General features: G+C 58.1%; 33 protein-coding genes. 24 read left to right on the plus strand and 9 right to left on the minus strand.

Annotated elements, in window-relative coordinates; genetic code table 11:
• The coding region (locus IGS16_RS07075) for a hypothetical protein (RefSeq protein ID WP_297084545.1) at positions 1-236 on the minus strand (236 nt) is incomplete at its 3' end.
• Between the two features lie 236 nt (positions 237-472).
• Here IGS16_RS07075 and IGS16_RS07080 point away from each other — a divergent pair.
• The 3 genes from IGS16_RS07080 (at position 473) to tsaB (ending at position 3,134) form a co-directional block, all read left to right on the plus strand.
• The gene (locus IGS16_RS07080; protein ID WP_297084547.1) at positions 473-904 is read left to right on the plus strand and encodes a DUF4279 domain-containing protein; all 432 of its coding nucleotides are present in this window, start codon (positions 473-475) and stop codon (positions 902-904) included.
• A gap of 273 nt (positions 905-1,177) precedes the next feature.
• Complete coding sequence (locus IGS16_RS07085) at positions 1,178-2,473, plus strand: serpin family protein (protein WP_297084549.1); 1,296 nt, start codon at positions 1,178-1,180, stop codon at positions 2,471-2,473.
• A gap of 22 nt (positions 2,474-2,495) precedes the next feature.
• On the plus strand, positions 2,496-3,134 hold the full coding sequence (tsaB, locus tag IGS16_RS07090; RefSeq protein WP_297084550.1) for a tRNA (adenosine(37)-N6)-threonylcarbamoyltransferase complex dimerization subunit type 1 TsaB: 639 nt from the start codon (positions 2,496-2,498) through the stop codon (positions 3,132-3,134).
• A gap of 134 nt (positions 3,135-3,268) precedes the next feature.
• On the opposite strand, the gene IGS16_RS07095 is transcribed toward tsaB, so the two are convergent.
• Positions 3,269-4,081 (minus strand): WecB/TagA/CpsF family glycosyltransferase, encoded by an 813-nt coding sequence (locus IGS16_RS07095; protein ID WP_297084552.1) that lies wholly within the window; start codon positions 4,079-4,081, stop codon positions 3,269-3,271.
• A 615-nt stretch (positions 4,082-4,696) separates the two neighbouring features.
• Here IGS16_RS07095 and crtA point away from each other — a divergent pair.
• The 3 genes from crtA to IGS16_RS07110 all read left to right on the plus strand — a co-directional run bounded on the left by crtA (position 4,697) and on the right by IGS16_RS07110 (position 7,189).
• Positions 4,697-5,629 (plus strand): cyanoexosortase A, encoded by a 933-nt coding sequence (gene crtA, locus IGS16_RS07100; RefSeq protein WP_297084554.1) that lies wholly within the window; start codon positions 4,697-4,699, stop codon positions 5,627-5,629.
• Positions 5,630-5,651: 22 nt separating this feature from the next.
• Positions 5,652-6,356 (plus strand): cyanoexosortase A system-associated protein, encoded by a 705-nt coding sequence (locus tag IGS16_RS07105; RefSeq protein ID WP_297084555.1) that lies wholly within the window; start codon positions 5,652-5,654, stop codon positions 6,354-6,356.
• Between the two features lie 92 nt (positions 6,357-6,448).
• Positions 6,449-7,189: an HpsJ family protein gene (locus IGS16_RS07110; protein WP_068513937.1), complete on the plus strand. Its 741-nt coding sequence runs from the start codon at positions 6,449-6,451 to the stop codon at positions 7,187-7,189.
• An 84-nt stretch (positions 7,190-7,273) separates the two neighbouring features.
• Here the strand turns inward: IGS16_RS07110 and IGS16_RS07115 are convergent, their stop codons facing one another.
• Positions 7,274-7,771: a hypothetical protein gene (locus IGS16_RS07115; protein ID WP_297084558.1), complete on the minus strand. Its 498-nt coding sequence runs from the start codon at positions 7,769-7,771 to the stop codon at positions 7,274-7,276.
• Positions 7,772-8,058: 287 nt separating this feature from the next.
• Positions 8,059-8,271, minus strand: a complete 213-nt coding sequence (locus IGS16_RS07120) for a hypothetical protein (protein WP_297084559.1) — start codon at positions 8,269-8,271, stop codon at positions 8,059-8,061.
• 103 nt (positions 8,272-8,374) lie between these two features.
• Here IGS16_RS07120 and IGS16_RS07125 point away from each other — a divergent pair, with 103 nt between their 5' ends.
• The 7 genes from IGS16_RS07125 (at position 8,375) to IGS16_RS07155 (ending at position 19,581) form a co-directional block, all read left to right on the plus strand.
• Positions 8,375-8,962 carry a dual specificity protein phosphatase gene (locus IGS16_RS07125; protein ID WP_297084561.1) on the plus strand — a complete coding sequence of 196 codons (588 nt, stop codon included), beginning with the start codon at positions 8,375-8,377 and terminating at the stop codon, positions 8,960-8,962.
• A gap of 690 nt (positions 8,963-9,652) precedes the next feature.
• Positions 9,653-14,677, plus strand: a complete 5,025-nt coding sequence (locus IGS16_RS07130) for an Ig-like domain-containing protein (protein WP_297084563.1) — start codon at positions 9,653-9,655, stop codon at positions 14,675-14,677.
• Positions 14,678-14,857: 180 nt separating this feature from the next.
• Positions 14,858-15,706 (plus strand): molybdate ABC transporter substrate-binding protein, encoded by an 849-nt coding sequence (gene modA / locus IGS16_RS07135; protein WP_367185747.1) that lies wholly within the window; start codon positions 14,858-14,860, stop codon positions 15,704-15,706.
• Positions 15,703-16,491, plus strand: a complete 789-nt coding sequence (gene modB / locus IGS16_RS07140; protein ID WP_297084567.1) for a molybdate ABC transporter permease subunit — start codon at positions 15,703-15,705, stop codon at positions 16,489-16,491. Before modA ends, modB begins: the two co-directional genes overlap by 4 nt.
• Complete coding sequence (locus tag IGS16_RS07145; protein ID WP_297084569.1) at positions 16,424-17,503, plus strand: sulfate/molybdate ABC transporter ATP-binding protein; 1,080 nt, start codon at positions 16,424-16,426, stop codon at positions 17,501-17,503. The genes modB and IGS16_RS07145 overlap by 68 nt, the downstream gene beginning before the upstream one ends.
• A 79-nt stretch (positions 17,504-17,582) precedes the next feature.
• Complete coding sequence (locus IGS16_RS07150; RefSeq protein ID WP_297084571.1) at positions 17,583-18,740, plus strand: substrate-binding domain-containing protein; 1,158 nt, start codon at positions 17,583-17,585, stop codon at positions 18,738-18,740.
• Between the two features lie 49 nt (positions 18,741-18,789).
• Positions 18,790-19,581 carry a 4'-phosphopantetheinyl transferase superfamily protein gene (locus IGS16_RS07155; RefSeq protein WP_297084573.1) on the plus strand — a complete coding sequence of 264 codons (792 nt, stop codon included), beginning with the start codon at positions 18,790-18,792 and terminating at the stop codon, positions 19,579-19,581.
• Positions 19,582-19,591: 10 nt separating this feature from the next.
• On the opposite strand, the gene IGS16_RS07160 is transcribed toward IGS16_RS07155, so the two are convergent.
• Together IGS16_RS07160 and leuB are read right to left on the minus strand one after the other, a co-directional pair.
• Positions 19,592-21,376: an aconitase/3-isopropylmalate dehydratase large subunit family protein gene (locus tag IGS16_RS07160; protein WP_297084576.1), complete on the minus strand. Its 1,785-nt coding sequence runs from the start codon at positions 21,374-21,376 to the stop codon at positions 19,592-19,594.
• On the minus strand, positions 21,363-22,424 hold the full coding sequence (gene leuB / locus IGS16_RS07165) for a 3-isopropylmalate dehydrogenase (protein ID WP_297084577.1): 1,062 nt from the start codon (positions 22,422-22,424) through the stop codon (positions 21,363-21,365). The genes IGS16_RS07160 and leuB overlap by 14 nt, the downstream gene beginning before the upstream one ends.
• Positions 22,425-22,640: 216 nt before the next feature.
• On the opposite strand from leuB, the gene IGS16_RS07170 reads away from it, so the two are divergent.
• Genes IGS16_RS07170 through IGS16_RS07190 form a run of 5 tightly spaced genes read left to right on the plus strand, consistent with a single transcriptional unit; the run spans position 22,641 to position 28,914 of the window.
• On the plus strand, positions 22,641-23,501 hold the full coding sequence (locus tag IGS16_RS07170; RefSeq protein WP_297084579.1) for an alpha/beta hydrolase: 861 nt from the start codon (positions 22,641-22,643) through the stop codon (positions 23,499-23,501).
• A gap of 51 nt (positions 23,502-23,552) precedes the next feature.
• On the plus strand, positions 23,553-25,169 hold the full coding sequence (locus IGS16_RS07175) for a glycosyltransferase family 39 protein (protein ID WP_297084580.1): 1,617 nt from the start codon (positions 23,553-23,555) through the stop codon (positions 25,167-25,169).
• A gap of 32 nt (positions 25,170-25,201) precedes the next feature.
• Positions 25,202-26,890, plus strand: a complete 1,689-nt coding sequence (locus IGS16_RS07180; protein WP_297084581.1) for a glycosyltransferase family 39 protein — start codon at positions 25,202-25,204, stop codon at positions 26,888-26,890.
• Between the two features lie 2 nt (positions 26,891-26,892).
• Positions 26,893-27,639, plus strand: a complete 747-nt coding sequence (locus tag IGS16_RS07185) for an aspartyl/asparaginyl beta-hydroxylase domain-containing protein (protein ID WP_297084583.1) — start codon at positions 26,893-26,895, stop codon at positions 27,637-27,639.
• A gap of 42 nt (positions 27,640-27,681) precedes the next feature.
• The gene (locus IGS16_RS07190) at positions 27,682-28,914 is read left to right on the plus strand and encodes a glycosyltransferase (protein WP_297084585.1); all 1,233 of its coding nucleotides are present in this window, start codon (positions 27,682-27,684) and stop codon (positions 28,912-28,914) included.
• A 3-nt stretch (positions 28,915-28,917) separates the two neighbouring features.
• Here IGS16_RS07190 and IGS16_RS07195 read toward each other — a convergent pair whose 3' ends face one another.
• The 3 genes from IGS16_RS07195 to IGS16_RS07205 form a co-directional block, all read right to left on the minus strand.
• Positions 28,918-29,556: an acyloxyacyl hydrolase gene (locus tag IGS16_RS07195; protein ID WP_297084587.1), complete on the minus strand. Its 639-nt coding sequence runs from the start codon at positions 29,554-29,556 to the stop codon at positions 28,918-28,920.
• Positions 29,557-29,977: 421 nt separating this feature from the next.
• Positions 29,978-38,065 (minus strand): type I polyketide synthase, encoded by an 8,088-nt coding sequence (locus IGS16_RS07200; protein WP_297084589.1) that lies wholly within the window; start codon positions 38,063-38,065, stop codon positions 29,978-29,980.
• Between the two features lie 208 nt (positions 38,066-38,273).
• Complete coding sequence (locus IGS16_RS07205; RefSeq protein ID WP_297084590.1) at positions 38,274-39,467, minus strand: 2-isopropylmalate synthase; 1,194 nt, start codon at positions 39,465-39,467, stop codon at positions 38,274-38,276.
• A 499-nt stretch (positions 39,468-39,966) separates the two neighbouring features.
• Here IGS16_RS07205 and IGS16_RS07210 point away from each other — a divergent pair, with 499 nt between their 5' ends.
• The 6 genes from IGS16_RS07210 to IGS16_RS07235 all read left to right on the plus strand — a co-directional run bounded on the left by IGS16_RS07210 (position 39,967) and on the right by IGS16_RS07235 (position 56,421).
• A complete protein-coding gene (locus tag IGS16_RS07210) occupies positions 39,967-48,597 on the plus strand; it encodes a type I polyketide synthase (protein WP_297084592.1) in 8,631 nt (2,876 codons plus the stop codon).
• A gap of 28 nt (positions 48,598-48,625) precedes the next feature.
• On the plus strand, positions 48,626-50,521 hold the full coding sequence (locus IGS16_RS07215) for a polyketide synthase (RefSeq protein ID WP_297084595.1): 1,896 nt from the start codon (positions 48,626-48,628) through the stop codon (positions 50,519-50,521).
• A gap of 70 nt (positions 50,522-50,591) precedes the next feature.
• Positions 50,592-51,254 carry an SRPBCC family protein gene (locus IGS16_RS07220; RefSeq protein ID WP_297084597.1) on the plus strand — a complete coding sequence of 221 codons (663 nt, stop codon included), beginning with the start codon at positions 50,592-50,594 and terminating at the stop codon, positions 51,252-51,254.
• A complete protein-coding gene (locus tag IGS16_RS07225) occupies positions 51,251-52,066 on the plus strand; it encodes an SDR family oxidoreductase (protein WP_297084599.1) in 816 nt (271 codons plus the stop codon). The genes IGS16_RS07220 and IGS16_RS07225 overlap by 4 nt, the downstream gene beginning before the upstream one ends.
• Positions 52,063-53,844 carry a hypothetical protein gene (locus IGS16_RS07230; protein ID WP_297084601.1) on the plus strand — a complete coding sequence of 594 codons (1,782 nt, stop codon included), beginning with the start codon at positions 52,063-52,065 and terminating at the stop codon, positions 53,842-53,844. Before IGS16_RS07225 ends, IGS16_RS07230 begins: the two co-directional genes overlap by 4 nt.
• Positions 53,845-53,910: 66 nt before the next feature.
• Complete coding sequence (locus IGS16_RS07235; RefSeq protein WP_297084603.1) at positions 53,911-56,421, plus strand: tetratricopeptide repeat protein; 2,511 nt, start codon at positions 53,911-53,913, stop codon at positions 56,419-56,421.
• Positions 56,422-56,499 lie beyond the last annotated feature (78 nt).

Consider the following 56,499-nt stretch of genomic DNA (forward strand, 5'->3'; position numbering starts at 1 on the left):
TTTCGTTCTTCACTTTTCCATTTTTCTGAACCCCTGGCACAACCCCCAGTGCGCTTCGGGTTGTAGACCTTCTGCATTCGTTTTTCGTTCTTCACTTTCCATTTTTCTGAACCCCTGGCACAACCCCCAGTGCGCTCCGGGTTGTAGACCTTCTGCATTCGTTTTTCGTTCTTCACTTTTCCATTTTTCTGAACCCCTAGCGCGATCGCGCTGGGAACTTCGCTATGGGCAGGCATCAGGGCAAATGGGTGAGCGCAGGCGGGAAGGGCGATCGCTCCCTTTACGAATTCTTAATTATTTTGTTGCGATTTGATGGCAATCGCCCCTTTCCCCGCAATAATACGGAGAGATCTAGCAGAATATTAAAGATATAGCCCCTGCGTTTTTTCGCAACGGTTCTCTGGCGCTCTTCAGGGACATCTACGATGCCGTTTAATCTTCAGCCTATCCTTGATAATTCTGAGCCTCCTCCATGTACGCTGCTCCCCCTACCCCCTGTAAGCGAACCTACGCAATTTTACGGATTTATCCTGGCGATCTAGACCCTACCGAAGTCACCGAACGTTTGGGCATCGAGCCGACGCTGTGCCAGTGGCAGGGCAAACTGCGACATCCGGGCAAGCCAGCCCATATTGCTTCGCTCAACGGTTGGTTTCTGTCGTCCAAAGATGCGGTCGATTCCAACGATGCTCGCCATCACATCGACTGGATTTTGCAGCAGCTTGCGCCCTGCTCTCAGGCATTGAAAGAGCTACAGAAGATGGGCGCACGGACAGATCTATTTTGTTTTTGGGAATCGGTGGATGGGCACAGCGGCCCGGTCATGTCGCCCCAGCAAATGCAGAAAATTGCCGATCTGGAATTGGACTGTGGCTATGAAGTGCTGGTTCGCAGCAGTCGCTGAGGAAAGACCGGGTTAGGCAACACATCTATCCATACGTCCATCACCACGCAAAGTTTGGGATACTGGGCTGGCTGCGAATCGCTGTTTTCGCAAGCCAGTTTTTTTTGCCCAAGCTGCTGCCTACTGCGCCCGCGCCTAGTCAACTGCGACCCAACATTGCGTAGCAAAAACCGAAACCAGCGGAAACTTCGAGGGGGCGGCTGCCATTCTAAAGAAGTGGAAAGTTTTTGCAGCGGAGTATTCCCATCCGCTGATTTGAAGGAGAATCAAGACATGCGTCGCTCACTGTTGACCATTGGCACCGCGCTGGCGGGCAGCCTGCTCGTTGTTGGGTTGCTGAGTTGTGCTGCGAATCAGTCTCGCGCTGGCGATTCGTCGCCCGTGCCGTCCATCCCGTCGGTGCCCGAATCCCCCATTTCCCAAAACCCTGATGTGACGGAGCAACCCGTGGATGCGCGTTTGGTGGCGGCGAATACCCGCTTTGGCTTCAAGCTGTTTTCGGAAGTGGCGGCCCAGTCGCCGGGTGAAAATGTGCTGATTTCGCCGTCGAGCGTGGCGATCGCCCTGTCGATGGTTTACAACGGGGCCAGCGGCGACACCCAGCGGGCGATCGCCGAAGCGCTCCAGCTTGAGGGGCTGAGCCTGGACGACGTGAACCAGGGCAATACGGCACTGGAGGCGCTGCTGGAAAGTGCTGATCCAAAAGTCAAGCTGGCGATCGCCAACTCCCTCTGGAGCCGGGAGGGGATTGATTTTCAGCCCGACTTTTTGGCAAAGAACCGTGAGTTCTATAATGCCGAAGTCTCCAGCCTGGACTTTTCCCAACCCAATGCGCCCAGCGTGATCAACGACTGGGTTAGCCGCAGCACTGAAGGCAAAATTCCCACCATCGTTGATCGGCTCAATCCAGAGGATGTGCTGTTTTTGGTCAACGCCATCTATTTCAAAGGCACCTGGAGTGTGCCCTTCAACCCGTCAATGACGCAGACGCAGCCCTTCTATCTGCCCAATGGCGATCGCCTCAATCATCCGCTGATGTCGCAGTCAGGGCAGTTTGTCTATGCCGAAACCGACCAGTTCCAAGCGGTGAACCTGCCCTACGGCAACCGCCGCTTTAGCATGGTCGTGTTTTTGCCCAAGCAGTCCACCAGCCTGGAGGCGTTCCTGCAAACCCTCACCGCCGAAAACTGGCAGACCTGGAATACCCAGTTTCGCCGCCGCGAGGGCATGGTCAAGCTGCCCCGGTTCAACACGGAATTTAGCGTGGGGCTGAACGACGCGCTCAAGTCGCTGGGCATGGCGATCGCCTTCGACCCAGATCAGGCCGACTTCTCCGCCATGATCGACGCGCAGGCCTTCATCAACCGTGTGCAGCATAAGACCTTCATCGAGGTCAACGAGCAGGGCACCGAAGCCGCAGGCAGCACGGGCATCAGCATCGGGGTCACCTCCGCTCCCATCGATCCGCCCTTCCAGATGGTGGTCGATCGCCCCTTCTTCTACGCCATCCAGGATAATCAGACAGGTAGCATCCTGTTTATGGGCACTGTCGTCAACCCTGGTAGCTAAAGTTAGCTGGTCTGTAAACCCCATGCCCATCGCCCTCGCCCTCCACACCAGCAGTCCGAATCTGGGTCTGGCACTCAGTAACTTTGCCGACGTGCAGCGCCAGCAGACCTGGGAGTTGGGGCGGGCCCTGTCTACGCATCTGCACGACTGCCTGATGGCGTTTTTGCCGCCGCAGACCTGGGCAGATCTGGACTTTCTGGCGGTGGCGCGGGGGCCGGGTGGCTTCACGGGGACGCGCATTGGCATGGTGACGGCACGAACGCTGGCGCAGCAGTTGGAGATTCCGCTGTTTGCCATTTCCTCGCTGGCGGCCGTCGCCCATGCCGCCGCTGCCCAGATGCCTGATGATTCTACAGATTCTACAATCGACCTGGCAGTGCAGCTATCCGCCCAGCGCGGCGAAGTGTTTGGCGCAATTTATCGCACCCAGCCGCAGACCCACCAGCTTGTCCCCGTGTATCCTGATGCCGTGCTGACGGAAACGGACTGGCGATCGCTCCTCGACTCCTGGACCTTTCCCTGGCAGCCCATCGACGCAAATGGCGATCGCGCTCACACCGCCGCAGACCTGCTTGCCCTGGCCTATGCAGACTGGCAACGGGGCGATCGCCCCCACTGGTCGGCCGCGCTGCCTTTTTACGGGCAGCACCCGGTGAAATAGGGGCAAAAGTCAGTACAGCGCAGAGCGCAGCAGAGGCACAAAGTGCAAACGCACAAAAAGGGAATGCCGCAGCTTAGCTCCCGCACTCCCTCTCCTCGTTTTCGCTGGATTCAGCAATTCTATAAACCTGGAACCTATTCAGCCGCCAGAGCCTCGCGGGGCGTGCCGTAGTCAATGCGGTCGAGGTCGCTGGAGCTATTCCGGAGCGGGTTGGTGTAAACATTCAGCTTTTGCAGCAGCACCAGCCAGAAAAACAGCGGATCTTCGACCAGGTAGCGCCGCCACAGCCGCTTGGGTTCGGCCGTGAGGCGATAGAGCCATTCCAGCCCTGCCTCACTGATCCACTTGGGCGATCGCTTGACGTTTCCTGCCTCAAAGTCGATCGTTGCGCCAATGGCCAGGAAGATTTTGACATTGGGCAGTTGGTCTTTGTACTTGTGAATGAACAACTCCTGCTTCGGTGCGCCCAACCCCACAGCCAAGACGGTCGCGCCCGACTCTCGAATCATTTCCAGGATGCGATCGCACTCGGCTTCGTCCTTTTCAAACCCGAAGGACGGCGAATGGGTCGCCACGACGATTTCCCGCCCGACTTTTGCATTGATGCGCTTCTGGGCCGCTGCTGCAACGCCCTCTTTGGCCCCCAGCAGGAAAATACGAATGTCTGGGTTGTCCTTGTGATACTCGTAAAAAGCAGGGAACAGGTCAGACCCCGAAATTTTTTCGCGGATGGGCGACCCCAGGAAGCGAGACACGTACATTAAGATCTTGCTGTCGCAAACCCGGTAGTCTGCGTCATTGTAGACCTTGAAGAAGGACGAATCTCTTTGCAGTTTGACCAAGTGATCCACATTGGGAGTATAAACAACGCCGCTGGTTAGCTTTTCCAGTAGTTCCTGTGTTGACAGGTTATCAATTTGCACGTTCAGAATCTTAACGCTGTCCATCCAGCACGCTCCATTCCTGAGGTCTTTTGCTCGATAGTCATCCGAAATCCAAACCAGGCGGTTTGTTCGCAGAGTCAATGACCATCTACATTCGGTAATAACATCCGCAAAAGCCGGGTAAACAGAGGGAGATTACGTACGAGTTTCCGCCCTCTAAGGGGGCGGGCTGCGGCGCTTTTGTCTTGATGTTGTATGGGTTTTGTGTGGTTTTAATGAGTTAAATACTTTGCCTGAAAAAATCACCTACACAGCGAGTAGTCCATTAGCCAGTAAAAAGGGCCAAAAGTCTTCTTTTGATGGACTTTCAGGTTGCAGGAAGGGCTGATCTTTTGAAACTAAGGCGCAAATCCAATCTGCGAAATCATCGCCCCCTTAGTGACCGTATTTTTCACCAGTCTGTTCGGTTTGTGTACTCGTTATCATCACTTTTGCGATCGCCCGATAGGGAAATTTAGGCACATCGAATGAGATTTTTCCGCCTATGGATTGCGCTCATTGCCGCAAAATATTGCGTCTGTTAGGAAGCGATCGCACCTGGGCACACTAGCATTGTACGGTTCAAAGTTTGAATGCGAACCCTCGCAAACCAGATTTGAACCTCCTCTAACAGTTTGTATGAAAACGTTTTCGTCTTTGAACTTCAGATCAGTCACCGAGTTTCGGTTCTGGCTGGTGGCGATCGCCGCTGGGCTGGCTGCAATTCACCTGACGCTGGTTTGGCGGGCTGATAACGTCGATTTGCTGGGCAGCAGTATTCTGTTTTTTGCGGCGCTGGCCTCGCTGTTGGGCGATCGCCAGCATACACTGCGCTTTGATAGCAGCATTCTCGCAAGCGTGCTTGGAGCCATGCTGATTGTGTTCGTGCTGTTGCGGAGTTTGGCAACTCCGGGCGAGGCGTTTTTGCTGCTAGCTCCGCTCACGGCTGGTTTAGGATTAGCCCTCCTATCCTCTGGTTTTCGCGGATTGGGGCAGTATCGACAAGAACTGTTGCTGCTGTTTTGTCTGGGTGCGCCCAAGGTGTTTATTCCGCCGCTGTTTGACCCGACGCTGTGGACGGCGAAATTTTCGACCGCTCTGCTCTGGTATGGCGGGTTTGAAGTAGTTCGCGATGGAGTCAATATTCACCTGCCCACCGGGTCAGTCGAGGTCTATCCTGGCTGTTCTGGCATTGAGGGCATTACTTACCTGCTGTCGCTAGCGGGTTTGTTTGTGGTGATGTTCCCTTTGAACTGGCTGCGTCGCGGACTGGCAGTTGCGCTGGCGGTGTTGATCGCTTTTGGGGTCAACGGGGTGCGGGTGTCTTTGATGGCCTATCTGGTCGCATCTTCTCAGCCAGAGGCGTTTGAATACTGGCATGAAGGCACCGGGTCGCTCATCTTTTCCATGATTGCTGTGCTGATTTTTGGCGGCGTGTGCTGGCTGCTGCTGCGCTGGCAGGAGGCTGCTGAATGCTGGACGGCCTTAGCGGAGGTCGGTGACGATTCAACGGAGGACGAACTGTTTCTGGATCATCCGCAGGACGAGCCGCTTGAGTGGCAAGAGCCATAGTTCCTTTCGTGATAGCACGTTCATGACTGCAAACCTATCTGCAAACTCAGCCGAAAACTTAGTTGCGAAATATACTCGCCTGTCGCTGCTGGCATTGACCTTGGGGGGCGTGGTGCTGGTACTGGGGCGCTTGCTCCTGTTTCCCCCGACCGCTGAGCAGACGAAGGCCGAATTTGACTTCCCGGAGCAGGTGCCCCTTCCTGGCTGGCAGGCTCAGTCGGCAACAGCGCTGCCGATTCCCGAAAAGGCGCAGGCAGAAATGGTGTCGGGCAAGCGATACGACTATACGAAGGGCGATCGCGCTCTCACAGTAGAAATCCGATACCTGGTCAACACCGACCCCAGCGTCCGCAATTTATTGCTGAAGTATGGCAAATCCACCCCAACGGTTGCGTTTCCCACAACCATTCAGCAAGACGAATCAGGCGGATTCTACAGCATCTACGCCGATGAAACCCACGCCCATCTCACCAGTTGCATCAATCCTCGCGGCTCCAGCACCGTCACCGAGGCGCAGTTTATGCAAAATCGCTACGCCCTCGACTTGCGCCCAGAGCGGGCCCTGCCCGTCCTGCTGGGTCGAGAGACGCTGCGAGATGGGCGCTGTCTGTGGACGGTGATGTCTGCTCCACTCCAAAACACCCCGGCAGATCAGGTCTATCCGCAGCTCAAAGCCGCCTGGACAGACTGGCAGGCGTGGTGGCAACCCCAGTTTCCGACTCCCTAAGTTTCCCGTTTCCTGAAGTCTGCGAGACGCTCCTTGGCTCCCTTTTTTTCACCCCATTTCACTCGGTTATTGACATACTCGGAGGATATCCCATGACTCAAGCCCAACCCGAATCTCCCACTCCCTCCCCCGCAAGCAAGCCCTTTTCCCCAGTGCTGCTGCGTTGGGCCGGGTATGGACTGTTGGTTCTGACGACGCTTGACCTGTTCACGATTCTGTTCCCACCCCGATTCACTAATCCCATTTGGGAGTTTGAAACAATGGGTGCAATCGTAGAGCGAGTTCCTGTTCCACTTTTGGCGGCGGCGCTAATCTTTTTTGGGGAAATGCAGTTTCGCAGTAAGTGGGAACGGCCTGTTCTCAAGTTCCTTTCCTGGGTATCAATGCTGTTTGGTATTTTCCTGCTGCTGCTGGTTCCGCTGGGCGTGACGAATACGCTACGGCTGAATAGCCAGAGCATGGATTTGATCAGTAACCAATTTAGCCAGCAGCTTGAGCAGGTAGCTGCTTTCGAGAAGCAAATCAATGATGCCAGCGCGGAGCAAATCAAGGGCTTTTTGGAGAGCCAGGGCGTAACGCTGGAGGGAGATGCAGCCAGAGCGCCCAAGGAGCAAATGCTGAGCCAGTTGTCTCAGTTTAAGGAGCGGATGCAGGAGCAGGTGGAAATTGAAAAGGCAAGCCGCCGCAACCGCCTGATGGAAAGCTCTGCTAAGTGGAACTTGAGCGCCTTGATTGCTGGCTTCTTGTTTATCTATATCTGGCACCTTACTCGCTGGGCCAGGGGTGCCAAGAAAAAGCGCAGCAAAGCTTCTAAGACGCAGCCCGCTGCATAGAGGCTGACGTTTCATCGATTAAAGCATTTGATGCAGGTTTGAATCCTGGGTAAGAGTAAGAAACGCTCTTATCCAGGATTTTTTTTAGCGCAGCAGGTTACCTACGATTCTGGCCATGCGGATTGTAAAGTCGTAGGTATTTCTGGAACCGCCGCTAATTGGGCCGCCGATGCCCACAAAGGCTGAGGAAGCTGTGGTGGATTGGATAATGCGGGCAAAAACTTGACCATTTTGTGCGCGTGCAAAGATGCCATCGATAAAGACGGCTGCACCACCCCCCAGTCCAATACTGCTGCTGCGTTGTCCAGAAACGCGAATAGAGTTGCGGGATAGTCGATAAGTGCCAACTACAGGAAAGAGGTCATCGCGGACGATAGTGCCAATTCCTCTGGGCGTAAAGCGAAATAGTCGATTGCTAAAAAATTCCCAAATACCGCCAATCTGAGACTGGCGCAGCCGAGTGGCAGAGCCAACCCCTTGAATGCTGAGAATTCTGAGTGGCGCACTGCCGCGAAATGCCCCAACCAAGCGAACATTTCTGGTGGCTGGTCGAGTGGACTGGGGGCTTAGGGCATCTGGCATTGAGGCACGAGCAATAGTGCGATGCAAGGATGGGTTCGTGACCGCAGGCAGGTTTGTGTTGGTGAAAGCGATAGGAGAAGCGTGAGCCATTCCTGAGGAGGTGTTTTTGGACAAAGGGGACTTTAGCGTAGACATGGCTGTGTAAAGGGTAGAAATGAGCCAATCATGACGAACTCTGGACTGGCTTGAACTGCCAAGGATTATTTTGGACTGCGAAGCCCATATACACTTTAGACCATTTTTTTTTGACAGTATTTTTATAAGCTTTCTTTCAGGTTTTGAAGAGCCTACTCGGCTGGGCGGCCGAGCGATTTTAGCCACTTCAGCAGCGAGATGGGCAGCGAAATGGGCGAGAGCAACGTAGCAACGATCAGCACTAGCCAGGATAAGTGATCTGTTTTAGGGGTTGAGGGGTCTTTTAGAAAAATGGATAGATAAACGGTAAAGGCGATCGCCGAAAGCAAGAGATAGGCGGTTAAAAAATGAGAGACGTGAACCATGTGAGTTTGAGTGGGGGCAGAAAGTGGTTCCTGATATAGAGCCAGTAGCCTTGAAGGTTGAAAAGGTTGAAGTAGAATCGGCGCTGATATAGGGGAATCCACGATGGGCGAGGGCATTTTGAAAACACTGCGATCGCGACAGGGGCTAGTCCTAAAACCAGGGCGATCGCCCTACCGTTCTATCCAATCCTCCACCACGCTCATCCGCCAAACCCAGATCTGCTGGATTTTGCCCAACCGTCTGGCCCTTGGTGCGCTCCCAAAACCAGACTACGCTAGCATCCTTGCCGCTGCCAACGTAGAGGTAGTGCTGTCGCTCTGTGCCGAAGCAGAGGGGCCACTGCCGCAAGCGATTGCAGAAAAATTCCACTGTCAGCGATATATTCTGCCAAATCAATCCTACTTGGTTCCGCTTCAGGTTCAACACTTTGAGGTGGCAACAGAACTGCTGCATCAGCACCTCCGCCGCCAGCGCCCGGTCTATGTCCACTGTCGGCGGGGGGTCGAGCGATCGCCCCTGGTGTGTGCCGCCTATTTGTGTCGCTATCATCAGCTCGATGTGTGGGAAGCGCTGCGCTACGTTCAGCAGGTGCAGGCGATCGCCGCCCCGACTAGCGCACAAATCAAAATATTGCAGGCATTTGTCAGCCGAAGTTCAAAATTCCCAGATTCTACTCAGATCTCCGTGTAGGCAACGAGCCTGGAAGTCTGTCAAGGGCAATTTGCCGAGAAAGTGGCAGCAAAAATGACTCCGAAACTTTACGGATTTGCCGCTTAAACTGTTTAGAAATTCCGCAATATTTCGGAATCCGAGCCAACAAGAAGCGCCTTTAGTCTTAAAAGTTTTGCTATTTTTAGCGTTCAATGAGCCTCTGGACTTCGGACGTAAATTTACTGAAAATTTGTGGCTTGAGTCGTTCAATGTTTCGCAACATGGGGAATACTTTGTTTACAAAGGCAATTTGGCAATTTCAGGCTGCTCTGTGAACGAGTTCACTCCAGTTTGAAACCCAAGCTCAAGACCCATATAATCCGGCGAAGCCATCGTTAGAGACATTATGCATTAAGGCAGTGAATTTAGGGACAAAACGCCAGACAGTTCCAAAAACGAACTTTAGGCTTCGACTATTAGTTTGACTATTAAATGGTTTGAGGTTACGTCTAACGCGCTTCTAATGATTCATGAAGCCTTACTTTTCGCGGATTCCTTTTGGGTTCTTAATTTTACAGGCTCATCGCTGATTCAGACACAAAGCGTCTGATTGATTCAGGCTTCAAAAGTATTTGAGTGGGTTTATTTGGGGCGATCGCCCTTGTTTTTTCTGCCGCAATTTTCGCACATCTTGGTTTCGTGTATCTATCCATCTACTTCAATCCAGCTATGTCTTTTACCACCCGCTGCGCTACCGTTGTTTTTGTTGATGCGGCCACACCCGATTATCAAACCCTAATTGCTGGCATTCATCCCGATATTGACGTTCAGATTCTCGACCCTGGGCAAGATGGAATTCAGCAAATTACCGACTATCTAGCAGGGCGCAGCAACATCAGCAGCGTCCATATTGTCTCTCACGGCAGCGCAGGCAGCCTGCATCTCGGCTCAACAGTGCTAAATCGCAGCACCCTGGCACACTACAGCACATCCCTGCAATCCTGGTCTGCGGCGCTGACGGAAGATGCCGATATCCTGCTCTATGGCTGCAACATCGCCAATGGCGAGGGCAGCGCCTTTGTGCAGCAGCTCGCCGCCCTCACTGGGGCCGACCTGGCCGCATCGACAAACCTCACAGGTCATGCTGCCTCTGGCGGCGACTGGACGCTGGAATACACCACAGGCCACATCGAAGCAGGCAATCCTTTCAACGCGGATGCCCTCAACGCTTATAGGGGAATCCTGCCTGCGATTCCGGCGGGCAGCATTGTCGTTCTGCGGGTTGGCGACGGCAGCGCCCCCCTGACTAGTGCAGCAACTGCCGTTTTTTTGGATGTATACAATACGAGCGGCAGCCTGCTGCAATCCATCGCTATGCCAACCACGGTTGACGGCAGCAATCGACGATTGACTCTGAGTGGCAGTGCAACGGCAGAAGGGGGATTGAGTCTTTCAACAGACGGCCGATACCTGGTTTTGGCAGGCTATGACGCAAGCGTTGGCACTGCGGCGATAGCTAGCTCCACCAGCACCACATTCAACCGAGTGATTGCTCGGGTTGATATTAACGGGACGGTGGACACCTCAACCTACCTGACCAACAGCTTTAGTGGAAACAGCATTCGGAGCGTGGCTTCACAAGATGGTAGCGGCTTCTGGGTGGCCGGAGTTTCCAGTGGTAGTACAGGCGGAATTCACTATGTGCCCTACGGCGGCACAACGGGAACACGCCTGACAACGGCTGATGGCGCTGTCCGGAGTGTCAGGATCTTTGACGGGCGTTTGTATACCACTGCGGGTAGCTCGACTGCTCCTACTCATGTTGGTTTGAATACTGTCGGCACTGGACTGCCCCAGAGCGGATCTTTCCCGATTACAGCCGTTCCTGGCACTTTAAGTGGCAACTCACCCTTTGAATTTATCCTGCTGGATCGGGATGCAACGGTTGCAGGGGTTGACACGCTATACATTGCTGACCAAAGCCCAGACGCGCTGGGCGGAGGCATTCGGAAGTATTCCTTCGATGGCACAACCTGGACGCTACGCCAGCGGATCGTGGGTCAATTCACTGGGCTAACAGGTCGAATCGTGGGCAGCACCGTTGAAATGTATGCCACGCAGGGAACTGGAGCCAATAACTCGCTGGTGCGGATCGTAGACACGGCTGCTTTTAACGCCGATATCAACGCGACGTTAACTGTGCTAGCGACGGCTGGGGCAAATAAGGTTTTTCGTGGGGTGGCGTTTTCGCCGAGTGCGGTGGTGAATTTGCCACCTGTGGCCAACAATGGCTCGCTAGCCACGAATGAGGACATGACGTTTTCAGGAATGCTGTCTGGAAGCGATCCAGAAGGCGCAGCGCTAACCTACAGCATCGTGACTCAGCCTATTAATGGAACCGTCACGATCACGAATGCAGCAACAGGAGCCTACACGTTTACGCCCAATGCAAACTTTAACGGTGGCGACACGTTTACCTTCCAGGTGAATGATGGAGTGAATAACTCTGGTATCGCGACAGTGACAATCACGGTTAATCCAGTGAACGATGCGCCGACGGCTGCGGGCGCGACTGTGAATACGAATGAGGATGTGGCGACTTCGGGCTTTTTGTTGGGTGCAGATGTAGATGGGGATGCGCTGACCTACGAAATTGTGACGGCTCCGACCAAGGGCGTGGTGACGATTACGAATGCGGCTACGGGAGCCTTTACCTATACGCCGAACCCAGATGAGAACGGTGCAGATAGCTTTACCTACCGCGTGTTTGACGGAACGGTATATTCCAGCCCGGCAACGGTGACCGTGGCGATCGCCCCCGTAAACGATACGCCTACCGCTTCTAGCCTGAGCATTACGACCGATGAAGATGTGGTCACATCCGGCTTTTTGTTAGGCGCGGACGTGGATGGCGACGCGCTCACCTACGAGATTGTGACGGCTCCGACCAAGGGCGTAGTGACAATTACGAACGCCGCCACGGGAGCCTTTACCTATACGCCAAATACAAACGCGAATGGGGCAGATAGCTTCACCTATCGCGTGTTTGACGGAACGGTTTACTCGACCGCAGCAACGGTGGCGATCGCCATTACGCCCATCAACGATGCGCCGACGGCTGCGGGCGTGACTGTGAATACGAATGAGGATGTGGCCACATCCGGTTTTTTGTTTGGTGCAGATGTAGATGGGGATGCGCTCACCTACGAGATTGTGACGGCTCCGACCAAGGGCGTGGTCACGATTACGAACGCGGCTACGGGAGCCTTTACCTACACGCCGAATCCAAATGAGAACGGTGCAGATAGCTTTACCTATCGCGTGTTTGACGGAACGGTGTATTCCAGCCCAGCAACGGTGACCGTGGCGATCGCCCCTGTAAACGACGCACCCGTCGCCACCGACGACAGCCTGACCACGACGAGGAATCAGCCTCAAAATGGAACGTTGGCAGCGGCCGACGTGGATGGCGACACGCTGACCTATAGCGTTGTGACTGGGCCTGCTAATGGAACGCTAACCAGCTTTAACGCGGCTACCGGGGCATTTACTTACCTGCCCAATGCGGGACACGTCGGGACTGACAGTTTTACCTTCCAGGCAAATGATGGCAGCGGGGCACCCAATGCGCTCTCCAATGTGGCGACCGTGAGCATTGTGGTCAACTTTGGCAATAACGCCCCCGTAGCCAATGGCGACAGTTTGGTGACCAACGAAGATATAGCCTTGCTGGGGACGCTCTCTGGCACCGATGGCGACAATGATCCGCTGATCTATGCGATCGCCACTGGGCCCAGCCAGGGAAGCATCACGGCGTTTGATCCCAACACGGGCGCATTCACCTACACGCCGAACCCCAATGCCAACGGCTCGGACAGCTTCTCGTTCCGCGTGTTCGATGGATATGAAGAGTCTGATCCCGCCACTGTCACGATTACTATCACTTCAGTTAACGATGCACCCGTTGCGAATGCAGCCACGCTAAACACTCGAACAGGCAAGACCGAGACAGGTTTCTTAACGGCGACAGACGTAGAGGGCGATCCGCTGAGCTTCAGCATTGTCTCGGCTCCGACCAATGGCACGGTCACGATCATTAACGCACTAACGGGAGAATATACCTACACCCCCAACGCCGGATTTTCGGGCAGCGACAGCTTTACCTTTCAGGCAAATGATGGAACGGATGACTCTGCCCCCGCAACGGTCAGCATTACGGTTGCGCCCAACAGTGCCCCTGTTGCGACCAATGGCAGCCTCAATACCCGCGTCAATGCGGAACGATCGGGGCGGCTTGTGGCCACCGATCCCGATGGGGATATCATCCGCTTTAGCATTGTGACTGCGCCCAGCTATGGGTCTGTGGTGATTACCAACACGGCAACAGGAACCTACACCTACACGCCCAATCCTGGCTATAGCGGGCCAGACAGTTTTGTTTTTCAAGCCACCGACGACGTGTTCAATGCAACGGGCACCATTTCTGTGCTGGTGGCGGCCAACCAGTCCCCCGTGTTGACTGCGCCCCTGCCGCGTCGCGGTGCCACCGAAAGGCTGCCGTTTGTGGCCCAGCTTCCGCTCACCGCCTTTGTTGATCCAGACGGGGATTCTTTGACCTATACCGCAACCCTGGCCAATGGTGCGCCGCTGCCCGCTTGGTTGACCTTTAATGCAGCAACTCGAACATTTTCAGGTACGCCTGCGAATGGGGATGTGGGCACGATTACACTGCGGGTTGTGGCGACTGATCCCAGTGGGGCGCAGGGTACGGGCACATTCACGCTGACGGTGCTGAATATCAACGATGCGCCAGTGCTGCAAAAACCGATTGGGAATCGGACGGCGGTGGCGGGACAGGGCTTTGGCCTGATGCTGGAGTCGGATACGTTTGTGGACATAGACGCAGGCGATGTGCTGACCTATACGGCGAGTTTGAGCGACGGTCGTCCGCTGCCTGCATGGCTGACGTTTGACCCTGTGACGCGCGCCTTCAGCGGCACCCCTGCGGGCGGAAACGCAGGTAACTATCGCATCGTTGTGCGGGCCACAGATCGTTCGGGCGTGAGTGCGGTTGACGAATTTGATCTGCTGGTCAGGTCAGACAGTGGGTTGCCGCCGCAGGGCCCGAAGAAGCTGAATTGGATGAAGGGGTCGCCCCGGCCGGATCGGATTCGTGGAACACGACGGGGCGATCGCATCGAGGGTTTGGACGGCAACGACGTGATTGAGGGTCTGAGGGGCGACGACTATATCTTGGGTGGCGCTGGCATCGATCGGCTTGTGGGCGGCAGCGGCAATGACACGTTGGTCGGCGGGCGCGGGGCGGACGTGCTAATTGGGGGCGCGGGCAACGATGTGCTGATTGCGGGCGAAACGACTGATTTTCTGCGCGGATTCCAGGAGAAGACGGAAATCTGGGGGGCGATCGCCACGAATGTCCTGAAGGGCGGAAAGGGCAACGACCTGCTGGTGGGCGGTGGACGCAGCGATCTGATGATTGGGGGCGCGGGCCGCGATACGTTTGTCCTCACCAAGCATGGCGGCGTTGATGTCATCCGAGATTTCAAAGTGGGCACTGATGTCATCGGGCTGGCGAAGGGGTTGACCTTCAGCGAACTGCGGATTCAGCAGTCGAGCCGGGGGGCCCGCATCTTGCTAAATGGTTCGGATGAGGTGATTGCGGAACTGTCGGGCGTGCAGGCGAACAGGCTGACCGCTGCCAGCTTCGTGCCACTGACGCGGCTACCGCTTTAGCCCAAGCATCCGGGGCTACTGCGTCAGAATGGATGCTCTGACCTCGCCCTGAAGCCGCCAAAATGGAATTTTTTCTAAATCTGCTGTTTTGAAGACAGAATCTGATCTGGCCGCTGAGCAAGTATATTGGCATGTTGTCAAGTTTGCTTGCATCACTGCGACTAGCACAGGGGTCAGCCAATGGTCGGAAAAAGAGTCAGACGGCAGAATTGGTTTTTGGGGTGGGCGTGGGTCGGGCTACTGGTGGGATTGTTGGGATCTTGCAATGTGGCTTCCAAGGTGGCTTCCAATGTGGCTCCTGAGTCAGCGCCACCCGTCGCACAGGAGCCAGTCACGCTGACGGTTTCAGCAGCGGCCGACCTGAACTACGTGTTTCCCGAAATTGGCAAGCAGTGGGAGGCGGAAACCGGACATCGGGTTACGTTTAACCTGGGTTCGACCGGACAATTGGCACAGCAAATTGAGCGGGGCGCACCCGTGGATTTATTTGCCGCAGCCAACCGGAAATTCATCGAAGATTTGGATGAGAAAGGGCTGATTCGCTCCGAAACGAAGGCGCTGTATGGCGTGGGGCGAATTGTGCTGTGGCAGAGAGACGACAGCCCCCTGGAACTGAAAACCCTGCAAGACTTGACGAAGCCGGAGGTGAAACGGGTTGCGATCGCCAATCCAGACCACGCGCCCTACGGGGTCGCCGCCCGCGAAGCGATGCAGTCTGCTGGGGTTTGGGATGCGATTCAGCCCAAGCTGGTTTTTGGGGAAAACATTAAGCAAACCCAGCAACATGCCGAAATGGGGAATGTGGAAGTGGCGATCGCTGCCCTGTCGATTAGCGTCGGCAAACCCGGAAAATGGACGCTGATTCCGGCTGAGTTGCACCAGCCGCTGGAGCAGATGCTAGCCGTGCCCAAAACCGCGCCGCATCCTGAACTGGCTCAGCAGTTTGCCACATTTATCAATGGGGAGAAGGGTCGGCCCCTCATGAGAAAATACGGTTTCGTCCTGCCTGGAGAGGAGCTAGCCCTATGATTTGGCAGCCGTCGATCCTCTCTCTCCGGGTCACCTTGGTCGCCAGCGCTTTGATTCTGGTGTTTGGGCTGGGGCTGGGAATTTTTTTGGCGCGGGTGCGGTTCCGGGGACAGATTTTTGTGTCTACGTTGCTGAATTTGCCGCTGGTGCTGCCACCCAGCGTCGTGGGCTATTTTTTGCTGCTGGCCTTGGGACGCGGCAGTCCGATTAGGGAATGGCTGAGAATTGATTTGCTCTTCTCTTGGCAGGCGGGGGCGATCGCCTCGGCGGTCGTCGCGCTGCCGCTGATGGTGGAATCGACCCGTGCGGCGATCGCCAACGTCAGCCCAGAGCTAGAGGCCGCCGCCCGCACGCTGGGTTCAACGGAGCCAGAAGTGCTGTGGCGGATTACCCTACCGCTTGCCCATCGCGGCATTTTGGCAGGCTTTGGGCTAAGCGTGGCGCGGGGATTGGGAGAATTTGGCGCAACGCTGATGGTGGCAGGCAGCATTCCCGGACGCACCCAGACTCTCCCCCTGGCAATCTACGATGCCGTGCAAATGCAGCGCTATGGACTCGCAAACGCAATGGTGCTGATAATGACGGCGATCGCCTTTGCTTTGTTGTGGTGGGTGCGCCATTTGGAGTCCAAACAGTCTCCTTCGCAGTCGCCAATCGCGATTCGCCCAGAGATCGACTCAGAGATCGACTCAGAGGTCAACCCAGAGGTCAACCCAGATGAGCCTATTGGTAGATATTCAGAAGCGGCTCCCCAGTTACACCCTGAACGTAGCCTTCAGCGCTGAACGAGAGCCACTCGGCATTTTGGGCGGGTCAGGATCGGGCAAAAGCATGACCCTCCGCTGCATCGCGGGCATTGAAACCCCCACCAGCGGCACCATCGTGCTGAACAATCGCATTCTCTACGACTCGCGCAAAGGCATTAACCTCCCCAGCCGCGATCGCCGCGTGGGGTTTCTGTTTCAAAACTATGCGCTGTTTCCGCATCTCACGGTCGCCCAAAACATCGCCTACGGACTGAATAAGCGCCAAGGGTCAAAACAAGAAAAGCGAGAACTCGTCCAAACCGTCGAAGCGCAGCTTGGGCGCGTTCAGCTTGCCGGATTTGGCAACCGCTATCCTCATCAGCTTTCCGGCGGACAACAGCAGCGAGTTGCCCTTGCTAGAGCGCTGGCCCCCAATCCCGATATCCTTCTGCTCGACGAACCTTTTTCTGCCCTCGATACTCACCTCCGCAGCGAGCTAGAAAAGCAGCTCATCAAAACCCTGGCAGATTACAACGGCATCACTCTGTTTGTGAGCCACAATCTGGAAGAGGCCTATCGCGTGTGTCAGCGATTGCTTGTGCTTTCTTCGGGAACCGTGATTGCCAATGGATACAAACAGGACGTGTTTCATCATCCGAAAACAATGCCCGTTGCCCAACTGACCGGATGCAAAAATTACACCCGAATCCAGCCCATCAATCAGCAAACGGTACGCGCTCCGGATTGGAACTGCACCCTTCACACGGATGAACCCGTCTCTTCAAAACACACGCACATCGGCATTCGGGCGCACCATATCCGCTTTTCCCATCCGCCCCACCCGCCCAATACCTTTCCCGCCTGGCTGGCCTGGACCAGCGAAACGCCTCATCGCATGACGCTATTCCTCAAGCTGGGCAACGCACCCCGCTACGCCGAAGACTATCATCTCCAGGCAGAGGTCTTCAAAGAGGAATGGGAACGCCTGAAAGATCGTCCCCAACCGTGGCATCTCACGCTAGATCCGCTCCGGCTTTTGCTGCTGGAATAAGTTGCCAAAACTCGGCCTGCCCCACCTGCATCTTCCATGCCAAAATGCCGATAGCCATTAACCGCGTTCCCTCCATCCCGTGAAACCCGAACACGACCTTTGCAATAATCTGAAGCAAGTCCGGCTGCGGCTGGGCATGAGCCAGCAAGACCTAGCGGCGATCGCCGGAGTGTCGCGCCAAACCATCGGCGGCGTAGAGGCAGGACAATACGCACCATCCACAACCGTCGCGCTGCGGTTGTCCAGGGCGCTGGGTTGCCAAGTTGAAGACCTGTTCTGGCTGGAGCAAGATGCGGTGGAGTTGGATGCGCTCCCGACCCAAAACTTTCCGACGGATCAGGCCACTCGACTCAGTCTGGCCCGAGTGGGCGGTCAGTGGATTGCACACCCGCTAAAGGGGAACGCCGCCTTTCGGACAGAAATGGTGCCTGCGGACGGGGAAGGCCGCTACGATTCGACCACCCAAATGCTGCGCGTCCACCTGCTCGACGATCTGGAAAAGCTGCACCGCACAGTTGTCATCGCGGGCTGCACGCCAGCACTGTCGCTGTGGGCGCGGGCCGCCGAGCGCTGGCATCCCGACCTGCGCGTACATTGGACGCTGGACAACAGCATGTGCGCCTTGGATCGGCTCTGTTGCGGAGAGGTGCATCTTGCGGGAATGCATCTCTACGATGCGGCCACGCGAGATCACAACGTTCCGTTTGTGAAAACTGCCCTGCAAACGCAAGCTGTCCTGCAAAGTGTCGCTGCTGTGGTGATTAATTTGGGCAGTTGGGAAGAGGGGTTACTCATTCAGCCTGGAAACCCGCTGCAACTCAAAACGATTGAAGATCTGACCCGACCGGACGTAAAGATTGTGAATCGGGAAGCGGGGGCAGGCAGTCGGCAGGTGTTAGAGCGATCGCTCCAGGTGGCAGGCATTCCGTCGCAAGCGGTTCGGGGATTTGACACCCTGGCAGCGGGGCATCTGGAGGTGGCCAGGGCGATCGCCACTGGGCAGGCAAGCGCAGGCGTTAGCACTGCATCGGTTGCCGCAGCGTTTGGGCTAGAGTTCATCCCGCTGCATCGCTCTCGCTATGATCTGGTAACGCTCCAACCCTATCTCGAAGAAGCGCCCGTGCAGCAGCTTTTGAGTACGCTGGGCCATCGTCGAGTTCTGTCGCAGTTGCAAAGGCTGGGCGGTTACGATACGAGTCAAACGGGGGATATTTTGAGTACCGTTATGTCTTCTTAAGTCCGTACATCTGCGACAGTATTTTCCATCCTGATCGAATCTGTCACTCATGTCTTTTACTGTTCCCAAAATTGCAGCGATCGCCCCCACTTGGCTGGCATTATCCGAGCTAAAACCCCTTGATCCTGCGGACGTTCATCTGTGGTTGGTGAATATTGAGAGCGGTACAGAATCCCTGCCATTGCTTGAGCAAACCCTTTCGCCCGACGAACAGGTCAGAGCCGCAAAGTTTCGCCAGACGGGCGATCGCGCTCGATTCATCATCGGTCGGGGCATTTTGCGACACCTGCTCAGCCGCTACACCGGGCTTGCGCCATCTGCCATTTGCTTTTCCTACAATTCCTACGGCAAGCCTGCCCTGAAGTCCCCATCCAACGCCACGCCGCCACTGCAATTCAACCTGTCGCATTCTGGCGGGCTGGCGCTGTACGGATTCACGCAGGAGCATCTGATTGGGGTTGACCTGGAGCAGCATCGACCGCTGGATGTGCTTGCTCTGGCGCGATCTGTCTTTTCTGAATCAGAACGCGCTGTGCTAAACCCTCTGCCCCCCGCTGAGCAACTGACTCAATTTCTGCAACTCTGGACATGCAAAGAAGCCTACGTGAAGGCAACTGGCCAGGGATTGAGCGGGCTAGAGCAGGTGGAGATGGCGATCGCCCCTAACGGCTCAATTCGTGTCCCAGCATTCACTAATGCCACTAATGCATCACCGTCTGATTCATGCTGGCAGATTCAACCTGTGTCGCTTGGCAATCACTTTTCTGGTGCGTTCGCAGTACACAAGCAAGCTTTTAACCTGTATTGTTACCGTCTTTACTCTGTGCAAGATCTAGTGTAACTTCTCGCCCTTATCCCAACTCACGGCTGATATATCCCCGAATTGCAGAAACGGCCACCACTCGCGGCGAGGCTAGATAGTTATTCCCCGTGGGATCGCCACTGCGTCCCTTGAAGTTGCGATTGGTGGCGTAGATGCCGTTCTCGCCCGCTTCCAAAACGCCCCTGCCCGCGTTGATGCAGGCTCCGCAGCCCGACTTGAGAATTGTTGCACCCGCCGCCTCTAAAATCTGCACATAGCCCAGGGCCTCGGCCTGTTGCAGCACTGCTTGCGACGCTGGGACGACAAACAGGCTGACCTGCGACGCAACTCGGTTCCCGTTTAGCACTGCTGCCGCTTCGGCCAGGTCATGCAATTTGCCGCCTGTGCAGGAGCCGATAAACGCATTGGTGATGGGAACCCGCCCCAACTGGCTAATGCCCACGACCTGATCGGGCTTGGGTGGACAGGCGACTTGGGGTTCTAGATCGGTTAGATCAAATGTGTAGGTGCGTTCGTATTCTGCATCCGCATCACTGGCGATCGCCCTCCCTAGTTCTGCCATCGCCTCATCATCCAGTCGTTCTTCCAAAGATTCGCTAGTGCGTTCCCTCTGGCGTTCTGCCAGATACTCCCGCGTCACTGCATCAGGCGCGATCAGTCCACACAGCGCCCCACACTCCACCGCCATATTTGCCAGCGTCATCCGCTCGTCCATCGGCATTCGGGCGATCGCCCCGCCGCAAAACTCCAGCACCTGCCCGATCGCCCCGTCGCAGCCCAACTGCCCCAGCAAAAACAGCATGATATCTTTGGCGCTGATCTCCGGTGCAGGCGTTCCCTCCAGGCAGATTCGCAGCGTCGGCGGCACGCGCAGCCACAGATCGCCTGTTGCCAGTAGGTTGGCCATATCCGTTGTGCCAATGCCTGTCGAAAAGCAGCCAAATGCGCCATAGGTGCAGCTATGGGAATCCGTCCCGACGATCACCATGCCCGGTCGCACAAACCCCCGCTCCGGCAGCAGCACATGGCAAATGCCCGCTGCCTCTCCGGGCGACACCACATCCAGCAGGTGGCAGCCTTGCTCCTCGGCAAACTCGACCATTTGCTGATAGAGCAGGTCAGCTTTGGGGTCAACCCGAATATCGTTAATTTGAATAAAATGATCCGCCACCAGCACCAGGCGATCGCGCTCCCAAATCCTTGCCGACTCACCGAAATGCTGGTAGAAAAGCTGTGCCACCCCAGCGGCGATCGCATCGTGGGACATCGCCAGATCCACCTTGGCAAACACCACCTCACCGGGCTGTACAAACGCATTACCCGATGCCCGCGCCAGCAGCTTTTCTGCCATCGTCATGGGGCGGCGCGGCGTGTCGCTGGGCGGCAGGGCCATGTCTCCGCGCAATCGCTGCTGGTTAAAGGCAAACAGTCCGCCTGCCTGCGTAATCGCCGCCACAATTGGGTGGGTTTCTGCTTCGCCCAAGTGCTTTAAGGGCAACCCGATATTGATGCTGTTGCGGTAAAAAATATCGGCAAAGGATCGCGCCCGCACTTCACGAATCCCTGCCGCTTTCAGGGCGATCGCCGCGATTTCTCGACTAGAGCCACAGCCAAAGTTTGCGCCTGCTTCGATTACGTTATAGTTTGTGAGCTGATCCATCCCAATTACATGCTCCAGGGCATACCGCTTCAGATGCGCCGGATCGAGATTAGTTCCGCGCTTGGCTGGGATGATGTCATCCGTGTTAATGTCATCTCCTAGGGTTAAAACTTTCTCAGGTGGATTCGCAGGATGATTCTCAGGTGTGTTCATAGGGCTTTGCATTGGTTAGCTGTTGAATCAGTTGCTCCGTAAAAGCTTTCGTATTCACAAACCGATCTTCTGGCAAGGCCATGAGGTCGGCCGTACGATAGCCCGCTTCCAGCAGTTGCTCCTGGGCGATCGCCAGATGATCTGCCGCATCTTGCTCCCCCCACTGTCGCAACATTAACTCCACGCTGGCCAGCGTCCCCATCGGATTGGCGATGCCCTTGCCCGCGATATCCGGCGCTGTGCCATGAATCGCCTCGTACATCCCAAAACCGTCTGCATTTAGGCTGGCAGACCCCAGTAGCCCAATTGACCCGGCGATCGCCCCGCCAATGTCGCTGAGAATATCGCCAAACAGGTTGCCTGCCAAAATCACGTCAAACTGCTGCGGATTCATCACGAGCTGCATCGCCAGATTGTCCATCAGCATCGGCACCAGCCTCACATCGGGAAACGCTGCCGCTTCTTCCTGCACCAGCCGCGTCCAGGGAAGGCAGGGCAGCGCGTTTTCCTTGTGGGCGATCGCCAGTTTCTTGCGCCGCTGCTGGGCCTGCTGAAGCGCGACACGGGCGATCCGCCGAATTTCGGAATCGGCATACTGCATCGTGTGAAAGCCATAGGGGCCAGTCCCATCCACCCCGCGCCCCGACGGACCAAAGTAAATGCCGCTGACCAACTCCCGCACGAACAGAATATCCACCCCGTCCAGCTTTTCTGGTCTGATTGACGAGCGGTGCCGCAGACTTTTGACCGGGCGCACCGGGCGCAAGTTGGCAAACAGGTCAAATTGCTTCCGCAGTTCCAGCAAGCCCGCCTTTGACACCGCCCCGAATAATATGCCGTCTGCCCCCTTGCAGAGCCGCGCCGTCGCCTCCGGAAACCCTGTGCTAAACATCTGTACGGCGGGTTCTCCCACCAGCCCATGCGTCACCCGCACCGAAAAACCATGCAGCGTTGCTAAATGCGCCAGCACCGCCAGCGCCGCCTCCACAACCTCTGGGCCCACGCCTTCGCCTGACAGCGCCACCAGTTGATATGCTCTATTTCCCACGACCCCACGTCCCACACCACCTTATGGATTTGAACTTACGCACTTGCGATGAATTTTCTGGGTTTTGAATGATTTCTCACGGGCGTAACCTGCAAAAAATCATTCGACTGCGTAAGTAAATCATTCGACTGCGTAATTCCTATGGATGATAATACGTCTGGCAGGCGTTGGGATCAGGGATCGGGGTTGGGGTGTGAGGGCTGGAGGTAGGACAAAATGCGGTTTCCAAACGCCAGAAGGCTTTATCGAATACTGGGCGGCGTGGTGGCGCTGTACGTAGCGACCTGTGGGCTGGTGTGGGCAGGGCAGACGCGGCTGATTTTTCGTCCCGATGCCAACATTCGTACCACGCCGGATGCGGTAGGATTGCGCTACCAAATCGTTGATTTGCCCGTAGGGACGGGGCGGGTGCGCGGCTGGTGGATTGGCGCGAATCGGGACGACGCGCTGACGGTGCTATACTTCCACGGCACAGGCAGCAATTTGGGGGATCTACCCTGGCTGGCAGCGCAGATTCATGAGTTGGGCTGGGCGGCCTTTTTCATCGACTATCGCGGCTATGGCGAAAGCCAGGGACATTTTCCCACCGAACAATCGGTCTATGCCGATGCGATCGCCGCCCTCGACTACCTCACCCAAACCCGCCGCATTCCGCCCCAGCGCATCGTGGTTATGGGCAGATCCATCGGAGGGGCGATCGCTCTGGAATTGGCAATCCGCAATCCTAACCTGGCCGCCCTAGTCGTCGAGAGTTCGTTTACCTCTATGCGAGAGATGATCAGCCACTTCATACCCATACAGCTTTTGCCCGTGGATCTCTTGCTGCACCAAAGATTTGATTCCCTGGCAAAAGTGCGATCGCTCCAGATGCCGCTGCTGGTGATTCATGGGACGGGCGATCGCGTCGTGCCTGTTCACATGGGGCAAGCGCTCTACGACGCTGCGCCGCCGCCCAAGGAACTGCTGCTGATTCCTCAGGCGGGCCACAGCAATTTGCGACGAATCAACCGGACGCTGTATTTCCAGACGCTCCAGCGCTTCGTTACGCGCTATGCCAATCCTGCTGCCGGAATTTAGCATCGCCATGCACCCAACCTTAAACCCATCTGTTGCCAAGGAATCAACACTGTGAAGCGAGCGACGTGGACATCGAAACAGCGAATCTGGCAATGGCTTGTGGCGCTGGCGTTGCTGCTGGGCATCCTGTTTCGGGGGTATGGGCTGGGCGATCGCGTGTATTGGGTGGATGAAGTCGCCACCTCGGTTCGCATTGCTGGCTACACCCGCGCCGAAGTCACCGCCCAACTCAGCGACGGTGTTCCCCGCACGCCCGCAGACCTCCAGCAGTTTTTGCATCCCGCCCCCGATTTGCCCTTGACCCAAGTCCTCCGTGCCCTAGTTCAAAGCCCCGAACACGCCCCGCTTTATTTCTTGCTAGCCCACGGCTGGACAAAACTCTGGGGCAGCAGCATAGTAGCCGTGCGATCGCTCTCGGTTCTCTTCAGCCTGATTTCACTTGCGCTCATCGGGCGACTGGCCAGCCAGTTGTTTAATTCTGCCCCTGCCGGGGCGATCGCCACGACGTTACTAGCCCTGTCGCCTTTTTTTGTGTCCTATGCCCAAGAAGCGCGTCCCTACAGCCTGTGGAGCGTCACGCTGCTGTGGAGCAGTTTGGCGTTATGGAACGCGATGGGGTATGCCACAGAGAATGTGAAACAGAACGTTTTTGGGAACGAGATGCCGCATTCGCTTTGGCGCTGGTTGCCCTATGGATTCAGCATGGCGGTGGGGCTGTATACGTCGCTGCTAACGGCGCTGGTGCTGCTGGGACACGGGCTGTACGTCCTGTGGGTGGGCAATCGCGCTCAGCGGCATGGATTTCTCCAGGCAGCGGCGCTGGCGGTTGGGCTATTTCTCCCGTGGATTCTCATTGTCCTGAGCCAATGGGATACCCTGCAAGCCAACACCGAATGGATGCGTCAGCCGATGGGGGCGCTGTCGATGCTGGTGGTCTGGCTCTATAGCCTCGTCGTGCTGTTTTTTGACGCGCCGGTGGAATTGGGGCCAGTTGCGCTGGTGGCAGCCAAGTTTCTCACTGCATTGCTCACGCTGGGGGCGATCGCCTTTGCTCTGTGGTGGACTTTGCGACAGCCGCGAGTGGGGAGCTTTGTCGCCGCCCTACTGCTGCCCGTTCCTGTGATTCTGGTGGCGCTGGATCTCATCCGACAGGGACAGGCCTCGGCCACATCGCGCTATCTTATCCCCGTCCAGCTTGCCGTGCTGATCGCAATAGCGGGCTGGCTCTCTGTCGGACGCTCCTGGCAGCGCGGCGTTTTAGCCTTCCTGCTCATGGTCAGCTTCTTATCGGGTCTGTCCAACCTGCACCACATTCCCGACTATCAAAAATCTCGCAATCGGCACAATCCTGAAATCGCCGCCCGGGTCAATCAGCAGCCTTCGCCCCAGATCATTGCCGAGTCTCGCTATGCCCTCGATCTGGTATCCCTCAGCCAGTTCCTCAAACCCGATACCAGGGTTCAAATTCTTAGTCCTGCGTCCATGCCGCCGCAGCGATGTGAACCCTTCTTTCTGCTAAACCCACCTGCATTGCTCCAGCAGGACATTCAGCAGCGCGATCGCCCCCAGATTACCGAAGTTTTTCGCCCAAAAACCTTGACAGATTCAGACATTTATCTATCCCTCTGGCACGTTGAGAATCCCGATCGATCCTGTCCTTCTAGCTGAGTGATGTCCCTCCTCACTGCGTTCCTGTTGCGATGTTTCATGTAGCGCGATCGCCTCTCAAATTCCTGCAAAATCCGGATCAAATCCTGGGACGATTGCTGGTATTCCTAATTCTGGCTGGCATCCTGTTTCGGGGGTATGGGCTGGGCGATCGCGTGTATTGGGTGGATGAAGTCGCCACCTCGGTTCGCATTGCTGGCTACACCCGCGCCGAAGTCACCGCCCAACTCAGCGACGGTGTTCCCCGCACGCCCGCAGACCTCCAGCAGTTTTTGCATCCCGCCCCCGATTTGCCCTTGACCCAAGTCCTCCGTGCCCTAGTTCAAAGCCCCGAACACGCCCCGCTTTATTTCTTGCTAGCCCACGGCTGGACAAAACTCTGGGGCAGCAGCATAGTAGCCGTGCGATCGCTCTCGGTTCTCTTCAGCCTGATTTCACTTGCGCTCATCGGGCGACTGGCCAGCCAGTTGTTTAATTCTGCCCCTGCCGGGGCGATCGCCACGACGTTACTAGCCCTGTCGCCTTTTTTTGTGTCCTATGCCCAAGAAGCGCGTCCCTACAGCCTGTGGAGCGTCACGCTGCTGTGGAGCAGTTTGGCGTTATGGAACGCGATGGGGTATGCCACAGAGAATGTGAAACAGAACGTTTTTGGGAACGAGATGCCGCATTCGCTTTGGCGCTGGTTGCCCTATGGATTCAGCATGGCGGTGGGGCTGTATACGTCGCTGCTAACGGCGCTGGTGCTGCTGGGACACGGGCTGTACGTCCTGTGGGTGGGCAATCGCGCTCAGCGGCATGGATTTCTCCAGGCAGCGGCGCTGGCGGTTGGGCTATTTCTCCCGTGGATTCTCATTGTCCTGAGCCAATGGGATACCCTGCAAGCCAACACCGAATGGATGCGTCAGCCGATGGGCGTTTTGCCGCTGTTGGCAATCTGGCTCTACAACACCTCCATTCTGCTGTTTGACGTACCTGCCACGCTGTCCCCCGACCTGCCGACCGTCGCCAAACTGCTGACCTCCATGCTGCTGGTGCTGCTGCTGGCGATCGCCCTCCGCCATCTTATCCGCCGCACGCCGCGCCCGGTCTGGGGATTTGTCGTGCTGTTTGCCCTGACGATTCCTACCCTCCTACTGGGGCTAGATTTTCTCCGCAATAGCCAGCTTTCCACCGCTGCCCGCTATTTGCTCCCCTTTCACCTGGGCATGATTTTGGTACTGTCTTTTTACCTAACGGACTTACTCCGTGCCCAGTCCCCCTCTCGGCAACGACTTGGGCGGGGGCTGATGCTTTGCCTGGTTGCCCTCTGTTTTCTGTCCTACGGCTTCCAACTCCAGCAGCCACCCAAGTACCAGAAAAGCCGCAATCTGCACAATCGGGCGATCGCCGCGTTAATTAACCAAACCGCTGACCAGACTATCGCCCCCCGACTGATTGCCGAACCTGCCCAGGCGATGGATCTCGTCTCCCTCAGCCTCGACTTGCAGCCCCAAACGCAGATCCAGGTGATTGCCTCGATGGGCGAGAATTGGAGGGGCGATCGCCTATTATTAGAACCGTGCCAGCCTGTGTTTCTTTTGAATCCCTCAGCGGCTTTAATCACCCGTATTCAAACTGAAACAAACCAACCCGTTCAAGAAACCTATCGTCCCCAAAAACTAGTCCCCAATGAACTGGCCCTGTCTCTCTGGAAAGTTAACCAATCTTGCTCTTTTCCATGATTATGAAATCCTTAGTCGATCAATTCCAGAAACAGCACAAAGCCTTTGCAGTTCATCAAGGGGAAAAGCTGGTTAGAAGCCTAGAGGATCTAATTGCGAAATATTCTGCTGTTGGTGACGGGGCTTTTTTTGAAGTTCAGCACTTTCCCTGGGTTAACCTTCTAGAAACAAACTGGAAAACGATTCGAGCAGAATTAGACAATCTGCTGAAGGACGTGTATTCCATTCCCAATTTTCAAGACATCTCCACGGATCAGATCAGCATCACCCAGGACAATCTGTGGAAGACCTATTTTCTCTATGGCTATGGCTACAAAGCAGAGCAAAACTGCCTGCGCTGCCCCGAAACGACGCGCCTAGTTGAACAGATTCCTGGCATGAAAACGGCATTCTTTTCTATCCTGCTGCCCCATAAAACCATCCCAGAACATCGCGGCCCCTACAAGGGATTATTGCGCTATCACCTGGGGCTGAAAGTGCCCGCAGCAGCCGACCAGTGCGGCATTTGTGTAGGGGGTGAAGTGCGCCACTGGCAGGAGGGAAAAAGCCTGATTTTTGACGATACGTTTCCCCATTCCGCCTGGAATCATACAGATGACATTCGCGTAATTTTGTTTGTTGATTTCATCCGTCCCATGCGTGCGCCCGTATCCTGGTTCAATCAGTTTATGATCCAACTGATTGCCTGGTCGCCCTATGTGCAGAGCGGTCGCAAAAATCTTTTAGAGTGGGAAACGAAGCAGAAATAATTGCTTGAACCAATACCTAAGGGTTGACACCTAAACTTATACATGAAAATTGCAATTCTTACGTCTGGCTTCCTGCCCGTAATCGATGGGGTGACAGTCACTCTCCTCCACAGGTTGACGCGACTGAGCGAGTTGGGTCATCAGGTCTTAGTGTTTTGTCCAAGCTATGAATCGCTGGAATCAATCTATCCAAATTGGGCAGACTATACAGGACATTTTTTGCCCGGTGTAGAAGTTATCAATTTGCCAAGTGCCTCATTTATGGGGGTTGAGTTTGAGCGCAATGTTACCTCAAAGTCCTATGATCTTGTGCTGCAAAGATTGGCGCAATTTCAGCCTGATGTTATTCATGTGGATGAACCCGATCGCCTCTTTCTCGGCTTTGGCAAAATTCCGGCGATCGCCCATGCGAAGGCGCACCAGATCCCCTGCACTAGCTTCTATCACACCAACTTCTTGGAATACATTGACGACTTCTTTCCGCTGCCAGCCCCGCTGCAAAATTTGGTGAGGTGGCTCTGTAAGAAACTGATTACAAAGCGGGTATTTAATGCTTATGATGTAACGTTAACTGGTAGCAAAATCACCTATGAAAAGCTGCTAAAGCTGGGCATCAAGAATGCAGTTTACGAAGAATTGTTAGGTGTTGATTTAGCTGCATTCAGTCCGAACCTTCGGCAGGAGCAGTTTTTTGAAAAGACCTATGGAATTGAAGCGGGCGATCGCACAAAACTTCTTTTCCTGGGGCGATTAACCCCAGACAAGGGCTGGAAATTCACGCTGAAAGCAGTTCCAAAGCTAGTCCAAAACCTGGGTTCAAGTCGCATCTTGCTGCTGATTGCGGGGGATGGAGAACTGCGGGATACCATCCGTCAATCGCTAACGGGCGTGGTCGATTTTCACCTGCTGGGTCGCGTGTCTCCAGATCAGATTCCTGCACTCATGGCAAATAGCGATTTCCACGTCACGACCTCCAAAAAGGAAACCAAAGGGCTGACGCTGTTTGAAGCTTTTGCTGCTGGAATTCCCGCCGTTGCTCCAGCGGCAGGCGGTGTTCTGGACAGCATTCAGCCCGGAGTCAACGGTCTGCTCTATGAGCCGGACAGCACCGCAGATTTTGTCGAAAAACTCCAGTTGCTCATCGAAGACCCAGACCTGCGGCAGCGCTTGGGACGGCAGGCGCGAGACTGGGTGCAGCCCTACGGCTGGGATCAGGCAGTCGATCGCCTGGTCAGCCTTTGGGCTTCGCGCCTGCCTGTTGCCACCAACCCCTAGCCCTTAGCGCGGCCACATATAGCCGACGTAGAGTAGAATGCTGTCGCGGCCGGGGTTTGGTGGGTACAGCTCGGCGTTGGAAATGTGGTGCCAGCGCAGCCCTACCATGAGGTGTTCCTGGTCTCGCATTCGGAAGGTTGCACCGCCACCGACCTGGGGCGTGAAGTTGAACTGCGATCCACCCTCTGCGGGCACATCTTCACTGGTGACCAGAAACCCTGCGCCGCCATCCACATACAGTGACCAGGTGTCTTCTCGTACAAAGTGCCAGCGCAGGATCAGCCCAAGATTCAGACCCACCGCATCATCTCCTGGCTGAATGAACTTGAGCTTGTTCAATTCCAGGTTAATGCTGTGCCCGTGGGCAAAGAAGTCCGTAATGCCTGCGCCCGCCAGCCCAAACGCAGCAAAGCCGTCATCATCTGGATCGAAGGAAATGGACGGCCCCGCCTGCACGTACCAGTAATTTTGCCCAACGGCTCCAAAGCGTTCCGGGGCGGATGGTGGGGCTGGCTCAGCCTGGGCGATCGCCCTCCCGTCTGCATCTGGCTCCAGTGAGTAGTCGGCAGTAGCAGCCAATTCGGATGGCAACAGCGCTTCCATATTCAGCAAATCCGCCGCCTCGTAAGACGTAAGCGGCATCGGACTCTCCGCGATCACATCAGTTGAATCTGGTGGAAGCAAGAATTCCGTCGATGCGGCGGGCGGCAACGCAGATGGAGAAGATTCAATCAATGCGGGGATAGAAGCTGGGGAAATATCGTCTTGGGGTGATGCCTCCTGGGAAAGGGCTGACATCGGAGAAAGCACGACAGCGCTCCACGATGTTGTCAGAATTAGCGCGGTGTAGGAAATCCTAGAAGAAACAGACTGGTGATTCAAAGAGGAGGCTCTTGCAAGGTTCTTAGGAATAGAAAATGTCATTTTTTTGATGGGGTTTTGGATCTGCTCACGCTCAGCTTTTGAGAATTGCTGCAAGCTCTGAATTCAGGTTTTTTGGAACAAAAGCATGAACAGTGCGGGTCATAGCCTAGACATTAGGCAGGGCTAGAAATTTAACCAACTAAGAATTCAATCGCGAAATCTCCTTGGCGATCGCCGATACAGTAAGGTGAATTTGCTCCTCCGTATGTAAACAAGACAAAAAGAACCGCAAACGAGCGCGATCGTAGGGCACCGAGGGATAGACCATCGGCTGCACATGAATCCCGTGCTGCATTAGACGGTGACAAAGCCGAACTGCTGCTTGGGAGTCGCCGATGATGACCGGAATAATCGGTGTGTCTGCACTGCTGCCCGTATTCAGCGCGTGTTCTTGTGCGAGGTGGAGGAATAGCTGCGATCGCGCTCTGAGCCGCTGAACTCGCTCTGGCTCCCGTTGCAGCAATCGCAGCGAGGCGAGGGCCGCTGCCGTGTTCGCAGGAGTCATGCCCACGCTGTAGACAAAACCAGGAGCCGTATATTTCAGGTACTCCACCAGCGCCTTGCTGCCCGCAATGTAGCCGCCGCAGCTTGCAAACGACTTGCTCAGCGTTCCCATCCACAGATCCACGTCGCGGGCCGCAATGCCAAAATGTTCACCAATGCCGCGACCGCTCTGCCCTAACACGCCAATGGAGTGCGCCTCGTCCACCAGCAAGAAGGTTTTAAATCGCTTTTTCAGGGCCACGATTTCTGGCAAAGGAGCGATGTCGCCATCCGCGCTGTAGATGCCTTCAATGGCAATCAGCACTTTTTCATAGCGCAGGCGATGCTGGGACAACAGGTGTTCGAGCGATCGCCAATCGTTGTGCGGAAATTCCATCAGCGTCGCCCCTGCCAATTTGCAGCCCTCGCGGATGCTGTTGTGGCTAAGGGCATCGTAGAGGATCAAGTCCTGGCGACCGAACAGATGCCCGATGGTCGTCACGTTTGTGGCGTGCCCCCCAACGAACAGCAGGCAGTCCTCAGTGTCCAAAAACCGAGCAATTTCCTGTTCTAGCTCTCGGTGGAAAGGGCGTTCGCCTGACAGGACGCGACTGGCGGAAACCGACGTGCCATATTCCTGCACCGCAGCAATCGCCGCCTGGGTCACGATTGGATCACCTGACATACCCAGGTAGTTATAGCTGGCGTAGCTAATGAATGTTTTTTCGTGAATCTCAGTGGTGTCGCGGGAAATCCCAGTATGCTGCATGAAAAAGGGGTTTCCGAGTTCTTCCACTCGATTCAGTTCCTGTCGCAGGTTCTGATACTCAGGCGTGAGATGGAAGTGATAATAGGATTCTGGAACCTCAAGATTTTCTGATTCAGAATGAGCGATTAGATCTAAACCTAGATTTGAACCTAACGCATCCTGCTGCGGGGTATCGGGGCTGCTGTTTCTGACTCGATCGGCGGGAATACTTGCATTCGCCATTCCGTTCAGGCTGGTATTCTCCTGATTCGTCCTAGAGGGTGACGAATCCGGCTGATCAGGACGCTGCAAGGACAGGGGCGATCGCCCGTCTTCCCCTTCTCTGGCGGTCGCTTCCATTGCGGCAAGGTCTGTGGCAACGTCCATTGCGATAGACTGCCCAGTTTGGGCGATCGCCTGCTGGGCTGTGACCATCCCTTTCCCCGCAGAGGGGCCATCCTGAAACAGCATTGTGGCCAGATGTTCCGCCAGGGCAGCCACGCTGGAATGGTCGAGCAGCAGCGCTTGCGAAATGGGGAAGCCCAGCCCTGCCTGGAGTCGGTTGGTGAATTCCACTGCCATCAGAGAATCCATCCCTAAGTCCGAAAACTGATCGTGAACGTCAATCAGTTCCGGGGTGCTAAAGCCCAGGACTTTGGCCAACTGCTGTTGGATAAACTGCTGCAATTGCTCCAGGCGATTCGCGACGCAATCCGTCCCGGAATCGCCCCCCTGCTGCAAACTCTGCAACAGTGGCGAGGCAGCAGGAACCGCAACGGGTGCAGCGGGCAGCACGCGCTCAAAAAAGGGCGATAGCTCCTGTCCTGCGTGGACTGCGCGAAACCTGGCCCACTCGATTGGCAACACGCCCACCTGCACCAGGTTTTGCCGCAATAGCTCAGACAACAGCGGCATCCCTTGTGCGGGCGAAATCAGGGTCATGCCCTGAGCTTCGAGCCGCTGCCGCTCCCGTTCCATCAGTTGCGTAGACATGCCCACGGCCCAGGCTCCCCAGTTGACGCTGAGGCCCGGCAGTCCCAACCGACGGCGGTGGTGCATCAGACTATCCAGCACTGCATTGGCAGCGGCGTAGTTGGTCTGACCCGCCGAACCCAGCAGCGACGCAGCCGACGAGAAGCAGACAAAGAAATCCAGATCGTGCGATCGCGTCAGTTCGTGCAGGTTCCAGGCTCCCTGCACCTTTGGAGCCAGCACCGCCTGAAACCGCTCCCACGTCTGGTTTTGCAGCACGCCGTCGTCCAGCACGCCGGCCGCGTGAACCACGCCCCGCAATGGCAGGGGACAGTGTTCTAGCAGAGGGGCGATCGCCCCCGGTTCTGCTACATCTGCTTGCACTGGAGTCACAGTAACTCCCTGCGCTTCTAGGTCGCTAATCCAGGCCTGGGCGATCGCCGAGGGAGCCTTGCGCCCCACCAGCAGCAGGCTCTTTGCGCCCTGCTCCACCAGCCATTGCGCCGTGAGTTGGCCCAGCGCCCCCAGCCCGCCCGTAATCAGATAGGTTCCATCGGGGCGCACCACTGGCTGCTGCGGCAGCACGGGCGGCAGCGCCATCACCACCTTGCCAATGTGCTTTGCCTGGGCCATGTAGCGAAAGGCGGTCGGCGCTTCGGCAATCTCAAACACCGTGTGCTTGAGCGGCTGCAACGCTTCCCGCTGGAACTGGTCGGTCAGTTCGCTCAGCAGCGCCGCAATGTAGTCCGGTTGCGCCTGTGACACCTCCAGCAAGTCAAACGAAAAATAGTCCACATCGGGGCGCAGGGCGCGAACCTGCTCCGCCGTCCAGATGCCGAGCTTGCCGATTTCAACGAAGCGACCCCTGGGCGACAGCAGTTCCAGGCTGCGGGGAATGTAGTCTTCGTTGAGACTATTCAGCACCACGTCCACGCCCTTGCCGTTGGTGAGTTTGGCGATCTGGTCGGCAAACGCCAGCGTGCGCGAATCAAACACCTGCTGCACGCCGAGAGACTTGAGGAAGTCCTGTTTGGGTGCGCTGGCCGTGGCGTAGACCTCTGCACCGAGGCGCAGGGCAAGCTGGACTGCGGCCAGACCCACCCCGCCCGCCGCCGCATGAATCAGGATGCGTTCGCCCTTTTGCAGCTTCGCCAACTGGCAGAGTCCGTGGACTGCCGTCAGAAACGCCGTCGGAATCGTTGCTGCTTCTGCAAAGGTGAGGGATCTGGGCTTCGGCGCAACCCATTTCGCATTCACGGTGACATGCTGCCCCAGGCTGCCAATTGCCTGCGCGGCCATCACCTCGTCGCCCACGCGGAATGCCGTTACGCCTTCGCCCACAGACGCAACGATCCCCGCACACTCGCCGCCAAAGGGCACTGCGTCTGCCGTGGCAAAGCCCATGTGTTCCAGATAGGGCTGGAGCATTCCCAGGGCGTTCAGCACGTCGCGGAAATTCACGCCTGCTGCCCGCACCAAGATCTCCACTTCGCCAGGGCCGGGCGATCGCCGCTGGCAGGGCATCAGCGTCAGGTGATCCAGCACGCCGTATTGCGTCAAGCCCAGGCGAAATGAGGGCGCAGCGGGAATCGTCAGGGCGGGTTTTGCGGGTGCCGGACTCAGCCGCGCCCGGTAGCGCGTGCCCTGGCGATAGGCGATCTGGTCTTCCGCATCGGTCTGCTGCAACGCTGCCAGCAGAGTCGCAGCGGGGTCTGGGTCTGCTGCGTCCAGGTCGATGCAGGTGCAGCGCAGGTCGGGCTGTTCCTGACGGAGCGATCGCCCCAATCCCCACAGCGCCGCCGCAGGGACGTGGGTAGGCGGGTCAGATGGGGCAATTGCCTGGGTTCCCGCCATGACGATCCACAACCGGGGTGTGGGGGGTTTTTGAACGGCATTGAGCGCCTGCACCAGATGCAGCACGCCGCCGCAAAGCTGGGTGCAGGTTTGGGTTAGCGTTTGGCCCGTGCTGGACGGTTCCGTATCCAGTCCCCATAGGTACACCACATCGGTCACCGGGGCGATCGCCACCTGTTCTGCAATGCGTTGCTGCATCTCTTCGGCATCCAGCGGATTCACGCTGTTTGCCAAAGCCCCATCCGACCCCCAATCCGCAAACAGCAGTGATGCGCGATTCCCGAAGGGATTGCTACGCGAATCGCCCTGCTGGGTCAGCCGTTCTGCCAGCCGTTGACCAATCTTTTGGCGATCGCTCAGAATCATCCAATGGCGGGATTGAGCCGACACAGGCGCAGGCTGAGGATCATTCGCGTCCGCCTGCCAGTCTAGGGTATAGATCCATTCCGTTTGCAGTTCTGTGGAATGGGCCGGATCACGTTCTACAACCTGCGAAGATCCTGTGTTGCCGGCTAGCCGCAGAAGCGACATTTCGCCGACGGGATGCAGGGTCAGTCCCGTGATCTCAGCCACGAGTTCGCCATTCGGATTGAAAATCTGGAAATCGGCCACCAGCGGCGACCGCCCGCCGTTTTCCGCTGGAGTCATTGTGCGAACCTGCCGCACCCAACTCCAGACCGTGGATTGTGCCGGAACCCCCAGCCGCAGCGATTCGATGCCCGTAGGTAAGTAAGTTCCGTCAGCATTGCCAAATCCGCAGGCAGCCGCCACTGTTTGAAAACAGCCGTCTAGCAGCGTGGGATGCAGATGGTACGCCGCCGCTTCAGTCCTCAGCATATCTGGCAGATGCAGGCGAGCCAAGGCAGCACCGTCGCCCTGCCAGAGTTGCTGAATCACCTGAAACGCGGGGCCATAGTTCAGGTGTTGCTGGCGCAACTGGGCGTAATAGTCCAACGGGGCGATCGCCTGCTGACGAAATTGCGCCTGGATCTCTGCCAGCATAGTGCCAGAACTCAGCGGCCGACCTGCTGCCAAAAAGCCTGTGGCGTGGCGCGTCCACGCCTCCGACTCAGCGTTCAGGCTCAAGAGTTGGAACCGATAGCCGCCTGCTTCTGGCGACAGCACCAGTTGCAGCGGGGTGGCAGATGCCGACAGCCGCAGCGCTTGCTCAATGCGAACCTGAGTCAGTTCTACTGGGGATAGCCCCACGGCCCGACCCGCGGCGATCGCCATTTCTGCATAGGCGGCGGCGGGAAAGACGGGCTGCGTGGCGATCTGGTGGTCAGCGAGATAGGCGGGGGCAGCGGCGCTAACGTGCGCTTCAAACCGGATGTCGCTGGTGCCGCCCAGCCGCAGCCGTTCGCCCAGCAGGGGATGCAGCCCTGGGGAGTGCAGGCGATTGGGTGAACTTGTGCGAATCGACCCAAGCGAGGGGCTATCGGGCTGCCACCAGTAGCGCTGTCGCTGGAACGGGTAGGTCGGCAGGTTAGGAATCCGTCGAGCAGAGGGAGGGGCGATCGCCTGCCCATCGATATCCACGCCGCGAACATAGAGCGCGGCCAGGCTGCTGAACAGCGTTTGCCAGTCGTCTTGCCCGGGGCGCAGGCTTGGCAGCCAGAGCATGGTTTCCGCCAAATCGGGGTCGCTGGCCTGCACGCACAGCCGCCCTATGCCTAGCAGAATTGGCTTTGCGCCGATCTCCAGCAGCACGCCACAGCCCTGCTGCTGCAAGGTGTCCATGCCCTGCCTGAATCGCACCGGCTGGCGAATATGCTGCACCCAGTAGTCGGGCGTAGCGATGTCTTCGGCAATCCAATCGCCCGTCACGTTGGAAATCAGCGGGATTTGCGGCGTGTGATACGTGATGGTCTTTGCCACCTGGGCAAACTCCGCCAGCATAGGAGACATCAGCGGCGAATGAAAGGCATGGGAGACATTCAGCGGCGTGGTTTTGATGCCCTCGGCGGCAAGTTGAGCGGCTAGCTTTTTCAACGCTGTGTTCTCGCCAGAGATAACGGTGGACTGCGGCCCGTTGATGGCGGCGATCGCCACGGTTTCGGGGTTCTCCAGCCGCGCCGCCACCGTTTCTGCATCCGCCATCACCGACATCATGCCGCCGCCCCCTGGGAGTGCCTGCATCAGCCGTCCCCGCGCTGCCACCAGCCGCAGGGCATCCTCCAGGCTAAATACTCCGGCAATGCAGGCCGCCACATACTCGCCAATGCTGTGGCCCATAACCACGGCAGGCTGCACGCCCCAGGACTGCCACAGCGTTGCCAGGGCATATTCCAGCACAAACAGGGCCGGCTGGGTGTAGGCGGTCTGGTCGATCCAGTCGGCTGCCCTGGAAGCCTGGTCTGACGTGGGATACAGCACCGACCGGAGGGGACGCTTAAGCTGCGGCTCCAGCAGTTTCGCGGCTTTGTCTACCGTTTCGCGAAAGAGCGGCTGTGTTTGGTAGAGCGATCGCCCCATATCCACCGCCTGCGACCCCTGCCCCGTGAACAAGAACGCCACCGATGGAGCCGCTGGAGCCGTCGTGCCGTAGGTGAGATTGGCCGTTTCCTGGCGCTGGGCAAAGGTTTGAAGCTGCTGCTGTATCTGGACAGGAGACTCTGCCACCAGCGCCAGCCGATGGGAAAAGTGCGATCGCCCAATGTTTGCCGTGAAGCACAAATTGGCTAGATCTGTTTCTGGATGATTCGTCAGGTATTCGCTATAGCGTTCTGCTAACTGTCGCAGGGCTGTTTCGTTTTTGGCAGAGAGCGTCAGCAGGTGGAGAGGGCGATCGCCTTCCAACTCACGTTCCAACAGCGGCTTGATCTGCTTCTTTTTTGCTTTCTTGTTGAGCTTCTTGGGAACATTCTTAGATACATTCTGTTCAGCAGGCGCAGGTGCTTCCTGCATGACGATATGTGCGTTCGTGCCGCCGAACCCAAAGGAATTGACTCCGGCAATAGCGGGACTGGATTTCCACGGCGTTAGCTCAGTCTGCACTCGCAGTGGCAGCGAGTCAAATCCAATTTGCGGATTGGGCGTTTGGAAATGAAGGCTAGGCGGAATCTGCCCATGCTTCAGGCTGAGGGCGGCTTTAATAACCCCTGCCACACCCGCCGCCGTTTCTGTATGACCGATGTTGGACTTCACCGAACCCACCGCGCATAAGCTGCCCGCCGGACGCTCCTCCGTCAGCACTCGGCCCAGCGCCGTGATTTCGATCGGGTCACCCAGTTTCGTACCCGTGCCGTGCGCTTCGATATATTGCACCTGCCCAGGGGAAATGCCCGCCCGCCGGTAGGCTGCCCGCAGCACCCGCTCCTGCGCGTCTACATTTGGCGCGGCCATGCCGTTGCTAAAACCATCCTGATTGGCCGCTGTGCCCCGAATCACGGCATAGATTGGGTCGCCATCTGCCTGCGCCTGAGTCAGCGGCTTCAGCAGCACCATGCCAGCCCCTTCGCTGCGGACGTAGCCATCGGCCCTAGCATCAAAGCTGCGGCAGCGCCCGCTGGTGGACATGAACCCGCCCCGCGCAAAGCCCAGCGTCACCGTCGGCAGCAGCAGCACATTCACGCCGCCCGCCAGCGCCATTGTCGATTCGCCCGTCCACAGGCTTTGACACGCCAGGTGAACGGCAACTAGCGAGGAAGAGCAAGCGGTATCCACCGACAGACTCGGCCCCTTCAGGTCAAAAATATAGGAAATCCGATTGGCGGCGATGCAGTTGCCTGTGCCTGTGGTGAGATACGGGTCATCAATGGGGTCTTGCCACAGCATGATGGAATAGTCGTGCGTGCCGATGCCCACGAATACGCCTGTATCCGTTCCCCGCAGGCGCTCTGGCACAATGCCTGCATCCTCCATCGCTTCCCACGCCACTTCCAATAAGAGGCGCTGCTGGGGGTCCATTGTGTTCACTTCGCGGGGCGCAATCCCAAAAAACAGCGGGTCGAACTGATCGACGCTTTTCAGGAAGCCGCCCCACCGCAGGCTGGCCCTGGCCGATTCTGTATTGGCGACCGACTCAAACTGGGTTCTGTCCCATCGGGAGGGCGGCACCTCTGACACTGCATCGACACCGTTTTTAAGGAGTTGCCAAAAAGCGTCGGGAGAATCAGCGCCGGGGTAGCGGCAGCCAATTCCAATAATTGCGATGGGTTCTGGGGGCATACGCGAGTCGGTCAGTGGACAGGAGAGATAGAGAAGGGAGAATTTTGGGTTTTAGATTTTGGATTTTGGATTGTGGATTTTGAGCTTGAGGATTTAATGTTCGCTTCCTGATTCGACGCTGTATAGAAAATAGCTGAAAATCTCACTAAAACAGCAAATCAGGAGTCCAAAATCGGCAATCTAAAATCAAAATCAGCCCTGGTTTGGCTTAGGCAGAATCGTAGGATTGTTCCTGGAGCCACTGGAGGATTTCATCGGTGGAAAATGAGCGGTTTTGCTGGATTGAAAGGTTTTTAATATCCTGGCAGATCTGCTCGTACTTTTCTCGGTCGAGCGGCTTTTGCAGACAGTGTTCAAACAAGTAGCGAATGTTGCTCACGCCGCTGTGTTTGCCGAACCAGATTTCGGGCTGGCCGTAGGGAAAAATGGCGTAGGAGAGGCGATCGCGCATCAGGGAATGCACATGAATCCCGGCTTCGTGGCGCTGGGCCGCCTGGGAATAGGGCGGATAGGCCCGTGCGCCCAGTTGGTCAAGGTGCTGGCCGACGCGGGCGATCGCCTCATAGTCTATCCCTGCCACCTCCCAGCCAAACCGCAGTCGCAGCCCATTTAGCACCTGCTCAATGGCCACATTACCCGCCCGCTCCCCGATGCCGCCAAAGGTGCCAGAGATCCCCGCTGCCCCGGCCCGCACCGCCTGGATCGTGTTCTCCAGGGCCAGCCCCATGTCGTTGTGAAAATGCACGATTAGCGGCGCACAGCGGGCCGAGGCCAGCAAATCGTGAATCCAGATGTAAGATTTTTCTGGCGTGAGGCAGCCCACCGTATCGCACAGCAAAAACTGCTCTAGGTAGGGCGAAAACTGGTTGATGCATTCCACCAAAAAATCAAAATCGGCGCGGCTGGCATCCTCCGCAGCAAAGCTAATTCGCAGCCCAAGCTGAGCCGCGTATTCCAAATGCTGGCGGACGCGACGGCACATATTCGCCCGCACCATCTGCACCTGATCTGGGGTCGCCTTGATGCCATTGAGCAGCGCCGCCTCTCGCGCCTGACCGCCTTCCGCCACCTGCATCTCTGGGTCGCGCAACAGCAGCAGCCGATCCGACACGGCATGAAACAAAATAATGTGCTGCACCCCCGTCGTTTGGGACTGCCGAATGCAGGCTTTATTCATCATTGTGGAGGCCGCCAGTTGGCCCCCCAGCCCATCGGCTACCAGCGTTTTCACCAACTGCTCCTCGACCGGGTGAACGGCGGGCATCAGGGCGAGCGAGTGAACCCCCGTGCTGGCGATTTCGTGGGCCAGCCTGCGCTTTATGTCTTTGCTAAAACAGACTCCGACCTGCTGCTCTCCGTCGCGGAGCGTCTCGTCGGCAATGATCAGGTGAATGGTCTCCATAGGATTGCAGTCGGACTCGGTCCCAAGAAACAACAGCTACGGCGACAAAGTCCGCATCAGAGGCTCATTGAAAAATCGTGGCATTGAGCGTTTAGGAGTCGGGGTTCATGCAAGTCGGTTGGGTGTTTATTTAGCCATGAGTGTTTTTTAGCACAAGACCAGGATGACACAGCGCATGACGCACAAAGTCAATCAGGGTTCCAGAAGACTATTGCACCCCTCAACAGGCGCGATCACCCCTGAAAAGCCTGCTGAAGAGGGTTTCCAGGCACCCAGTAAGGATGCACCCCTGCCAGCAGCCTACCTAACCCAAACGTATTACCCGCAGGTACGCAAGTTATACCGCAGGGCACCGTGAATCACACGCGAGGCGCAACATAATAAACATACACCCAGCGCCATCCCCCACCAGACCCGTGCTGTATAATTGGCTCTGAATTGAAGGGGGCTGAGCGGCGAGTCATCGCTTTCTCAAGCGCTGTCTACAGACAACAGCATGATGGATGCCCATTCCGCGTTTTTGTCCGTGTGTCATGGTGATGAGGTTTCAGATCTCCGCTCCCTGCCCAGTCTTTCAAGGGTTTTACATCGCGCAGCCGTCGGCGAAGGGGCAATTCTCCACATTTCTCCAGCCGGAGCCGAACGCCACCAGCCCTATCGGGCGCTGGCCCAACAGGCCGCGAGGATTTTAGCCGGGTTGCGGGCAGCGGGGGCAACAGCGGGCGATCGCCTCGTCCTGCAAATTTCCGATCCCGATGAGTTTCTCGCGGCAATCTGGGCGGGGTGGCTGGGGGAACTGGTGGTGGTGCCCATTGCCGTGCCGCCGGCCTATGCCGAATCGCAGAGCAAGGCACTCCAGTTCCGCGCCATTTTGGGGCAGTTGGATCACCCGTGGGTGCTGGTCAGCGGGGCGATCGCTCCTGCCCTGCAAGCCTTTTGCACAGACGGCTCTGCCGAATTTCGCTGCGACCCCAGCCGCCTGCTGCCCCTGCCAGCGCTGCTCGCTGCTGAGTCCGATCCGCCGCTCGAAACGCCTTCCGACACCGCATTGGCGACCGACCGACTGGCGCTGATCCTGTTTACCTCTGGCAGCACGGGGCAACCCAAGGGTGTCATGCTGACGGAGCGCAACCTGCTGGTGAGTGCCTTTGGCATGGCGACTGTGAACCGCATTACTGAGCGCAGCCTCAGCCTCAACTGGATGCCGCTGGAACACGTCGCCAGCCTGGTGATGTTTCACCTGACGCAGGTCTTCGTCGGCTGCTCGCAAATTCAGGTCAGCAATGACTATATTCTGCAAGATCCGCTGCGCTGGCTGGATCTGTGCGATCGCCATCGCGTCACCGCCACTTGGGCCCCCAACTTTGCCTATGGGCTGATCTGCGATCGCCCAGAGGAAGTTGCCCAGCGCCCGTGGGACTTGTCTTGCCTGGCGTGGATGGGCAACGGAGCCGAAGCCGTCGTCGCCAAAACCACCCGCAGCTTTCTCGCCTTACTTGCGCCCTGCGGCCTGCGCGATGGCGTGGTCAGCCCCGGCTACGGCATGTCAGAAACCACCTCTGGCATTGTGCATTCCCACGAGTTTTCCCTCGCCACCACCAGCGATGCGGATACGTTTGTCGAGGTCGGCCAGCCCATTCCCGGCGTGTCGCTGCGGATTGTGGACGAGCAGCAGCAGGTCGTGCCCCAAGGCGAGGTGGGCAGCCTGCAAGTGCGCGGCTTGACCGTCACCCCCGGCTATTACAACCGCCCCGATCTGAATGCCGAGTGCTTCACGCCCGACGGCTGGTTTGTCACGGGCGACCTGGCCCGCCTGCAAAACGGGCGGCTCACCCTCACCGGCCGCCAAAAAGACCTGATCATCCTCAACGGCGCAAATGTGTATAGCCACGAAATCGAAGCCGTTGTCGAAGAGTTGCCCGGTGTGGAAGTGTCCTACACCGCCGCCTGCGCCGTGCGCCGGGACGATGAGACGAGCGATCGCCTCGCGATTTTTCTGCATCCCACCGCAGAACCGACCGATGCCGCTAGTTTGCGGGAACTGGTGAAAGCCGTGCGGCGGCAGGTGGCGACGCGGCTGGGTGTGAGTCCCGATTATGTCATCCCAGTGGCGCAGGACAACATTCCCAAAACTGCCCTCGGCAAAATTCAACGCAGCGAACTCAGCCGCCGCTTTCAGGCAGGGGAATTTGACGGACAACTCCAGTCCATTGCCGACGCATTCCAGCAGGCTCCGTCCGCCGCGCCGCCGCGCAGCCAGCTAGAGCGATCGCTGTTGGAAATCTGGCAGTCGGTCTTGGGACTGACGGCGATCGCCCCCGACGAGCAGTTTTTCGAGATGGGCGGCAGTTCGCTGCAACTGATGCAGGTGCTAAACCAGCTCCATCAGCAGGGTTATACCGTTTCGGCGGTGGACTTGTTTCAGCATTCCACCATTGCCAGCCTGGCCGAGTTTCTGGCGCGGACCCCGGCGGCTGAGGCGGTGCAGCAGGGCCAGCGGCGCTTCCCGCAGGGATCGCTTCGCGAATCGCAGCGCCGTCAGTCCAGACATTCAAATGACAACGACATCGCGGTGATTGGGCTGGCGTGTCGCTTTCCTGGAGCCGCTTCGCCTGCGGAATTTTGGCGCAACCTGCAAGACGGCGTGGAGTCGATTACTTTCTTCAGCGATGAAGAAATCCTGGCAACGGGCATAGACCCTGATCTGGTGCGCCATCCCAACTATGTAAAAGCCAGCCCGATTCTAGACGATGTGGAGCAGTTCGACGCGGACTTTTTTGGCTATAGCCCCCGCGAGGCGGAACTGCTCGACCCGCAGCAGCGGCTGATGCTGGAGTGCGCCTGGGAAGCACTGGAGGACGCGGGCTACGACCCCTTTGCCTACGCGGCCGACAGTGGGGCGATTGCCCTCTATGCAGGCGCATCCATGAACAGCTACCTGCTGAACCATGTCTATCCCAATCGCCATCGGCTGGATGCCAACGACTCGCTGGACGTGGTGACGCTGACCGCGATGGGCGGCTTTCAGATGGCGATCGCCAACGATAAGGACTACCTGACCACCCGTGTTTCCTACAAGCTGAACCTGACGGGGCCCAGCGTCAACGTGCAAACCGCCTGCTCCACATCGCTGGTGGCAGTGCATCTGGCCTGCCAGTCGCTCTTGCGCGGCGAGTGCGACCTGGCGATGGCGGGGGGCGTGTCGGTGGAAACGCCTCAGCGGGCGGGGCATCTGTTTCAAGAGGGAATGATCCTATCGCCAGACGGGCACTGTCGCGCCTTCGATGCCCAGGCGCGGGGCACGATTTTTGGCAGCGGCGCGGGCGTGGTGGTGCTGAAGCGGCTGCAAGAGGCGATCGCCGACGGGGATCAGATCTACGCCGTGGTCAAGGGTTCCGCCATTGGCAACGATGGCAGCCAAAAGGCGGGCTATCTCGCGCCCCGTGCCGACGGGCAGGCCGCCGTGATCCGTGAGAGCCTGGCCGTGGCAGGCGTTGACCCAGACAGCATTACCTACGTCGAAGCGCACGGCACGGGCACAGAACTGGGCGACCCCATCGAAGTTGCTGCACTGACCAAAGCGTTTCGCAGCGGCACTCGTCGCTCGCAGTTTTGCGCCCTTGGCTCCGTCAAAACCAACGTCGGCCATCTCAACGTCGCCTCTGGCATCGTCGGCTTTATTAAAACCGTCCTCTGTCTGCATCACCGCCAACTGCCGCCCAGCCTGCATTTCCAGCAGCCCAACCCGCAGATCGACTTTGCCAACAGCCCGTTTTTTGTGAATACGACGCTGCGCGACTGGGACACGGACGGCTCACCGCGCCGCGCCAGCGTCAACTCTCTCGGCATCGGCGGCACCAATGCCCATGTGGTTCTGGAAGAAGCGCCCGCTGTTTCCCGCCCGCTGTCTCCCGTCCCTGATCGCCCGCTGCACCTGCTGGCGCTCTCCGCCAAAACGCCCGCCGCCCTGCAAGCCCTGGCCCACCGCTATGTCCAGTTTTTCGCCGACCAGCCCGACGCGCCCCTCGCCGATGTGTGCTTTACGGCAAACTCAGGGCGATCGCCCTTTACCCACCGACTGGCGATCGCCGCCGCCACCGCCGCCGATGCCCAGGCGCAGTTGCAGGGCTGGCTGAATGCGCCCGAAATCCACACCGTCCCCACTCGCCCCACTGTGGCGTTTCTGTTTACCGGGCAAGGGTCGCAATATTCCCAAATGGGGCGATCGCTCTACGACGTGCAGCCCGTGTTTCGGCAGGCGATCGCCCAGTGCGACGAAATTTTGCAGCCACTCTTGGGGCGGCCACTGCCAGAACTGCTCTACGACGACGCGCAGGCCGACCGCCTCCAGCAGACCCGCTACGCCCAGCCCGCGCTGTTTGCCGTCGAGTATGCCCTGTGCGAATTGTGGCGATCCTGGGGCGTGCAGCCCGATGTCGTCTTGGGGCACAGCATTGGCGAATATGTGGCGGCCTGCGTGGCGGGCGTGTTTAGCCTGGCGGACGCGCTGACGCTAGTAGCACACCGGGGACGGCTGATGCAGGCACAGCCTCCGGGCGCAATGGTAGCGGTGTTTGCCAGCGCCGAAGCCGTCCAATCCACTCTGCAATCTGCCGGAATTACCGTGGCGATCGCCGCCCTCAACGGCCCGCAGCATACGGTGATTTCCGGTGAAACGGAACAGATCGAGCGAGCGATCGCCCACTTTCAGCAGCAGCACTTCGCCGTGAAGCCGCTGCCCGTGTCCCACGCCTTCCACTCGCCGATGATGGAGCCGATGTTGGCGGAATTTCGGGCCCTTGCCAGCCGCGTTTCCTACGCTAGCCCCCGCCTCCCTCTAATCTCCAACCTCACAGGAACGGTTTGCGGCGAGGAAATAACGACACCGGACTACTGGTGTCAGCAGTTGCGCCAGCCCGTGCAGTTTGCCGCCAGCGTTGACCAATTGCGTCAGCTTGGCTGCACAGTGGCGCTGGAATGTGGCCCCAAATCCGTGCTAACTGGCATGGGCAAAGCCATTCAAAAAGCCTGGCAGAACGATGAAAAATCTGAATCTAAGGCGCATTCTCAAAATCGTTCTAAAGAGATTCTTAATGGCGGCTCAGAATCATTCTCAAATCATTCTAAAAACAATACTCAAAACCATTCAGAAATTCAGTGGCTCACTAGCCTGTCTCCCACTCAGGATAATTGGACTTCGCTGATCCACAGCCTCCAGCAGCTTTACTGCAACGGGGTCACGATCGACTGGCGCGGATTCGATCAGCCCTATATCCGACAGCGCCTGTCGCTGCCCACCTATCCCTTCCAGCGGCAGCGCTACTGGCTGGATGTCCAGCCTACAAGCGTCACGCCTCGACCACGTTCCACATCGGAGCATCCGCTGCTGGGTCAAAAAATTGTCACGCCCCGCACCACGCTATTTGATACGCAGCTTCGGCTAGATGCCCTGCCGTTTTTGGCCGATCACCGGATTCATGGCGCGATCGCTTTTCCCGGCGCGGCCTATCTGGAAATGGCGCTGGCGGCCGGGGCAAAGCTGCTGCCATCTGCACCGCTTCAGCTCGAAAACATGGTGCTGTCGCAACCGCTGGTGCTGGATGAGGAAACGAGCGTAGGGCGATCGCGCCAGCGTTGCGGAGCAATATCGCTCCAGACCAGCCTTTCCCCCGACGGAACCGGATACACCGTCGAAATCCACAGTTGCCGCGACGATGGCGAGTGGACGCTGCACGCTCGCGGCACCCTCAGCGGATCTGGCGCCCCGATTCCCACCCCCAATCTCTCCCAACTCCAGCAAACCCACACGGCCGAAATCGACTGGGCCGCACTGCTGGACTCCTTTCCCAGTGTGGACTACGGGCCGCAGTTTCACGGCGTAAAACGAGTCTGGCAACAGGCGCAAGAGTTTCCTGAAAGCGTTCTGGCGTATGTGCAGATTCCTGATTCTCTGAAGCCTCAAGCAGAACGCTACAAGATTCATCCTGCTTTGCTCGATTCCTGCTTTCAGATTGTTCTGGCGCTTGCCCCTGAGCATTCGTTTTCCTATGTTCCCATCAGTCTCGATCGCTTACAGTTTTACAATCATTCCTCCATTCATCTCTGGAGTTATGCGACCGTTACTCGGCGGACTGCTGACGTGCTGACGGCTGATGTTTTCCTGTTCGACGAGCAGGGGAACCCCGTGCTGGCGATCGCCGGATTGACCGCCAAAGCCGTGTCTCCGCAGGCATGGGGCCGCACGCCCGACGCTTCTCGCTGGCTCTACGAACTGGCGTGGCAGCCTGCGTCTCGTCCCGCATTGCTCGACTCCACATCCGCAGGGCACTGGCTCATCTTTGCCGACGCTCAGGGCGTGGCACAGCAGTTGGTCGAATGTCTGGAGGCAGCGCAGCAGACCTACACCGTTGCGGTTTCGAGCGATCGCCCATCGGCTCTGCCCGCAGCACAGCGGGTAAAGGGCGATCGCCCCGACGAATTCCTGGCGCTCATCCAGCAGGTTTTGCAGGATAACCCGGCGATGCGCGGCATCGTTTACCTCTGGGGACTGGATGCAGCCGCGATCGCAGACGCCACAGCCGCCTACGCCGGAGCGCTCCACCTGACGCAAGCGCTGATTCAGAAGGGCATTCAGGCTCCGCTGTGGCTGGTGACGCAGGGCAGCCAGTCGCCCAACATCACTGCTGAAACCCAGGCGGCAGGCGTGGCGCAGGCTCCGCTGTGGGGGCTGGGCCGGGCGATTGCCTTGGAGCATCCCGCCCTCCAGTGCCGCTGCCTCGACCTGGAGCCAGATGCAGCCTCCGATGCAGGGCCAGCACTGTGGAACGAGATGCAGTCTGGCGCAGCAGATATCTGCGTGGCGCTCCACGGGGGACAGCGCTACGTCGCTCAGGTTCGTCCCTATGCGGCATCTCTGCTGGGGGGCGATCGCGCTTTGCAACTCCAGATTGCAGAACGGGGCAGCCTCGATCGCCTTGCTTGGGAAACTGTTGAGCGGCGATCGCCCTCAGCAGACGAAATCGAACTGCGGGTGCTGGCGGCGGGGCTGAACTTCCGCGACGTGCTGAATGCGTTGGGGCGCTATCCCGGTGAGGCGGGGCCGCTGGGGCTGGAGTGTGTCGGCGAGGTGGTGCGCGTGGGGACGGCAGTGCGGGACGTGTCGCCAGGTGACGTGGTGGTGGCCATTGCTCCCGGCTGTTTCAGCCAGTTCGTCACGGTTCCCGCAATGCTAGCCGTTCCCAAACCCGCAGCATTAACCCCTGCTGAGGCCGCCACGCTCCCCACGGCAATGCTCACCGCCGACTACGCGCTGCGAACCGTGGGCGGCCTGCAACCGGGCGAACGGGTGCTGATTCACGCGGCGGCGGGCGGCGTGGGGCTGGCGGCGGTGCAACTGGCGCAACAGATCGGCGCGGAGATTTTCGCCACTGCTTCCCCCAGCAAGTGGTCGGCGCTGCAACAGCGGGGCGTGGCGCGGCTCTACAATTCGCGATCGCTCGATTTTGCCGCCGAGATGATCCGCGACGCAGGGGAGCAGCCCATCGACCTGGTGCTGAATTCTCTGGCGGGCGACTTTATGCTGAAAAGTGCGGCGCTACTGGCTCCCGGCGGGCGCTTTGTGGAAATCGGCAAGCCCGACCCGGCGCTGGTCTGGCAACTGCGGCAACTCCGCCCCGACGTGCAGTACACCGCCATCGACCTGATGCAGGTGACCACGCAGCAGCCCGACCAGATTCAGTCCATGCTGCGACGGGTGATGGCGCAAATAGAGGCGGGTCAGCTTCAGCCGCTGCCCCACACCCAGTTTCAGCGCGATTCACTCCGTGACGGCTATGCCGAGCGCGCCATCGATGCCTTCCGCTATATGCAGCAGGCGCAGCACATCGGCAAAGTGGTGATCGAGTGCGCCAAACCCACCTTCGCGCCGCGTCCCGATGGTGTGTACGTGATCACAGGCGGGCTGGGCGGACTGGGCTTGCAGGTGGGGCGATCGCTCGTTGAATGGGGCGCAACGCACCTGCTGCTGATTGGGCGGACGGCTCCCAGCCCCGCGATCGCCGCAGAGTTGGCAACCTGGGAGCAATCCGGCGCAACCGTCGCCACTGCCCAACTCGATCTGGCGGACGATGCCGCCGTGACGAACTTTTTCCAGGCCCAGCGCCCCTTTGCCGACTTGCCAATTCGCGGTGTGTTTCACGCGGCCGGTGTGCTGGACGACGGGGCGATCGCCAACCAGACCCCGCAACGATTCGAGTCGGTCATGGCCGCCAAACTGCGCGGTGCGTGGACGCTACATCGCCTCAGCCTGAACTGGCCGCTGGACTGCTTCGTGCTGTTTTCCTCTGCCGCATCGATCCTGGGATCGGCGGGACAAGCCAACTACGCCGCCGCCAACGCCGGACTCGACACGCTGGCCCACCTACGGCGATCGCTCGGCCTGCCCGCCCTCAGCATCAACTGGGGCCCCTGGGCAACCGTAGGGATGGCCGCCCGCCGCGCCGACGGCTTCCAAACCCAGGGCATGGAGCGGATTGACCCCGAAGCGGGCGCGACGATTCTCAAAGCGCTGCTCTCAGAAGCCACGCCCCAAGTCGCTGTGCTGCCCTACGCCAAACCACGAGTTCCCAACTCGCCCGCCCCCGTTCCCGCCCCGACCTGGTTTGACGAACTCCGCCAACTGCCAGCGGGCGATCGCCCCGCCGCCCTGACCGCCCGCCTCCAGCAAGTTGTCGCTAAACTGCTGGGTTGCCCCGCTGCCAGCCTCGACCCCCACCAGGGCTTCACCGACCTCGGCCTTGACTCCCTCACCACCATCGAGCTAACCCACCAGTTGCAACAGCAAGTGTCCCAGCCGCTGCCCAACGCGCTGCTCTACAGCTATCCCACGATCGCCACCCTTACGGAATACCTGCTACATCTGCTTGAACCAAACTCTGACAGTGCCGAATCATCTGCATCGTCAACTCAAAAGAACGCAGCAGCGAACGGAATCAAGAATAACTCTTCACACGAAACCCCGAACAGCTTCGTGAATCGTCTGGCGAACGATCCCGAAGCGGCGATCGCCCAACTCACCGAAGCCGAAGCCGAAGCTCTCCTTCTGCGCGAACTCGATCGCCTCAACCCCTAACCCCTAACCCCCAACCCCTAACCCCTAGATGACCGAAGCCTCCCCCACCAAACGTGCCCTCCTGGCGATTCATCAACTCCAGGCAAAGCTTGAGGCATTGGAGGCAGAAAAGCACCCGCCGATCGCCATCGTAGGCATGGGCTGTCGATTTCCCGGCGCAGAGACGCTGGATGACTTCTGGGCGCTGTTGCACGCAGGCAAAGACGCGATTACCGAAATTCCGGGCGATCGCTGGAACCTTGACCAATACTACAGTCCAGACCCCAGCGCCCCCGGCAAAATGTACACGCGCCACGGCGGTTTTGTGCCCCATCTGCACGACTTTGACGCGGCTTTTTTTCGCATTGCGCCCCGCGAAGCCGCCAGCCTCGACCCGCAGCAGCGCCTCCTGCTGGAAGTGAGTTGGGAAGCGCTGGAGCAGGCCGGCATTGCGCCCCACCGCCTGATGGGGCAAGCCGTTGGCGTGTTTGTCGGCATCTGTGGCATCGACTACTGGCATCAGCTTTTGCAGCAAGACCCCAACACCATCGATGCTTACTTGACCACGGGCAACACCCACAGCACCGCCGCTGGCCGCTTATCTTATCTGCTGGGCAGCACCGGGCCGAGCATGGCGATCGACGCGGCCTGCGCCTCTTCGCTGGTAGCCGTGCATCTGGCCTGCCAGAGTTTGCGCCAGCGGGAATGCGACTTGGCGATCGTCGGCGGGGTGAACCGAATTTTGTCGCCAGAGATGATGGTGAACTTTTGCAAGGCGAAGATGCTGTCTGCAACCGGACGCTGCCACAGCTTTGATGCCAGCGCCGACGGCTTTGTCCGCTCTGAAGGCTGCGGCGTGGTGGTGCTAAAGCGGCTGGACGAGGCCCTGGGCGATCGCAACTTTGTGCAAGCGGTGATCCTTGGTTCCGCCACCAATCACGACGGCCGCTCCAGCGGGCTGACCGTGCCCAACGGACTGGCGCAGCAGGCCGTGATCCGCCAAGCCCTGAAGCAGAGCCGCCTAGAGCCGCAGCAGATCAGCTATCTGGAAGCCCACGGCACAGGCACAGTGCTGGGCGACTCCATCGAGCTAGAGGCCCTGGGGCAGGTGTTTGGTGCTTCTGGAACAGATCGCGCCGTGAATCGCCCCGACCCGCTCTGGATTGGCTCCGTCAAACCCAACATCGGGCATCTGGAAGCCGCCTCTGGCATGGCTGGGCTGATCAAAGTGGTGCTTGCGCTCCAGCATCAAACCCTGCCGCCCCATCTGCACCTGCACCAGCCCAACCCGCAAATCAACTGGGCCCAACTGCCGCTAAAAGTGCCCACTGCCCCCACCCCCTGGGACGCGCCGCGCCGCATTGCTGGGGTGAATGCCTTCGGCTTTAGCGGAGCCAATGCCCATGTCGTGCTAGCAGAAGCGCCCCCGCCCGCCCCCGTCGCCCTCGTCCCCTTTCCGCTGCACCTACTAACGCTGTCTGCCCGCAGCGAACCTGCCCTGCGGCAACTGGTCGAGCGCTATGTGCAGCACTTGCAGCGATACCCCGATCTCCCTATCGCCGACCTCTGCTGGACGGCCAACACGGGGCGATCGCCCCTGCCCTGTCGCCTTGCTATCCTTACCGATTCCCTGCCAGACCTACTGAAAAAACTGCATTCCGTCCTACAAGGCACACCTGCACTGGGCATTCTCCAGGGCCGCGCCCAGCCCACCGCGCCCGCCCTCCAGATTCACTACACCGCCGCCGCCCAGCCGCCCACAGCATCCACCCGCTACCTGTCGCCCGACACCGCCGCTGGCCAGCTTCCCGACATTGCCACCGCCTTTGTGCAAGGCAGCGAATTGACCTGGCACGATGGCGATTGCCGCTATTTCCAGCAAACCGTCGCCCTGCCCACCTACCCCTTCCAGCGCCAGCCCTGTGGCCCGATTCCTGCCCCCTAATCCGTCTCCCCTGGAACTGGCACCTGCTATACAATGCGGGGGAGTTGGTTTTTCTGAACTCTGGTTGCCTATGAAAATTTCACTTCAGTTCGGTTGGACTCGGTTGACAGCGCTTCTGAGTGCGTCTGCTGTCTTGACCTCAGCGCTGGGGACAGGGCTGGCCGCCGCACCCACCGCTGCCCCCCAAGGAAGCTTGCCCTCGGCTGAATCTTCAAGCAGCGCCCCAACGGAGTTGCTGCGACTGCCCGATGCGGTGGCAACGGCTCCCGGTGTCACGATTTCAGGCGAAAACGGACGGTTTGTAGGGCAGGTGGTGATCAACGGCTCCGCTGCTGCCGCTTGGGCTGTGTTGACCGACTACAACAACTTTGCGTCGTTTTTACCCAATGTTGAATCCAGCCGCCTGCTGAGCCGCAATGGTAACCAGGTCACTTTCGAGCAGGTGAACGTGCTGCGGGTGGCCTCCGTGCCCGTGCGAAACCGCGTTACCGTGGCCTCGTCCGAGCAGCGACCTTCGCAGATTCAGTTTGTGGTGATGGACGGCAACGAGCCGATCATGCAGGGCGTTTGGCAGCTTCAGCAAGCCTCGGCCCGCCAGTTGGTGTTGACCCATCAGGTGGTTATTTCCCCCCGATCTGACCTGATGCGCGATGTCTACTCGCGGGTTTATCGCGGCGAACTGGAGACGACTCTAGTCTCCCTGCGCCGAGAAATTGAGCGCCGCAGCCGATGAACCCACCCAAACACGCCATTATCACGGGCGGCTCTAGCGGCATTGGGCTGGCGATCGCCCACCGATTGGCCGCCCAGGGAACCGCCCTCTCGCTGATTGCCCGCACCCCCGAAAAGCTAGAGGCGGCGCGGGCACAGCTTGAGGCCAAGCGGCGCTTGCCCGACCAACAGGTGTATACCGTTGCCGCCGACGTGGCCGATCGAGCACAGGCAGAACAGGCCGTGCAGGGGGCGATCGCCCAGTTGGGCCCACCAGATTGGCTCGTTACCTGCGCTGGAATTGCGCGACCAGGCGAGTTTCTAGAAATTCCCATCGAGGTGTTTGAGCGGACGATGGCGGTGAACTACTTCGGCACGCTCTACTGCATCCGCGCGGCCCTGCCTGCAATGGAGCAGCAGCGGCACGGGCAAATTGTCTGCGTGTCCTCTGGGGCAGGGCTGATCGGACTCTACGGCTACACCGCCTACAGCCCCAGCAAGTTTGCCCTGCGCGGCCTGGCCGAGTCCCTGCGGGGTGAACTCAAGCCCAAGGGGATCAGCGTGTCTATCGTCTATCCGCCCGACACCGACACGCCGCAACTCGCCGAGGAAAACAAAACCAAGCCCCTCGTCACTCAAAAAATTACCGCCACTGCCAAAACCTGGAGCGCTGACGGCGTTGCCGAGGTGATCCTGGCGGGTGTGCAGCGCCGCGCCTTTGCCATCACTCCCGGCTTTGAAATGGGCGTATTGAACCGTCTGCATAGCGTGTTGCTGCCCATGCTCAACCAATCCTTTGACCAAATCACTGCAAAGGTCAGAAACTTGCAATGATTCTATTCCAGCCTGCATCCGACTCATCCTCCGGCTCATCAGCGTCTCGCATGTTCGTGCGATCGCCCTTTGCATTCTGGTTGGGCATCAGCCTGTTGTTCACGCTGTACTACGGCTTGGTGACGATTGCCTATGCCTTTAGCCATCCCTATCTCGTGCAGGATGACGTTCGTCAGCATGTCGTCTGGATGCAGCGCTTTACCGATCCAGAGCTATTCCCCAACGACTGGATCGCCAACTACTTCCAATCCGTTGCGCCGCTGGGCTTTAAAGCCGTCTTTGCCGCAGCCGCCAAGCTGGGACTGCCCGCCCTCACCTTCGTCAAAATCCTGCCGCTGCTGCTCAGTTTGGGCACAACAGTCTACCTGTTCTTAATTTTCTTGGAATTGTTTCCCTCCCCCTTCGGCGCATTCCTCAGCACGCTGATCACTGACCAACTGCTCTGGCTCAACGACGACCTCATTTCTGGTACGCCCAGAGCCTTTGTTTATCCAATTTTCACCGCATTTTTGTATTACCTACTGCGGCGATCGCTCTTGCCGTGCGTTTTGGCGCTAGGGCTACAGGGACTCTTTTTTCCGCATCTGATGCTGGTGGGCGTGGGCGTATTGACCGTGGCGCTGGTGAAGTGGCGCGGCAACCGGCTCCGCCTGTCCCAAGACCGCCGCGATTACCTGTTTTGGGCAGCGGGGCTGGGGGTGGCGCTGCTGGTGATTTTGCCCTTCAGTCGGGCAATGGATTCGCTGGGCAATCCTCTTACCTACGACCTGATGCGCTCCATGCCTGAACACGGGCGAATGGGACGCAACGAATACTTTGGCGTGCCGCCGCTCAACTTTTGGTTTAACGGGCGCAGCGGCATCCGGCTCCAGTTGTTTCCCTCCCTTAGCTTGGTGGGGCTGGCGCTGCCGCTGCTGGGGCGATTCCCGCGGAGATCGCTTCGCGAATCGCGCTTTGCCGCTATGCAGCACCTCACGCCCAAAGTGCGGGTGCTGGTGGACGTGGTGCTGGCCTCGATGGGCTGGTTTGTGCTGGCGCACCTGTTCTTGCCGCGCCTCTACCTGCCCAGCCGCTACAACTACCACAGCTTTCGGATTGTGCTGCCGCTGAGTGCGGCGATCGTGTTCACGGTGCTGATCAGCCAGTTCTGGCAAACATTTGGCCCCAAGCTGCGCGGCAAAGTGCCCCTGGCAAAGGGCGATCGCACGCTGATTGGTCTGCTCGGATGTCTTGCCGCCGTGGTAACGATCGTGCCGCTCGTACCGCCATTAATCTACGTCCTGCAAAACTGGCAAATCGCCCAAACGCCCGCCATCCATCAGTTTTTGGCAGAGCAGCCCAAGTCTGCGCTGGTTGCCTCTCTGGCCGACGAGGCCGACAATGTGCCTGCGTTCGCGCTGCGGTCTACGCTGGTGGGCCGGGAGTTTGCGCTGGCCTATCACCCCGACTATTACCAAGAGATTCAGAATAGAGCGATTGCCCTGTTGCAGTTGCAATACAGCCCCAATCCACAAACCGTTCAGCAAGTTATTCAAAACTACGGCATTGACTGGATCTGGATCGAAGATGCCGCCTTCCAACCCGAATACCTGCGCCAGAAAGATTGGCTGGTGCATAGCTCCTTCAAATCTGCGGTAGACGAGGCGATCGCCACGCTAGAACAGGGCAAGACTCCGGCCATTGTTCCTTTGCTCGACCGCTGTACCGCCGTCCGCGCTGGGCGATCGCGCCTGATCGATGCAGCCTGCGTTGATGTCAGGAGCGTTGTGGCTCGCTGAAGAAACTGAAGAAATTGCTGAAGTTCTCGTAGAACCCGTGGCGATCGCGCCAGTAGCAAATCCTCTATGCTAGTCGCAGGCTGGCATTACAGCGGACTGCGGAGAGGTGGCAACATGGCGCTGCGGACGGTGACGACGGAAAAAGCCAAAATTACGGAGCTAATTGCCATAGCCGATCGGCTGGTGGGCGATCGCCTGCATCAGTCCCTCACTGATGTAGACAAGATCGTGTTGGAGCAAGCGCTAAGGGGCAGCAAGCTCAAGGATATTCAGGTGGTGGGCTATGCCCAGGGCACCGTCGAGCGAGTCTTTGCGCCGCGTCTGTGGAAGCTGCTGTCGCAAGCCTGTTCACAAAAAGTCGGCATCAAAAGTCTGCGGCTGATCTTGGAAGACTACAGCCAGCAGGTGCAGCCCAATAGTCTATCTGTTGGCTCAGATTCCTTAGAAAACGCACTCCATCGGGCCGATGAGGTTTCGACGCCAGGGCCGCAGGATTCGCCCAATGGGATCAGTTTGGGGGGGCGATTCCCGCAGGGATCGCTTCGCGAATCGCCCGCTCAACCGTCTATTTTAGAGAACCTACCTGCGCCCACCAGCACGGCCTTTATTGGGCGTGAGGCCGAGATCGAGCGCTTGCTGCACCTCCTCTCGCCAGACCACGCCGCCCATCTGATCAGCATTGCGGGCATTGGCGGCGTGGGCAAAACCTCGCTGGCGGTAGAGTGTGCGCGGCGCTGTTTGGCGGCTAGCCGCAACCCCCAGTCCTATCCGAATGTCCCTACCTTCGATGCGCTAATTTTCGTGTCGGCCAAGCTGTGCTATCTGCAATCCTTTGGGCTGCTGCAACGCTTTGACCCGATGCGATCGCTCCAAGACATTTTGCAGCAAATTGCTGACGTATTAGGCGAAACGGAGCTTGCTGGGGCCAGCCTGAACGAGCAAATTCAGATGATTCGGCGATCGCTGCACGGCAGTTCCTCAGCGAGCCACGCACCACGCCGGACGCTGCTAATCATCGACAATCTGGAAACGATGGAAAATCCGCAGATGGTGCTGAGTTTCCTCCACGATCTGCCGCCATCGGTCAAAAGCCTGGTGACGACCCGCGAACAGTCGGTCTTCGTCCCCGTGCGGCTGGTGGCGATGCCCACCGACGAGGCGCTGAGCCTGATTCAGCATGAAGCCCAGGAAAAGGGCGTGGCGCTGAACCCCACGGAACGGCGGGCCCTGCTGCGGGCCACCGGCGGACTACCCGTAGCCATACACTACGCCATCGGGCAGCTTGCCAACGGCTTTGACCTGGCGACGGTGTTGCAGGGTATGTCGAACCCGACGGGCGACGTGGCCCGCTTTTGCTTTGAGACAACGGTGAATGGTTTGCACGGCCAGCCCTCTCATCGCCTGCTGATGGCGCTGGCCCTGTTTCCGACCCCGGTCTTGCGCGAAACCCTGTTTCAGGTGGCGGATGAAGCAGCCTCGCCCGATGCGCTGCAAGAAGCGCTGGCACAGCTTTGTCAATTGTCGCTGGTGAACCAGCAGGATCATCGCTACGGAATGCTGCCCCTGACGCAAGAATACGCCCTGGCAGAGCTAAAGGCACATCCCGACTTTGCCCAGGCAGCGCGGCAGCGGTGGGTCGCCTGGGCGCTGCAATTTTCTGAACCCTATGCCAATCAGGAAGTAAAAACCTGGCACTTGTCGTTTGACGGACTGCAAGAGGAATGGCAAAACCTGCGGGTGATCGCCGATTTTTGTATGACCGAGGGCTGGTATGACGAACTGCTGCGGCTCTGGAACCACGTCAAGGCTTATACCTACAGCATGGGGCGGCGCAAGGGGCGGACAGACTATTGGGGCGATCGCCTGCGGTGGACAGAATGGCTGATTGCTCAGGCCACCCAGCGCAGCCAATGGCGCACCCTGGCAGAGGTAATGCTCGACCGCGCTTGGACGCTGACCGCCACCCGCAAGCCCAGGGCGCTAGAAGAAGCCGAGCAGGTATTCGAGCAAATTCAAACCCTGCGCGACTATCAAGACCAGCCGTTCCAGACCGAATGGGCGAAAAAAATGTCTGTCCTGCGAACCCAGCAGCAGCAGTTTGACGAGGCCCATCAGTTGCTAGACGAAGCAGAAGCCCTGCTCAACCCGGCCGACTGGTCTGCCGGAAAGTATGCCCGCCAGCGGGTGCAGCTTCTTTACTATCGAGGCATGACCCATTTCAAAGCCGGCCAGATTGCCGCCGCCAAGCAGGTCTTTGAAACCGCCCGCGCCCAGGCCTACGAAGTCGGCTGGGAACGCGCCGTGCGGATGACGGAAAACTGGCTAGCTGACATCGCCGTGCGCGAGGGCAAACTCGACGAGGCGGAGCAGCTTTTGGTCGAAGGGCTGCGGATCGCAGAGCAACAGGACGACCCGACCCGCAGCGCCTATGTGAAACGCTCCTTTGCCGAACTGGTGCAGGCGCGGGGCAACCCCTCCGAGGCGCAGCGCTGGGCACGAGAAGCCCTGACGCTGTTTGAGCAGTTGGGAATGCCCTACGAAGCCGAAGAAACGCAGGCATTTTTGAATGGTTTATAAATGCGATCGCCTAAACTCGTTTGACCTGCTTGACTGACAAAACGGTGGCAGGCTGAGATGAAAGCCAGGAGGGAAGCA

The sequence above is a fragment of the Thermoleptolyngbya sp. C42_A2020_037 genome, from assembly GCF_015272455.1.
Classification (GTDB): Bacteria; Cyanobacteriota; Cyanobacteriia; order Elainellales; family Elainellaceae; genus Thermoleptolyngbya.

Bases quoted from the DNA above. Each gene is read 5' to 3' on its own strand.
- IGS16_RS07125 (WP_297084561.1), top strand. From the start codon at position 8,375: ATGGGCGAGGGCATTTTGAAAACACTGCGATCGCGACAGGGGCTAGTC.
- IGS16_RS07170 (WP_297084579.1), top strand. From the start codon at position 22,641: ATGCGGTTTCCAAACGCCAGAAGGCTTTATCGAATACTGGGCGGCGTG.
- IGS16_RS07110 (WP_068513937.1), top strand. From the start codon at position 6,449: ATGACTCAAGCCCAACCCGAATCTCCCACTCCCTCCCCCGCAAGCAAG.
- IGS16_RS07235 (WP_297084603.1), top strand. From the start codon at position 53,911: ATGCTAGTCGCAGGCTGGCATTACAGCGGACTGCGGAGAGGTGGCAAC.
- IGS16_RS07115 (WP_297084558.1), bottom strand. From the start codon at position 7,771: ATGCCAGATGCCCTAAGCCCCCAGTCCACTCGACCAGCCACCAGAAAT.
- IGS16_RS07185 (WP_297084583.1), top strand. From the start codon at position 26,893: ATGAAATCCTTAGTCGATCAATTCCAGAAACAGCACAAAGCCTTTGCA.
- IGS16_RS07210 (WP_297084592.1), top strand. From the start codon at position 39,967: ATGGATGCCCATTCCGCGTTTTTGTCCGTGTGTCATGGTGATGAGGTT.
- IGS16_RS07205 (WP_297084590.1), bottom strand. From the start codon at position 39,467: ATGGAGACCATTCACCTGATCATTGCCGACGAGACGCTCCGCGACGGA.
- IGS16_RS07225 (WP_297084599.1), top strand. From the start codon at position 51,251: ATGAACCCACCCAAACACGCCATTATCACGGGCGGCTCTAGCGGCATT.
- IGS16_RS07120 (WP_297084559.1), bottom strand. From the start codon at position 8,271: ATGGTTCACGTCTCTCATTTTTTAACCGCCTATCTCTTGCTTTCGGCG.
- IGS16_RS07200 (WP_297084589.1), bottom strand. From the start codon at position 38,065: ATGCCCCCAGAACCCATCGCAATTATTGGAATTGGCTGCCGCTACCCC.
- IGS16_RS07160 (WP_297084576.1), bottom strand. From the start codon at position 21,376: ATGAACACACCTGAGAATCATCCTGCGAATCCACCTGAGAAAGTTTTA.
- IGS16_RS07190 (WP_297084585.1), top strand. From the start codon at position 27,682: ATGAAAATTGCAATTCTTACGTCTGGCTTCCTGCCCGTAATCGATGGG.
- IGS16_RS07230 (WP_297084601.1), top strand. From the start codon at position 52,063: ATGATTCTATTCCAGCCTGCATCCGACTCATCCTCCGGCTCATCAGCG.
- IGS16_RS07145 (WP_297084569.1), top strand. From the start codon at position 16,424: ATGAGCCTATTGGTAGATATTCAGAAGCGGCTCCCCAGTTACACCCTG.
- IGS16_RS07105 (WP_297084555.1), top strand. From the start codon at position 5,652: ATGACTGCAAACCTATCTGCAAACTCAGCCGAAAACTTAGTTGCGAAA.
- IGS16_RS07195 (WP_297084587.1), bottom strand. From the start codon at position 29,556: ATGCCGCTTACGTCTTACGAGGCGGCGGATTTGCTGAATATGGAAGCG.
- modB (WP_297084567.1), top strand. From the start codon at position 15,703: ATGATTTGGCAGCCGTCGATCCTCTCTCTCCGGGTCACCTTGGTCGCC.
- IGS16_RS07220 (WP_297084597.1), top strand. From the start codon at position 50,592: ATGAAAATTTCACTTCAGTTCGGTTGGACTCGGTTGACAGCGCTTCTG.
- IGS16_RS07215 (WP_297084595.1), top strand. From the start codon at position 48,626: ATGACCGAAGCCTCCCCCACCAAACGTGCCCTCCTGGCGATTCATCAA.
- crtA (WP_297084554.1), top strand. From the start codon at position 4,697: ATGAAAACGTTTTCGTCTTTGAACTTCAGATCAGTCACCGAGTTTCGG.
- tsaB (WP_297084550.1), top strand. From the start codon at position 2,496: ATGCCCATCGCCCTCGCCCTCCACACCAGCAGTCCGAATCTGGGTCTG.
- IGS16_RS07095 (WP_297084552.1), bottom strand. From the start codon at position 4,081: ATGGACAGCGTTAAGATTCTGAACGTGCAAATTGATAACCTGTCAACA.
- IGS16_RS07155 (WP_297084573.1), top strand. From the start codon at position 18,790: ATGTCTTTTACTGTTCCCAAAATTGCAGCGATCGCCCCCACTTGGCTG.
- IGS16_RS07080 (WP_297084547.1), top strand. From the start codon at position 473: ATGTACGCTGCTCCCCCTACCCCCTGTAAGCGAACCTACGCAATTTTA.
- IGS16_RS07130 (WP_297084563.1), top strand. From the start codon at position 9,653: ATGTCTTTTACCACCCGCTGCGCTACCGTTGTTTTTGTTGATGCGGCC.
- IGS16_RS07180 (WP_297084581.1), top strand. From the start codon at position 25,202: ATGTTTCATGTAGCGCGATCGCCTCTCAAATTCCTGCAAAATCCGGAT.
- IGS16_RS07085 (WP_297084549.1), top strand. From the start codon at position 1,178: ATGCGTCGCTCACTGTTGACCATTGGCACCGCGCTGGCGGGCAGCCTG.
- modA (WP_367185747.1), top strand. From the start codon at position 14,858: ATGGTCGGAAAAAGAGTCAGACGGCAGAATTGGTTTTTGGGGTGGGCG.